This window comes from Peribacillus frigoritolerans, from assembly GCF_004358755.1.
Lineage (GTDB): Bacteria > Bacillota > Bacilli > Bacillales > Bacillaceae > Bacillus_P.
In genome coordinates, this window is the sequence record NZ_SMZY01000002.1 from 115,343 (window position 1) to 172,434 (window position 57,092).

General features: G+C 42.5%; 61 protein-coding genes (2 of these 61 running past the window's edge). 11 read left to right on the forward strand and 50 right to left on the reverse strand.

All coding sequences use genetic code 11. The annotated features are described in order from the left end of the window. From E2R53_RS08075 to cyoE, 9 genes are all read right to left on the reverse strand, one after another. Window positions 1-257 carry the beginning of a GNAT family N-acetyltransferase gene (locus tag E2R53_RS08075; protein ID WP_133311288.1) on the reverse strand. The gene continues 904 nt to the left of window position 1, outside the view, so 257 of the gene's 1,161 nt are visible here — the first part of the coding sequence; its start codon is at window positions 255-257; the stop codon falls past the left edge of the window. Window positions 258-273: 16 nt separating this feature from the next. Beyond that, the gene (locus E2R53_RS08080) at window positions 274-783 is read right to left on the reverse strand and encodes a GNAT family N-acetyltransferase (protein ID WP_133311289.1); all 510 of its coding nucleotides are present in this window, start codon (window positions 781-783) and stop codon (window positions 274-276) included. A gap of 135 nt (window positions 784-918) precedes the next feature. Beyond that, a complete protein-coding gene (locus E2R53_RS08085; RefSeq protein WP_133311290.1) occupies window positions 919-1,380 on the reverse strand; it encodes a DUF420 domain-containing protein in 462 nt (153 codons plus the stop codon). A 58-nt stretch (window positions 1,381-1,438) separates the two neighbouring features. After that, window positions 1,439-2,329 carry a cytochrome c oxidase assembly factor CtaG gene (gene ctaG / locus E2R53_RS08090; RefSeq protein WP_286166182.1) on the reverse strand — a complete coding sequence of 297 codons (891 nt, stop codon included), beginning with the start codon at window positions 2,327-2,329 and terminating at the stop codon, window positions 1,439-1,441. 235 nt (window positions 2,330-2,564) lie between these two features. After that, window positions 2,565-2,897, reverse strand: coding sequence for a cytochrome c oxidase subunit IVB (ctaF, locus tag E2R53_RS08095; protein WP_133311292.1), 333 nt, complete (start codon window positions 2,895-2,897; stop codon window positions 2,565-2,567). Window positions 2,898-2,901: 4 nt separating this feature from the next. After that, window positions 2,902-3,525 carry a cytochrome c oxidase subunit III gene (ctaE, locus tag E2R53_RS08100; RefSeq protein ID WP_133311293.1) on the reverse strand — a complete coding sequence of 208 codons (624 nt, stop codon included), beginning with the start codon at window positions 3,523-3,525 and terminating at the stop codon, window positions 2,902-2,904. Then, window positions 3,525-5,396: a cytochrome c oxidase subunit I gene (ctaD, locus tag E2R53_RS08105; RefSeq protein WP_133311294.1), complete on the reverse strand. Its 1,872-nt coding sequence runs from the start codon at window positions 5,394-5,396 to the stop codon at window positions 3,525-3,527. Before ctaD ends, ctaE begins: the two co-directional genes overlap by 1 nt. A 33-nt stretch (window positions 5,397-5,429) precedes the next feature. Continuing rightward, a complete protein-coding gene (coxB, locus tag E2R53_RS08110) occupies window positions 5,430-6,509 on the reverse strand; it encodes a cytochrome c oxidase subunit II (RefSeq protein ID WP_133311295.1) in 1,080 nt (359 codons plus the stop codon). Window positions 6,510-6,607: 98 nt separating this feature from the next. Then, on the reverse strand, window positions 6,608-7,480 hold the full coding sequence (gene cyoE / locus E2R53_RS08115) for a heme o synthase (protein WP_435796793.1): 873 nt from the start codon (window positions 7,478-7,480) through the stop codon (window positions 6,608-6,610). Window positions 7,481-8,050: 570 nt separating this feature from the next. Between cyoE and E2R53_RS08120 the strand changes: the two genes are divergently transcribed. Next, window positions 8,051-8,992 carry a COX15/CtaA family protein gene (locus E2R53_RS08120; protein WP_133311297.1) on the forward strand — a complete coding sequence of 314 codons (942 nt, stop codon included), beginning with the start codon at window positions 8,051-8,053 and terminating at the stop codon, window positions 8,990-8,992. A 357-nt stretch (window positions 8,993-9,349) separates the two neighbouring features. On the opposite strand, the gene E2R53_RS08125 is transcribed toward E2R53_RS08120, so the two are convergent. The 5 genes from E2R53_RS08125 to glsA form a co-directional block, all read right to left on the reverse strand. Continuing rightward, complete coding sequence (locus E2R53_RS08125; RefSeq protein WP_133311298.1) at window positions 9,350-10,771, reverse strand: cryptochrome/photolyase family protein; 1,422 nt, start codon at window positions 10,769-10,771, stop codon at window positions 9,350-9,352. A 125-nt stretch (window positions 10,772-10,896) separates the two neighbouring features. Continuing rightward, a complete protein-coding gene (pyc, locus tag E2R53_RS08130) occupies window positions 10,897-14,340 on the reverse strand; it encodes a pyruvate carboxylase (protein WP_133311299.1) in 3,444 nt (1,147 codons plus the stop codon). Between the two features lie 75 nt (window positions 14,341-14,415). Continuing rightward, the gene (locus E2R53_RS08135) at window positions 14,416-15,618 is read right to left on the reverse strand and encodes an FtsW/RodA/SpoVE family cell cycle protein (RefSeq protein ID WP_133311300.1); all 1,203 of its coding nucleotides are present in this window, start codon (window positions 15,616-15,618) and stop codon (window positions 14,416-14,418) included. Window positions 15,619-15,929: 311 nt separating this feature from the next. Next, a complete protein-coding gene (locus tag E2R53_RS08140; protein WP_070879036.1) occupies window positions 15,930-16,211 on the reverse strand; it encodes a YlaN family protein in 282 nt (93 codons plus the stop codon). 124 nt (window positions 16,212-16,335) lie between these two features. After that, window positions 16,336-17,265, reverse strand: coding sequence for a glutaminase A (gene glsA / locus E2R53_RS08145; RefSeq protein WP_133311301.1), 930 nt, complete (start codon window positions 17,263-17,265; stop codon window positions 16,336-16,338). A 119-nt stretch (window positions 17,266-17,384) separates the two neighbouring features. Between glsA and E2R53_RS08150 the strand changes: the two genes are divergently transcribed. Continuing rightward, on the forward strand, window positions 17,385-17,879 hold the full coding sequence (locus E2R53_RS08150; RefSeq protein WP_133311302.1) for a peptidyl-prolyl cis-trans isomerase: 495 nt from the start codon (window positions 17,385-17,387) through the stop codon (window positions 17,877-17,879). 35 nt (window positions 17,880-17,914) lie between these two features. Here E2R53_RS08150 and E2R53_RS08155 read toward each other — a convergent pair whose 3' ends face one another. Beyond that, window positions 17,915-19,243, reverse strand: coding sequence for a PhoH family protein (locus tag E2R53_RS08155; RefSeq protein WP_133311303.1), 1,329 nt, complete (start codon window positions 19,241-19,243; stop codon window positions 17,915-17,917). A 171-nt stretch (window positions 19,244-19,414) separates the two neighbouring features. On the opposite strand from E2R53_RS08155, the gene E2R53_RS08160 reads away from it, so the two are divergent. Then, entirely contained in the window at window positions 19,415-20,023 is a 609-nt protein-coding gene (locus tag E2R53_RS08160; protein ID WP_133311304.1) for a YhcN/YlaJ family sporulation lipoprotein, read from the forward strand. 53 nt (window positions 20,024-20,076) lie between these two features. On the opposite strand, the gene E2R53_RS08165 is transcribed toward E2R53_RS08160, so the two are convergent. Then, window positions 20,077-20,532, reverse strand: coding sequence for a pyridoxamine 5'-phosphate oxidase family protein (locus tag E2R53_RS08165; protein ID WP_133311305.1), 456 nt, complete (start codon window positions 20,530-20,532; stop codon window positions 20,077-20,079). Between the two features lie 502 nt (window positions 20,533-21,034). Here E2R53_RS08165 and E2R53_RS08170 point away from each other — a divergent pair. Both E2R53_RS08170 and E2R53_RS08175 read left to right on the forward strand, forming a co-directional pair. Next, window positions 21,035-21,235, forward strand: coding sequence for a YlaI family protein (locus E2R53_RS08170; protein WP_133311306.1), 201 nt, complete (start codon window positions 21,035-21,037; stop codon window positions 21,233-21,235). Next, entirely contained in the window at window positions 21,235-21,666 is a 432-nt protein-coding gene (locus tag E2R53_RS08175) for a hypothetical protein (protein WP_133311307.1), read from the forward strand. The genes E2R53_RS08170 and E2R53_RS08175 overlap by 1 nt, the downstream gene beginning before the upstream one ends. Before the next feature lie 8 nt (window positions 21,667-21,674). Here the strand turns inward: E2R53_RS08175 and E2R53_RS08180 are convergent, their stop codons facing one another. From E2R53_RS08180 to typA, 3 genes are read right to left on the reverse strand one after another with little or no spacing between them, the layout of a single operon-like run. After that, a complete protein-coding gene (locus E2R53_RS08180) occupies window positions 21,675-21,959 on the reverse strand; it encodes a hypothetical protein (protein ID WP_133311308.1) in 285 nt (94 codons plus the stop codon). Beyond that, window positions 21,956-22,279: a YlaH-like family protein gene (locus tag E2R53_RS08185; protein ID WP_070879027.1), complete on the reverse strand. Its 324-nt coding sequence runs from the start codon at window positions 22,277-22,279 to the stop codon at window positions 21,956-21,958. The genes E2R53_RS08180 and E2R53_RS08185 overlap by 4 nt, the downstream gene beginning before the upstream one ends. A gap of 37 nt (window positions 22,280-22,316) precedes the next feature. Beyond that, the gene (gene typA, locus E2R53_RS08190; RefSeq protein ID WP_133311309.1) at window positions 22,317-24,161 is read right to left on the reverse strand and encodes a translational GTPase TypA; all 1,845 of its coding nucleotides are present in this window, start codon (window positions 24,159-24,161) and stop codon (window positions 22,317-22,319) included. 140 nt (window positions 24,162-24,301) lie between these two features. Between typA and E2R53_RS08195 the strand changes: the two genes are divergently transcribed. Continuing rightward, window positions 24,302-24,487 carry a YlaF family protein gene (locus E2R53_RS08195; protein ID WP_133311310.1) on the forward strand — a complete coding sequence of 62 codons (186 nt, stop codon included), beginning with the start codon at window positions 24,302-24,304 and terminating at the stop codon, window positions 24,485-24,487. A gap of 239 nt (window positions 24,488-24,726) precedes the next feature. Here the strand turns inward: E2R53_RS08195 and E2R53_RS08200 are convergent, their stop codons facing one another. From E2R53_RS08200 to E2R53_RS08210, 3 genes are all read right to left on the reverse strand, one after another. After that, a complete protein-coding gene (locus tag E2R53_RS08200; RefSeq protein WP_133311311.1) occupies window positions 24,727-25,182 on the reverse strand; it encodes a GNAT family N-acetyltransferase in 456 nt (151 codons plus the stop codon). Continuing rightward, window positions 25,183-25,974, reverse strand: coding sequence for an inositol monophosphatase family protein (locus E2R53_RS08205; RefSeq protein ID WP_133311312.1), 792 nt, complete (start codon window positions 25,972-25,974; stop codon window positions 25,183-25,185). Between the two features lie 153 nt (window positions 25,975-26,127). Further along, the gene (locus E2R53_RS08210; protein ID WP_070879022.1) at window positions 26,128-26,316 is read right to left on the reverse strand and encodes a hypothetical protein; all 189 of its coding nucleotides are present in this window, start codon (window positions 26,314-26,316) and stop codon (window positions 26,128-26,130) included. A gap of 252 nt (window positions 26,317-26,568) precedes the next feature. Here E2R53_RS08210 and E2R53_RS08215 point away from each other — a divergent pair, with 252 nt between their 5' ends. Then, entirely contained in the window at window positions 26,569-27,219 is a 651-nt protein-coding gene (locus E2R53_RS08215; protein WP_133311313.1) for a YktB family protein, read from the forward strand. A 31-nt stretch (window positions 27,220-27,250) separates the two neighbouring features. Here the strand turns inward: E2R53_RS08215 and E2R53_RS08220 are convergent, their stop codons facing one another. From E2R53_RS08220 to E2R53_RS08330, 23 genes are all read right to left on the reverse strand, one after another. After that, window positions 27,251-27,520: a UPF0223 family protein gene (locus tag E2R53_RS08220; protein ID WP_133311314.1), complete on the reverse strand. Its 270-nt coding sequence runs from the start codon at window positions 27,518-27,520 to the stop codon at window positions 27,251-27,253. A 35-nt stretch (window positions 27,521-27,555) separates the two neighbouring features. After that, window positions 27,556-28,512 carry an NAD(P)H-dependent flavin oxidoreductase gene (locus E2R53_RS08225; protein ID WP_133311315.1) on the reverse strand — a complete coding sequence of 319 codons (957 nt, stop codon included), beginning with the start codon at window positions 28,510-28,512 and terminating at the stop codon, window positions 27,556-27,558. Between the two features lie 116 nt (window positions 28,513-28,628). Continuing rightward, a complete protein-coding gene (locus tag E2R53_RS08230; RefSeq protein ID WP_133311316.1) occupies window positions 28,629-29,630 on the reverse strand; it encodes a phosphotriesterase family protein in 1,002 nt (333 codons plus the stop codon). Window positions 29,631-29,634: 4 nt separating this feature from the next. After that, on the reverse strand, window positions 29,635-31,302 hold the full coding sequence (locus E2R53_RS08235) for a long-chain fatty acid--CoA ligase (RefSeq protein WP_133312218.1): 1,668 nt from the start codon (window positions 31,300-31,302) through the stop codon (window positions 29,635-29,637). A gap of 150 nt (window positions 31,303-31,452) precedes the next feature. Further along, the gene (locus tag E2R53_RS08240; protein ID WP_133312219.1) at window positions 31,453-32,616 is read right to left on the reverse strand and encodes an ABC transporter substrate-binding protein; all 1,164 of its coding nucleotides are present in this window, start codon (window positions 32,614-32,616) and stop codon (window positions 31,453-31,455) included. Between the two features lie 68 nt (window positions 32,617-32,684). Continuing rightward, window positions 32,685-33,392, reverse strand: coding sequence for an ABC transporter ATP-binding protein (locus tag E2R53_RS08245; protein ID WP_133311317.1), 708 nt, complete (start codon window positions 33,390-33,392; stop codon window positions 32,685-32,687). Next, the gene (locus E2R53_RS08250) at window positions 33,370-34,149 is read right to left on the reverse strand and encodes an ABC transporter ATP-binding protein (protein ID WP_133311318.1); all 780 of its coding nucleotides are present in this window, start codon (window positions 34,147-34,149) and stop codon (window positions 33,370-33,372) included. The genes E2R53_RS08245 and E2R53_RS08250 overlap by 23 nt, the downstream gene beginning before the upstream one ends. Beyond that, entirely contained in the window at window positions 34,149-35,129 is a 981-nt protein-coding gene (locus E2R53_RS08255; RefSeq protein ID WP_133311319.1) for a branched-chain amino acid ABC transporter permease, read from the reverse strand. The genes E2R53_RS08250 and E2R53_RS08255 overlap by 1 nt, the downstream gene beginning before the upstream one ends. Further along, complete coding sequence (locus E2R53_RS08260; protein ID WP_133311320.1) at window positions 35,126-35,992, reverse strand: branched-chain amino acid ABC transporter permease; 867 nt, start codon at window positions 35,990-35,992, stop codon at window positions 35,126-35,128. Before E2R53_RS08260 ends, E2R53_RS08255 begins: the two co-directional genes overlap by 4 nt. A 306-nt stretch (window positions 35,993-36,298) precedes the next feature. After that, on the reverse strand, window positions 36,299-37,282 hold the full coding sequence (locus E2R53_RS08265; protein ID WP_133312220.1) for a quinone oxidoreductase family protein: 984 nt from the start codon (window positions 37,280-37,282) through the stop codon (window positions 36,299-36,301). A gap of 5 nt (window positions 37,283-37,287) precedes the next feature. Continuing rightward, on the reverse strand, window positions 37,288-38,061 hold the full coding sequence (locus tag E2R53_RS08270) for an enoyl-CoA hydratase/isomerase family protein (RefSeq protein ID WP_133311321.1): 774 nt from the start codon (window positions 38,059-38,061) through the stop codon (window positions 37,288-37,290). A gap of 19 nt (window positions 38,062-38,080) precedes the next feature. Then, window positions 38,081-38,845 carry an SDR family NAD(P)-dependent oxidoreductase gene (locus E2R53_RS08275; protein ID WP_133311322.1) on the reverse strand — a complete coding sequence of 255 codons (765 nt, stop codon included), beginning with the start codon at window positions 38,843-38,845 and terminating at the stop codon, window positions 38,081-38,083. A gap of 14 nt (window positions 38,846-38,859) precedes the next feature. Beyond that, window positions 38,860-39,603, reverse strand: a complete 744-nt coding sequence (locus E2R53_RS08280; RefSeq protein ID WP_133311323.1) for a 2-phosphosulfolactate phosphatase — start codon at window positions 39,601-39,603, stop codon at window positions 38,860-38,862. A 2-nt stretch (window positions 39,604-39,605) separates the two neighbouring features. Then, window positions 39,606-40,661 (reverse strand): phosphotransferase family protein, encoded by a 1,056-nt coding sequence (locus E2R53_RS08285; protein ID WP_133311324.1) that lies wholly within the window; start codon window positions 40,659-40,661, stop codon window positions 39,606-39,608. Between the two features lie 25 nt (window positions 40,662-40,686). Next, complete coding sequence (locus E2R53_RS08290) at window positions 40,687-41,079, reverse strand: acyl-CoA thioesterase (protein ID WP_435796785.1); 393 nt, start codon at window positions 41,077-41,079, stop codon at window positions 40,687-40,689. Window positions 41,080-41,111: 32 nt separating this feature from the next. Next, on the reverse strand, window positions 41,112-41,894 hold the full coding sequence (locus E2R53_RS08295) for an enoyl-CoA hydratase (RefSeq protein WP_133311326.1): 783 nt from the start codon (window positions 41,892-41,894) through the stop codon (window positions 41,112-41,114). After that, window positions 41,891-42,775: a 3-hydroxyacyl-CoA dehydrogenase family protein gene (locus E2R53_RS08300; RefSeq protein ID WP_133312221.1), complete on the reverse strand. Its 885-nt coding sequence runs from the start codon at window positions 42,773-42,775 to the stop codon at window positions 41,891-41,893. Before E2R53_RS08300 ends, E2R53_RS08295 begins: the two co-directional genes overlap by 4 nt. A 76-nt stretch (window positions 42,776-42,851) precedes the next feature. Then, the gene (locus E2R53_RS08305) at window positions 42,852-43,415 is read right to left on the reverse strand and encodes a TetR/AcrR family transcriptional regulator (protein WP_133311327.1); all 564 of its coding nucleotides are present in this window, start codon (window positions 43,413-43,415) and stop codon (window positions 42,852-42,854) included. Window positions 43,416-43,497: 82 nt separating this feature from the next. Beyond that, window positions 43,498-45,042, reverse strand: a complete 1,545-nt coding sequence (locus E2R53_RS08310) for a long-chain-fatty-acid--CoA ligase (RefSeq protein WP_133312222.1) — start codon at window positions 45,040-45,042, stop codon at window positions 43,498-43,500. Between the two features lie 143 nt (window positions 45,043-45,185). Beyond that, on the reverse strand, window positions 45,186-45,938 hold the full coding sequence (locus tag E2R53_RS08315; protein WP_133311328.1) for an SDR family NAD(P)-dependent oxidoreductase: 753 nt from the start codon (window positions 45,936-45,938) through the stop codon (window positions 45,186-45,188). Next, window positions 45,938-47,113 carry a thiolase family protein gene (locus tag E2R53_RS08320; RefSeq protein ID WP_133311329.1) on the reverse strand — a complete coding sequence of 392 codons (1,176 nt, stop codon included), beginning with the start codon at window positions 47,111-47,113 and terminating at the stop codon, window positions 45,938-45,940. Before E2R53_RS08320 ends, E2R53_RS08315 begins: the two co-directional genes overlap by 1 nt. Before the next feature lie 16 nt (window positions 47,114-47,129). Next, on the reverse strand, window positions 47,130-47,906 hold the full coding sequence (locus E2R53_RS08325; protein WP_133311330.1) for an SDR family oxidoreductase: 777 nt from the start codon (window positions 47,904-47,906) through the stop codon (window positions 47,130-47,132). Window positions 47,907-47,918: 12 nt separating this feature from the next. Continuing rightward, window positions 47,919-49,145, reverse strand: coding sequence for an acyl-CoA dehydrogenase (locus E2R53_RS08330; protein WP_133311331.1), 1,227 nt, complete (start codon window positions 49,143-49,145; stop codon window positions 47,919-47,921). Between the two features lie 258 nt (window positions 49,146-49,403). On the opposite strand from E2R53_RS08330, the gene E2R53_RS08335 reads away from it, so the two are divergent. After that, entirely contained in the window at window positions 49,404-50,876 is a 1,473-nt protein-coding gene (locus E2R53_RS08335; protein ID WP_133311332.1) for an aminotransferase class I/II-fold pyridoxal phosphate-dependent enzyme, read from the forward strand. A 130-nt stretch (window positions 50,877-51,006) separates the two neighbouring features. Here E2R53_RS08335 and E2R53_RS08340 read toward each other — a convergent pair whose 3' ends face one another. Further along, entirely contained in the window at window positions 51,007-51,147 is a 141-nt protein-coding gene (locus tag E2R53_RS08340) for a GapA-binding peptide SR1P (protein ID WP_083328358.1), read from the reverse strand. 201 nt (window positions 51,148-51,348) lie between these two features. Then, complete coding sequence (locus E2R53_RS08345; protein WP_133311333.1) at window positions 51,349-51,648, reverse strand: DUF3055 domain-containing protein; 300 nt, start codon at window positions 51,646-51,648, stop codon at window positions 51,349-51,351. Window positions 51,649-51,796: 148 nt separating this feature from the next. On the opposite strand from E2R53_RS08345, the gene E2R53_RS08350 reads away from it, so the two are divergent. Continuing rightward, window positions 51,797-52,195, forward strand: a complete 399-nt coding sequence (locus E2R53_RS08350) for a DUF1885 family protein (RefSeq protein ID WP_133312223.1) — start codon at window positions 51,797-51,799, stop codon at window positions 52,193-52,195. 25 nt (window positions 52,196-52,220) lie between these two features. Here E2R53_RS08350 and E2R53_RS08355 read toward each other — a convergent pair whose 3' ends face one another. Further along, window positions 52,221-53,054, reverse strand: a complete 834-nt coding sequence (locus tag E2R53_RS08355) for a polysaccharide deacetylase family protein (protein WP_133311334.1) — start codon at window positions 53,052-53,054, stop codon at window positions 52,221-52,223. A 124-nt stretch (window positions 53,055-53,178) separates the two neighbouring features. On the opposite strand from E2R53_RS08355, the gene E2R53_RS08360 reads away from it, so the two are divergent. Further along, entirely contained in the window at window positions 53,179-54,705 is a 1,527-nt protein-coding gene (locus E2R53_RS08360; RefSeq protein WP_133311335.1) for a glycine betaine uptake BCCT transporter, read from the forward strand. 50 nt (window positions 54,706-54,755) lie between these two features. Here the strand turns inward: E2R53_RS08360 and E2R53_RS08365 are convergent, their stop codons facing one another. After that, entirely contained in the window at window positions 54,756-55,010 is a 255-nt protein-coding gene (locus tag E2R53_RS08365; protein WP_133311336.1) for a hypothetical protein, read from the reverse strand. 239 nt (window positions 55,011-55,249) lie between these two features. Between E2R53_RS08365 and E2R53_RS08370 the strand changes: the two genes are divergently transcribed. Next, window positions 55,250-55,639, forward strand: coding sequence for a hypothetical protein (locus E2R53_RS08370; RefSeq protein WP_133311337.1), 390 nt, complete (start codon window positions 55,250-55,252; stop codon window positions 55,637-55,639). An 86-nt stretch (window positions 55,640-55,725) separates the two neighbouring features. Here E2R53_RS08370 and lpdA read toward each other — a convergent pair whose 3' ends face one another. Next, window positions 55,726-57,092, reverse strand: partial view of a dihydrolipoyl dehydrogenase gene (gene lpdA, locus E2R53_RS08375; RefSeq protein ID WP_133311338.1) — the 3' portion only. The gene runs 46 nt beyond the window's last position; only the last 1,367 of its 1,413 coding nucleotides appear in the window; the start codon falls outside the window, past its right edge; it ends in the stop codon at window positions 55,726-55,728.

The window sequence follows — 57,092 nt, forward strand, 5'->3', positions numbered from 1 at the left end:
AGCTTGTCCATATCATGCTTGCGCCGCTTTTCCGGCAAAACACAAATAGATGACAGTCCTCCCATCTTCACTTTCCCCCCAGAAAAATAGATGTTTTGATCCAGGATGTGTATTTTAGCAATCAGCTTCTCGCTTTCAAAGTCACCAAGTATACACTTATTCTGCAAGCGGTTTATTTCTGTGCAATCGTTCTTTAATGAGTATTGTGATAAACGGGCAACCTCTTCATAATCACTCTTTTCTGCTATACGGATCATATGGTATTCCTCTCATCTAGGCTTTCTTTTTGAGTTCCCAGGATAAAAAAACGTCCTCTTTTTTTGTGCAGATCATACCGAGTTTTTCAAAAAGGCGAATGGATTTTTTATTATGATCGATGCATTCCATGCTGATTTGAATGACGGATTTTTCACTTGTCAGCCATTCAATGACAGCTTCAATCGCTTCAAATGTTAAACTTTCTTCATCTTCGACCTCGTGGATGTTGTAGCATAGTTCCACACATCCATGCTCATCCGGCATGCCCTGCAGAAATAAGTCTCCTACAATTCTCTTTTCATGATATAAAATAATGAGCCAAAGTCCCCAGCCGTATTCGTTTTCATTCCTCTCCAGTCTTTCTATATAGAGCGGGAGCATTCCTTTGACGGCAGTTGAAGGCCAAGTAACAGGTATTCCAATCGGGGAGCGGCTTTCCAGTTCTTTTCTGTGAAAGACTAAAGATTTGGCAATATCTAAAGAACAGGGGATAATCAGCAGCCGATCTGTTACAATTTCAATCATCTTACAGTCACTCCCTTTCGTAAACCGTCTGATACTTTCATTTTATGGCCATTCTGTGCGTCCTATACTTAAAGAAAAAAAGAAACAAAAAAGATGTTATAGAATGATCCATTCCATAACACCTTTGGTGCCACACTAAATCCCTAAAATCGCTTTGAATACAGAGGTCGTCTCTCCGCCTTTATACTGAATATACAGCAGATAATAGACAGCCACGCCGGTAATGGCGGTAAAAAACCAAATAATGCTTGTAACCGGACCTGATTTTCTGTGCTTTGACAGATTGTTTTTATAGCCTGAAATTAAGGTGATAATGCCAAATACTGCACCTATAGTAGCTAGAGTAATATGAAAAATCAGGAAAACAGTATAATAGACTTTAATGTTGTCTGGTCCCCCGAATGCTGTGTTCCCTACAAAGACAGTTCTCGAGGCATACACTATAAAGAAGATAACCGCAAAAACAGCTGCGGTAAGCATGGCTTTCTGATGGGCTTCTATTTTGCGCTGCTTAATTAAATACCAGCCAACAGCAACAGAAACTGCACTTAAAACAATAAAGGCTGTACTAATAGTAGGTAAAATAGGTACATTCATTTTTGCAGCTCCTAAAAATAAAAATTATAGATTGATAAGCAGAAAATTAGAGCGAAAGTTACTTTATCGGCTGCGGAGAAAATCTTTTTCTTTCCTCAAGACCATCACGCTCTCTCTCCTGACGGGCCCATTTGAAGAAAATAATCCCAAGAAGAGTTCCATAAACAAATTCCTGGATAATTTTCATCATAATGCCTCCAAGCTGCTGATCTTCAACAAGAGGCAATGTATTAAACATTTCCGGACCAGTCAAATTCAGACCTGACAGCATGCTTGCCGGGACGCAGAGTTCAAGGGCGCTTACCCATGCTCTTGGATCTGAATACGTAGAATAAAGCGAAGTATCAGCAAATATGATAAGAGCACAGGCTGGCGTCAGCAGCATTCCATTGGCAAAGATGTATCCGATTTTCTTAATTCCGCCAAGCTCCCTCCATTCAGGCAATTCATTGAGCAATGGCCACCACATCAGCATCGCAGTTATGAAAATTAAGATCGTTACGGATGCATGCAGGACATGATCTGTTTTCACAGCATCAAATACAAGCGGAATATGATAGATTGAAAAAAACCCATTAAAGACGATTAAAGCTATCAGCGGTTTAGACAGAAATGAAACGATTTGCTTCACTCCCCGTCTGTAGATCATCGCTCTCCACATCCAGACCGGGATGCCATAGATCATAAGAGGCGGTATCAGCAAATATAAAAGGGCCATTTGTGTCATATGTGCACTGAACATTAAATGCCCCATTAAATCCAGCGGACTGCCTTTTACAGCATATAAAAGAATCATGCTGCCTGCAAAAAGGGCCTTCTGTTTGAACGGGACAGGCTGGCTATCGTGAAATCGATTTCGAAGAGGTCCGATTAATAGAAAATAAATGCCAAGAATGACCGCAACAAACAGGAAAAAATAAGGGCTCCACATTGCTCTAAAGCCAAACATTTCTAAATTTAACAATGAGTTCATCTCCTATTTCTGCTATAACTCCTGCAAACTATTATACACCTTCAATGAAGCGCTATCAATGAACGTTCTATGACATTAGAAAAGCGCAGGAATACAAACTTGAAATTCCCGAACTGAGCAAGGAAACTGCCGCTCATTTGATTGCAGTCTGCTGACTTTTACTTTTCAGGCAAAATAAAAAAACCGGCTGAGGATTCAGCCGGTTTTAGGATTACCACCAAATGATTGTGACAAATGTCAGTACTGTCAAGAATGCTACACCAATTCCTGAGTAAAGGAAAAGCGCAGGCACTTCATGGCCTTTATGGCTCATATGCATAAAGTAGTAAAGCTGGAAAATAACCTGTATAACAGCAAGCAAAAGGATAAACGGAATTTTGAACCATTCTGCAATGCCATCATAGCCAATTGCTACAAATGCAATGACTGTAAGGAAAATCATTAATGCAAATGTAACAACCTGAAATTTCATATCTTCTTTATTTTTCTTGCGGCGATATGCAAGATCTACTTTTGGGTTTCCTGAGTTTTGATTAGCTGCCATCAGTTTATCCCACCATTCCCATTAAGTATACAACCGTGAAAATGAACACCCATACAACGTCAATGAAATGCCAGTATAAACTTGCAACGTAGTATTTTGGTGCGTTGTATAAGTTGAGTCCTCTTTTTGCATTGCGGACCATCAATGTCGTAATCCACAGAAGACCGAATGCCACGTGGGCACCGTGTGTTCCAACAAGCGTGTAAAAGGCAGAACCAAGTGCACTGCTTGTCATTGTGAAATGAAATTCGTGAATATAATGATTAAACTCATAAATTTCAAGGGCAAGGAAGCCTGCTCCTAAAAGGACCGTGATTCCCATCCAAAGCTGCATCTTTTTAAATTGAAAGTTCTTCATGTGGTACATCGCATATACACTTGTAAGCGAACTTGTCAAAAGAAGCATTGTTGCTGCAAATACAAGCGGAAGTTCAAACATTTCCTGAGTGGTTGCACCGCCGTTATTTGAATCTCTTAAAGCTAAAAACGTAGCAAACAGAGAAGCAAACAGGACCGTCTCTCCCCCAAGGAAAAGCCAGAAGCCTAAAAATTTATTTTTGCCTTCAAGGGTCGCCTTTTCAGGTGAGGCAGGGAACGTTTCAGCTGTTAATTTTTCCTCAACATGCATTATGCCTTAACCCCCTTATCGTTATCATCATTCATTAAATCTTCTTTGTGAATATGATAACCGTGATCATCAATGATAGAACGAAGGAACATACATCCAAGCGTAATTAAGAACCCGATAATAATCACCGGAACTCCCCATGCATAATCTGCATGATACAATAGTCCGAATGCTGCAACAAACAATCCAAATGACATGATCAGCGGCAGGATGGAACCGTTAGGCATATGGATGTCTCCCAGCGGTTCAGCAGGAGTCATGCCTTTGTTGCCTTCCATTCTTTCAACCCACAAAGCGTCAAGACCGCGGACAAGCGGTGTTTGTTTAAAGTTATATTCAGGAGCAGGTGATGATACAGCCCATTCAAGGTTGCGTCCATCTCCCCAAGCATCTCCTGCTGCTTTTTCTCCTTTAATAGAAGAAATAACGACGTTGTAAAGCAATACGATTGTTCCGGCAGCCATTAAGAAAGCCCCAGCCGTACTGATCAGGTTCCCCGTTTCAAGACCCTGTCCAGGAAGGAAGGTGAAAATGCGTCGCGGCATGCCCATCAATCCTAGGAAATGCTGGATAAAGAACGTTAAATGGAAGCCTGTAAAGAATAAGACGAAAGTAACAACACCAAGTTTTTCGCCAAGCATTTTGCCGAACATCTTCGGCCACCAATAGTGGAGACCTGCGAATAATCCCATAACAACTCCGCCTACGATTACATAGTGGAAATGCGCAACTACGAAATAGGTGTCATGATACTGATAATCTGTCGGTGCAGCTGCAAGCATGATTCCTGTTACTCCGCCCATTACGAACGTAGGAATGAAAGCAACAGACCAGATCATCGGAACTGTAAAGCGGATGCTTCCGCCCCACATTGTAAACATCCAGTTAAAAATTTTAATTCCTGTCGGAACAGCAATGGCCATTGTGGCAACTGCGAAAATTGCATTAGCGATTGGTCCAAGCCCGGTTGTGAACATGTGATGCGCCCACACCATGAACCCTAAAAATCCAATTAATACTGTGGCAAATACCATTGATGAATATCCGAATAAACGCTTTTTCGAGAAATGCGGCAATACATCCGAGAAAATCCCGAAAGCCGGAAGAATTAAGATGTAAACCTCAGGATGTCCGAAAATCCAGAATAAATGCTCCCAGATAATTGTATTTCCTCCAAGCTCCGGAACAAAGAATCCAGTGCCAAATACACGGTCAAACATCATAATTGCTAAACCAACTGTAAGCGGCGGAAAAGCAAATAAGATAAGTGCTGAAGCTACAAAAGTTGTCCAAGTGAACAACGGCATGCGCATGTATGTCATACCAGGTGCACGCATGTTAATAATCGTTGCGAGGAAGTTAATACCTGCTATCAGTGTACCAAATCCTGATATCTGAAGTCCCAGCAGGTAGAAATCTACTCCATGGCCAGGCGAGTTCAGTGCAAGTGAAGCGTAATTCGTCCAGCCTGCATCAGGTGCTCCATTTAAAAACCAGCTCAAGTTCAGGAAAAGTCCTCCAAAGAAGAACAGCCAGAAACCGAGTGAATTTAAAAATGGAAATGCAACGTCACGAGCTCCGATTTGAATCGGTACAACCGCATTCATAAAACCGAATATGAGCGGCATGGCTGCAAGGAAAATCATGGTCGTGCCATGCATAGTTAAAATCTCGTTGTAAAGGCCGGCTGCGATAAAATCGTTATTTGGCACAGCGAGCTGAATTCTTATAAGCATCGCTTCTAATCCACCTACGAGGAAGAAGAAGCCGCCGGAAATCAGGTAAAGGATGGCGATTTTTTTATGGTCTACTGTTGTTAAGTAGTCCCAAAGAACAGCGCCGAACCCTTTTTTCTGAGTTAACGTACTCACAGTGTTACCTCCCTTTTAATCTGCTGAGACATCTTACTTCGTTTCGACTTTTAAGCCGCTTAAGTATTCAGTAAGTGCATCAAGTTCCTCATCATTCAGCTCAGGATACGTTTTTGTCATCTTGTTTCCTGGTTTGTACTGTTCAGGATCTTTCAGCCAGTTTCTGATATTTTCTTTATCATGAGGCATAATGCCCGCTACCCTGGTGCGCTCTCCGAAGTTAGCTAAGTTTGGAGCTGTTCTAGCCTGTTCAGGACGCTCATCAACAGGTGTCACAGCATGACAGCCGATGCAGCTTTTTTCCTGGAATAACTTTTCACCCTGTTTAGCTAAATCTGAAGATGCAACTGCTTTTGCACCTTTCATTTCTTCAAGCCATTGATCAAATTCTGCGCGGGATTTTGTTTTTACTTTAAAATCCATTAAAGCATGTGAAGGGCCGCATAGCTCTGCACACTTCCCGTAAAAATATTCGCCGGCTTCTTCTGATCGCTTGCTGTCAAAATTAAGCCAGAACTGATTTATGTTTTCTGTGTTTGTATCCATTTTTCCGCCTGCTGAAGGAATCCAGAATGAATGCTTTACATCAGAAGCAATCAGATTAAAGTAAACCCTTTCATCTGTTGGAACAACTAAATCCTGGCTAGTGATTACCCCATGATCAGGATATTCGAATTCCCACCAGTAAAGATTCGCTCTGACATTAACGACAACCGCATCTTCAGGCTTGCGGTCCTTTTTGTCCATTGGTTTCACATCTGCAAGTTCAAATGTAGCAGATACTACTGGAACCGCTAACACAAGTAGTAAAAGAATAGGAATAACAGTCCAAATGATTTCAAGTTTATGACTTCCCTCTACTTGCTCAGGAATTTTATTTTCCTCACCTTTGCGCTGTCTGAATTTCAGAACTACATAAATGAAGATCACAGTTACGACTGCGATTACAATGACCATGATGAGCGTACTCAGCACCATTAATGAGTACTGCATATCCGCAACTTCACCAGCTGGTTGAAGAGCGGAAAGATATGGTTCACCACAGCCGGCTAAGACAAGTGTCAACATTGCAAAGATGGCAACGAGACGTAATTTTGTCAGCCTCTTTTCCATAGCTAAATCAAACCCCTCTTTCAGTAAATTAATTCCCGCAATATCACAGGAATTGATAATTCCTTCTATGTAAATTCCTAAAAGAAAGAATTCCTAACCTAGTTGATCGTGAAAAGTACCATCGCCACAAAAAGGATCGTTAAGTAATTCAGTGAATAAATAAACATCCACTTTGCCCATTTCAGATCATCTTTCATTTTCATGCCTGACAAAGCCAGCACAAGCCAGCCGATATTTAAAGCGGCTGCCAGAATAATGAAAGAAACCCCGAGCTGAAATAAGTAAAACGGCAAAGGCAGAAGACAGATCACCCAAACCATCATTTGCCTTTTTGTAATGGCAAAACCATGAACCACCGGCAGCATCGGAATGCCTGCAGCCCGGTATTCTTCCACTCTTTTCATTGCAAGAGCAAGAAAATGCGGCGGCTGCCATATGAACATGATCATAAACAATACCCAAGCTGTCACACTCAGGTCTGCATCGATTGCAGCCCAGCCGATAAGGGGAGGAACTGCACCCGATACACTGCCCACAACAGTGTTCAGTGTATAGTGGCGTTTTGTCCACATTGTATATAAAAAGACGTATGTAATTACGCCGATCAACCCGATTAACGTAGCCGTTACAGTTGTCATCAGCAAAAGAATAAAGCCGAACGTAAGCAATAAAATACCAATCCACAAAGCTTGAATTGGGTTCATTTTCCCAGTAACTGTCGGTCTCATTTTCGTTCTTTCCATGATATGATCAATATCACGGTCATAAAAATTATTGATTGCACAAGAACCAGCAATAATTAAAGCGGAACCAAGTAAAACAAATAAAACACTATCTATATTCTGCAGGAAGCTTTGTCCTGTAAAATGCAATGCCAGCCACAGTCCCGTGAAGGTAGTAATCATGTTAGAATTGACAATGCCCATCTTTATAAGACTCAGGAAGTCTTTTAGAGCTGTCGTTTCATGGATTTCTTCCGGCCGGGTTCCGCTTAGATGTGTTTCTGATAAGGTCCTTGAATCAGGCACGTTTTTAGACCTCCTTTTCAATTCTGCTTCTAATATAAAACATCTGCTGTATGATGGAGACTTTCTATATCATACTAAATAAAACAATATTTACAAAATGCTTCCTTCTTGATATTAAACCATAATCAGCAAAAGTTTTGTGAACAAATTATGAAGAAGTTATGTCGAAATTGTGAAGCAGATGAGCAGAGCAGGTTAATTAATTGAAAAGCTGTCCATTCACTGATAATCTAAAAAATGATGGCATAACTTTTTGACCACGATAACATTCTATCATAACTATTAGGAATTTTTTATAGATTATGGAATCTTTTGCGAAAAAACATGTGTGAAAGAATCATCCATATAATTCCTTTTTAATGTACCTGTTTTCCTACTATAATAAACAGAAATGGTATCCGTCATATTTTTGTTGCCTGATCGGCAGAGGCTGCCGCTGTTATTTCACTCCCACAAGCCCGTTTTTTGTCGATTTAGATAAAACTCATCATTACGAATAAGAAGGTGAACATCTTGCAGCGAGCATTAAAAGGTTTAGGCGTGCTCACATCTATCGTTATGCTTCTCGTACTCTTAGGAGGAGCTTTAGTTACAAAAACAGAATCTGGAGCAGGATGCGGCGATTCTTGGCCGCTTTGCCACGGTGAACTGATTCCGTCTGAGATTACCCCGGAGCTTGTTATTGAGCTCAGTCACCGGGTTGTCAGCGGACTTGCAGGTATTCTCGTCCTTCTATTAGCTGTTTCTTCATGGATTATGATTGGACATAAACGCGAGACAAAATTTCTTGCAGGTATCTCATTCTTTTTCCTGATTCTGCAGGCATTAATTGGCGCTGCAGCAGTAAAATGGGGACAGTCAGATGCCGTTCTTGCGCTCCATTTCGGCATATCACTCATATCATTTGCTTCTGTTCTGCTGCTTACTTTGCTTATCTTTGAAGTAGATAAGAAGTTTGATACAGAATCCTTGATTATTGATAAAAGAATGAAGTTTCATATGATCGGCGTTATCTCTTACTGCTACCTGGTTGTGTATACAGGTGCATTTGTAAGACATAAAGAAGCAAGTCTTGCGTGTCCGAACTGGCCAATGTGCAGCAACAGGCCATACGGTCTTCCGGCTACTCTTCATGAGTGGATTCAAATGGGCCACAGATTTGCCGCCGCTTTAATCTTTATCTGGGTGGCAATAGCTGCCTACAAAGCATTTAAATACTATAAGCATCAAAAAATCGTCTATTACGGCTGGATGATTGCTTTTGCCCTTATTTCCATGCAAGTAGTGTCCGGGGCGCTTGTCGTGCTGACGGGTTTAAATTTAGCTGTCGCACTCGCCCATGCACTAATTATCTCTTGTCTTTTCGGGGTTCTGAGCTACTTCATCCTGCTTATCAGCAGAAACAAAATTAACCGTCAGGCACAATTGAATAAAGAGAATAAAAAAGTCATCTAAATGGAGGGATTCTTCTTTCCCTTGAATAGTATGACGAAGCCAGCCTCTTTCGGCTGGCTTTTTTGATTAATTGTGATCTCTAGAATTGTTGAGATCCTATGCCTCCCATATACCGATCCTCCGCTAGGTTTGACTTCTAAAAGAGCTGATTTGATTCTTCTTTCTTCACCCTTTCATGTAAAAGTGTCCTCTTAGCAACGCTTTGTTTCCTCTTTCCTCACCCTTTCTTGTAAAAGTGTCCTCATTACAACGCTTTGTTTCCTCCTTCCTTTGATTTCTCATCAAAAAAAGCACACCAAGCGGTATGCGAATTTACTGTTATATTAAATTTAATTAACTTTCAGCGCGCGTTCTTTTTTACAAGCCTTTAAACATTTCAATCGCTTTTTTCCTTTGCTCGCTGTGTTCAACTGTAGGCTCTGGATAGTCCTCACCAACCCTGCAGTTCGCCTGTTTCTGCTGATCATTGTTCATTTTCCAGGGTTCGTGAATAAACCGGGCATCGACATCTTTTAGCTCAGGTACATATTTCCGGATGAATTCTCCATCAGGGTCGAATCTTTTCGACTGTGTGACCGGATTAAACACTCTGAAATAAGGCACGGCGTCTGTTCCGACTGAAGCGGCCCACTGCCAGCCGCCAATGTTGGATGCCGGCTCATAATCTACTAGCTTTTTCGCAAAATATTCTTCTCCCAAACGCCAGTCGAGCAGATAATCCTTCGTTAAAAATGAGGCAGTAATCATCCTTAACCGGTTATGCATCCATCCTTCAGCGTTCAGCTGCCTCATTCCCGCATCTACTATTGGATATCCGGTCTTACCGTCGCACCAGGCTTTTAACCGCTCGTTATTTCTGCTCCAATTTATTTTGTGATACCGTTCATCTGCCTCTTCAACGGCACTGTTTGGGAATTGGACATAGACCATATTATAAAAATCCCTCCAGGCAAGTTCTTTTACAAAGGTTTCCTTGCCGCTGTCCTGAACTACCTCAATCTGTGAGACATAATGGTAAACCGTTCTTGGAGAAATGGCTCCCGTTTTTAAATGCCTGGAAAGCTTGCTTGTTCCGTTTACAGCGGGAAGATCCCGTTTTTTATGATAATCCTCTAATCTTTCGGAAGTGAAGCTTTTTAACGTTTTTAAAGCATCTGCCTCTCCTATGTCCTCTCGCTTTTCAAAATCTCCTGCTATTACTTCAAGCTCGCGGTTTCCATCTGCTGTTAATTTTTCAAACCTGCGGGCGCGTTCGGCAAGGGCTTTTAAATTGATTTGGAGAGGTCTGCTCTTATCAAGCTGTCTCCACGCCCTGTAATAAGGAGTAAAGACTTTATAAAACTCTCCATTCTGCTTTTTTACTTCCTGTGCACCGTGAAGAAAATGATCCTGGAACGTATAGACTTTTCTATTTTTATCTTGAATGAGCTTCATGACCACTTCATCGCGTTTTTTTCCGTAGCCAGTCTCATCTTCATTGAAAAAGAACATCTCAATCTCGGGAAGGTTATCTATTAAAGAAGTAAAGACCTTATCTGTCTCTCCTGATAAAAGGTGAAACGCAATATTCTTACTCTCACATTCTTTCATGAATAAATATAATGTCTGAAAGAAATACTGATGCCGCTTATCTATGCTGTCACTCAAAAAGTGGGGATTCATCTGAAAAAACAATAACAATCTTGCATCATTCTTTTCTGCCCACTTCATCGCATTTGAAAGAGCTGTATGATCCTGCAGTCTTAAATCCCTGCGAAACCAAACTGCCGCTGTTTTCATATTTTTTCACCTCATTCTAGATTGTAGCGAGTTCCATTCTATTATGAAAGAATGGATGGGTTTTTGTGTGGTGACCCAAATCCATATTAAGCCGAAAAAGAAAAAAACAGCCCGGAGGCTGTCTTTTAATGACTGATTTCAATTAATAAATCACCAGTTTGAATGGCTTCACCGTTTGATACATGTATATCTTTGATCGTTCCTGAGAATGGCGCCTGAACGGTTGTTTCCATTTTCATTGCTTCAGTCAGGAGCAAATGATCGCCCTTGCTGACTTTTTCGCCTTTTTCAGCTAAAACCTTGATGACCGTACCAGGCATTGTCGCTCCGATATGATCTTTGTTGCCTTTATCAGCTTTCATTTTCGCTGTGATTGTCGCTTTAATGTTTTCATCACGGATAATGACCTCGCGGGGCTGGCCATTTAGTTCAAAATAGACGACGCGTGTTCCATCAGGCTGAGGCTCTCCAATTGAAACCAGTTTTACGATCAGCGTTTTCCCCTGTTCGATTTCAACTTCAATTTCTTCGCCAAGTCTCATTCCATATAAGAATGTCGGCGTATCAAGAACTGAAATATCCCCGAACTGTTCAAATGTCTTTGCATAGTCCATAAACACTTTTGGATAAAGGGCATGAGCGATTGCATCAAAGCTTGTTACTTGTCTATTTAAGCTTTGGAACAGCTCTTCTTTCAATGCGCCAAAGTTAACCGGCTCAAGCAATTCACCAGGTCTGACCGAAATCGGTTTGCGGCCTTTCAAGATAATGCGCTGAAGTTCTTTCGGAAAACCGCCGTGAGGCTGTCCGAGATATCCTTCAAATAATTCAATAACGGAATCCGGGAAATCAAGCGTTTCTCCGCGCTCATAAATATCATCTTCGGTTAAATTATTTTGAACCATGAAGAGGGCCATGTCGCCGACTACTTTCGAAGAAGGCGTTACCTTCACTAAATCTCCAAACATATCATTTACGCGGCGATACATCTCTTTTACTTCATTCCAGCGGTCATCGAGTCCAACAGCTTTTGCCTGCTGCTGAAGATTGCTGTATTGTCCGCCTGGCATTTCATGCATGTACACTTCCGAATGAGGAGAATTCATTCCGCTCTCAAAATCCTGATAATAGTGGCGCACGCCTTCCCAATATTGAGACAGTTCTTCTAATGCTTCAATATCGGCTTTAGGCCGGCGGTCCATGCCCTGCAGGGCATGATAGAGAGAATTTGCGCTCGGCTGTGAGGTTAATCCGGACATAGAGCTTACAGCTACATCCACAACGTCGACTCCAGCTTCGATTGCTTTGGCGTAAGTGAAAATACCATTTCCGCTCGTATCATGCGTGTGAAGATGAATTGGAATGGAAATCGTTTCTTTTAAAGCAGAAATCAGATCATAAGCAGCCTGCGGCTTAAGCAAGCCTGCCATATCTTTAATTCCCAAGATATGAGATCCTGATTCTTCCAGTTCTTTAGCCAGATTTTTATAATATTCAAGATCATATTTCCGGCGGGAAGGATCTAAAATATCTCCGGTATAGCAAATCGCAGCCTCAGCGATTTTATTTGAATTTCTGACCGCTTCAATCGCAGGACGCATTCCTTCAACCCAGTTCAGGCTGTCGAAAATCCGGAAAACATCTATTCCTGCATAAGAAGACTTTTCTACAAACTCTTCAATGACATTATCCGGATAATTTTTATAGCCCACCGCGTTTGATGCACGAAGAAGCATTTGCAGCAGGATATTTGGAACTTGCTTTCTGACTGTGAGCAATCTGTCCCAAGGATCTTCTTTTAAGAAGCGGTATGCTACATCAAATGTTGCTCCGCCCCACATTTCAAGTGAAAATAAATTAGGAAGAAGCCTTGCTGTAGGTTCAGCGATATGTTTGATGTCATTCGTTCTTAAGCGTGTTGCCAGCAGGGATTGATGAGCGTCGCGGAATGTTGTATCTGTTAATAGCACTTCATTCTGTTCTTTCAGCCATCTCACAAGACCTTCCGGACCCTGCTCGTCAAGAATCTGCTTTGTTCCGTTTGGAATCGGTTCGGAAAGTTTTACTTTTGGAATATAGAGCTTATCGAAAACCGGCTTCTTTTTCTTTTCAATGCCCGGGAAGCCATTAACTGTTACATTTCCAATGTAGGAAAGCATTTTTGTTCCGCGGTCTTTTTTCTTTGAAAATACGAACAGCTCTGGTGATGAATCAATGAAAGATGTATCGTATTCACCTGACATGAATTTCTCATGTTTAATAACATTTTCTAAAAAAGGAATGTTGGTTTTAATCCCTCTGATCCTGAATTCCCTTAAGTTTCGGATCATTTTTGCGGCTGCCTGCTCAAACGTCAGCGCCTGAGTTGAAAGCTTAACCAGCAAAGAATCATAATGCGGCGTAATAACAGCTCCCTGGAATCCGTTTCCGGCATCAAGTCTTACTCCGAAGCCGCCTCCTGAACGGTATGCCATGATCTTGCCAGTATCCGGCATGAAATTATTCAATGGATCTTCTGTTGTAACCCTTGATTGAATGGCATAGCCCGTTACCCTGATTTGATCCTGTGCCGGTATGCCGATTTTTTTGCCATGAAGAGGATAGCCTTCTGCAACCATAATTTGAGTCTGAACAATATCAATTCCTGTGACCATTTCGGTAATCGTATGCTCTACTTGAACACGGGGATTAACTTCAATGAAGTAAAACTCACCACTCGCAACTAAGAATTCCACTGTTCCTGCATTCACATATTCAACTTTGTTCATCAGCTTAACAGCTGCATCACAAATGTCCTGTCTTAATTTTTCATCTACAGATACACTTGGAGCGACCTCAACCACTTTTTGATGACGTCTTTGCACGGAACAATCACGTTCAAACAAATGAATGATATTGCCGTGTTCATCACCAATAATTTGCACTTCAATGTGCTTAGGATTTTCAATTAGCTTTTCAACGTATACTTCATCGTTGCCAAATGCCGCTTTTGCTTCTGATTTGGCACGTTCATAGGATTCTTTAACATCTGCAGCGCTGCGCACAATCCTCATGCCGCGTCCGCCGCCTCCAAGTGAAGCCTTAATAATGAAAGGATAGCCATTTTCGCGGCCAAAATCTACAACATCCTCTAAGCTTTGCACAGGTCCGTTGCTGCCCGGAATGACCGGAATATCTGCTAGCTCTGCCTGCTTTCTTGCTTTCACTTTGTCCCCAAACATGTCAAGATGCTTAGACTTAGGGCCAATGAAAATAATTCCCTCTTCTTCGCATCTTCTTGCAAAATGAATATTCTCCGATAAAAAGCCATAGCCTGGATGAATGGCATCCACATGATTGGCTTTAGCAATTTCAATAATGCCATCGATATCTAAATAAGCATCTATCGGTTTTTTCCCTTCGCCCACTATGTATGCTTCATCTGCTTTGTAACGGTGAAATGAGCCTGAATCTTCTTTAGAATAGATGGCCACTGTACGGATATTAAGCTCCGTGCAGGCACGGAATACACGGATGGCAATTTCACCCCGATTTGCTACAAGTATTTTCTGAATGTTTTTCTGCGACATAGGAATCCCCCTTAAGCTTCATCAGTTGCACTACTAAAAGTATAACACATTTATAATTAGTATAACACTTTTATTCTATTGAAATGGTACCGTATTACTATGTGTTTCTTTTACCGGCTTCTGTTCCGTTTTCTGATAAGTCGCCCGGTATTTAATAAACATTGATATATTAATAAGAAGCCCCATTGAAAGCATTAATAGAATCATGGAGGAGCCCCCATAGCTTATAAATGGCAGAGTAACTCCGGTAATCGGCAGCAGCCCTGTTAATCCGCCAACGTTAATAGCTGTCTGGATTCCAATCATGCTTGAAATGCCGATAGCGAGCAGCGTGCCAAATGCATCTTCACAGTTTCTTGCAATGTGAAAACCTTTCAGCACGATAAAAGCAAGAAGGATCAGGACAAACGCTACTCCGAATATCCCCAGCTCTTCAGAGATGATCGCCAGAATAAAATCTGTGTGCGATTCAGGCAAATAGCCGTATTTTTGTACACTTTCCCCAAGGCCAAGCCCCGTCAGGCCGCCTGAACCAATGGCGTAATAAGAATTGATTAAGTGAAACCCTGAGTCTTTAGCATCTCCGAATGGATCCATAAAGCCTACAAAACGGCTGACCCGCTCCTCTGTAAAGATCTTGTCCCATTTCAGCAAAACAAGCGGACTGATTGCAGCAAGACCTGCAAGACCCAGGACAATGAGCTTAAAGATGTTTTTCATGCCCAGCCCTGAACATAAGACCATCGAAAGAGCAATCATCCCAATAATTGATGCCGAACCTATATCCGGCTGGAGAATGATCAATACACAGATAAAACCTGTAAAAATAATCGGAGGCAGCACGCCTCTTCCAAAATGATCAATATATGATTGTTTTTTTTCGTACACAGCTGCAAGGTACAGGATAACACTCAGTTTCACAAATTCTGCAGGCTGGACTTTAAAACCGAACAGGGAAAACCAGCTTCTGGCACCGCCTGCAACGGAACCAAATACGAAAATAGCTAGGAGCATCAGGATGGAAAGCATGACTACGCTCCTGATAAAGAAAGGACTTAAATAAGCTCTGTAAGGAAAGAACATAGTAGCCAAGAGGACTACAAACCCAATTGCAGTAAAGATTGCCTGCCTTTGAAAAAAATAATCGCTTGTATAACCCCACCTGGCAACGGCAGAAATCATACTTGAGCTGTAAACCATGACAAGACCAAACCCGCATAAAAGAATGACAGCAAGTATGAGTGAATAATCATATGATTTGAGAATTTTTTTTATCATTTTATCGCTTCCTATCGTGACTTGTTGCTGCATTCTGGATGATTTTAATTTCCTAGTTAGAAATTCGAGATTAAAGCGCAAATTCCTTCCATTATGTTTTCAACTTCCGAACGCACGCCTTATGGTAACCCGGCAAACGTGCGTAAACAAGTTATAAAAGTATGTAGGTCTTTTGTTCTGGTATATATACCTGCTAAAAAAGGCTGTTTTCTTTCAGGCGTTTATTACATAGATCCATTACCGATCTTTGATGACTTGTGAGCTTTATAAAAAAACTCAAACTGTCTAATTAAACAGTTTGAGTTTTATTGTTATTTCTTTGTGAACGCCTCGTGCAATGCCGACATTTCTCTTTCGAGTGTGTCCAGGATAGCTTTGCCTTCCCGCTCATCAATCAGATTCAGCCTTACGGCAAAATCAATTTCTCTCGATAGTCCAAACATTTGTGTATCTAAAACCTCTTCATAAAGAGGACATTGAGGCATCGTCAAATTGTCCATTTGGACTTGAATCAGCTTCGTAATTTTATCAGCATCTGCCTTTAAGAGCGCAAGTGCTTTTTCTCGATGATCAATCGCAATCTCAGACGCCAATTGAACCCCTCCGTTCCCGAGCGATTACCCTAATCTATCTATTAATATTATAGGGAAAACAGTAAAAAATCAAGAAAAATCAAGGTGTTATTCATAAGTGAACTTGTTCCCGCACAAAGCTTCATCAGAATATGTTTAATTCATACTTTTCAGACAAAAGATGCAGCAGTTTTATACCCGCAATACTGTTCCCTTTTTTATCAAGAGAAGGGCCAAAAATTCCGATTCCAAAATGATAGGGCACGATTCCCATAATGCCTCCGGACACTCCGCTTTTAGCAGGGATCCCCACTTTTATTGCAAACTCTCCAGAAGCATTATACATGCCGCATGTCACCATAAACGTTTTGCAGATACGCGCAATATCTTTCGGGATGATTTGTTTTTCTGTTTGAGGATGTTTGCCGTCAAGGGCGAAGACTGCCCCGATTTTCGCAAGATCAAGGCTGTGCATTTGAACAGCGCATTGCTTTGAATATAAATCAATTAAATCCTCTACATCGCCATCAATGATTCCGTCTTTTTTCATAAAATAACAGAGTGACCTGTTCAGCCATGCGTTTTCAAATTCAGAAGAAGCGATTTCTGAGCAGACTTTAATATTCTCATTGAAGGTTAATTCTTTTGTAAATGCTAAAAAGCGGGATAGTTTTTCTTCCTTGTCAGATCCCTTAATCATATTTGTAACTGCAAGTGCGCCAGCGTTAATCATCGGATTCAGCGGCCGCTGATTTTCATGAGTTTCAAGCTTGACGATCGAATTAAACGGATCTCCCGTCGGTTCCATGCCCACTTTATCAAATACATAGGATTCCCCATGATCCATCAGTACAAGAGCAAGCGTCAGCACTTTTGATATGCTTTGCAAGGTAAAGCTTTTTTCAATATCCCCAGCTGACATACAAGTGTTTTCAATATGATAAATCGCAACGGATAAATCACCTTGATTTGCTTCACCCAGTGCAGGTATATAGTCAGCAATCTTGCCTTCCTTTGTCACTTCCCTTGCAATGCTGACAAGCTCCGCCAATTCTTCGCTGGTTTGACATGGCATGGTCTGTTCACCTCTTCATTCAGTATGAGGTGTTAGTTTGCCCAAAAACCATCATGCCAATGTCCCTCATGACAAATTGACAGAAAGCGCTTATACTTTTAAAGAAAGGACGTGTAGCAATGGATTCAATCATTTTGATAAAAGGAAATATTGCCTTTCCAATTACACTGGATCCCGGCGTATGGATATTTGATGAGAGAAAAGTCGATCTGACTGTTTATTTTGATGAAAACAAAAAAGAGCGGAACGAACTGGAAGAGTACACAAAGGCAGTCTCCAAACACTGGGACCAGGAAATCCGCGAAGGAGCCAAGCTCCCGGAAAACAAAAATAATAAGCGAACTGAAAAAGAAAGAATTCTGAATGGAACGTTTGGTATACCTTTTCTTCCATTCCTTAAAAATGCGGAGCCTGCTCAGACAGCAAAATATGCTGTATTCAAAACCGGGCAAGGAGACGTAAGAATGTCACTTGAGGAAGCCTCTGCCCTCATCCTTGGATTCAGCAAGAATGGTAAACCCCTTACTGACGAAGGTCCCGTTGCTCTCTATTACGGTGATGGCAGCAACCGCAATAATCCTATTACGAACATAAAAGAAATTATTATTGAGTAAGAAAAGCCGCTGATGACAGCGGCTTTTCCCATCTTTCACAATAAATCTGCAGCCAGCTGAGCAAGGCCGGAGCGCTCCCCTTTTACTAATCTGACATGCCCCGCAATATACTGATCCTTAAACTTTTCCACAACATAGGTTAAGCCATTATTGTATTCATCAAGGTAAGGATGATCGATTTGCTCAGGATCTCCCATTAAGACAATTTTGCTTTTTTCCCCTACTCTGGTCAAAATCGTTTTCACTTCGTGTTTCGTTAAGTTCTGGGCTTCATCAATAATAATGAACTGCTCAGGAATACTTCTGCCTCGAATATACGTCAGGGCTTCTACTTCTATTGATCCCATCCCTGCTAAAATGGCATCCAGCTCGCCAGGTTTTTTCGCATTGAAAAGATATTCTAAATTATCATAGATCGGCTGCATCCACGGTCTTAGTTTTTCCTGTTTTTCACCCGGAAGATAGCCAATATCCTTCCCGACAGGAACGATTGGTCTTGCAACGAGCAATTTTTTGAACGTCCCTAAATCCTCTGTCTGCATCAGACCTGCCGCTAAAGCGAGCAGTGTTTTCCCGGTGCCTGCTTTTCCAATTAATGTGATAAGAGGCATGTCATTTCTGAGAAGCAGCTCCATCGCCATTGTCTGCTGGACATTTCTTGGCCTTATTCCCCAGATGTGATCGTGATCAAATACAAGCCTCTTTACTTTTTTTCCTGTCTTATCAACACATCCGATTGCAGAAGCTGAGCCTCCAAGCGCATTTTTCATAATGACAAATTGATTTGGGTAAAATGGATGATTTGTTACTTCAGACAAAATCAATTCATTTTTCTCATAAAATCTGTTTAAATCATCACCGCTTATATACAAATCAAGATAGCCTGTATAGATTCTGTCAATTTCAACAACCCTGTCGCTCAGAAAATCCTCAGCCAGCAGTCCGATCGCATCAGCTTTTACCCTGACCAGCGTGTCCTTGCTCACAAGGATGACCGGCCGGCCGTTCTCCATTGTTTCTTCTTCAATTGAAAGATTTTTCGCCACTGCAAGAATGCGATTATCATTTGTTTTTTCTATAAAAATCTCCTGAAGTTCATGAAAAGAGCGATGATTCAGCTCAATCCTCAAAAATCCTCCACTAGGCAAAGGAATTTTTTCATGAAGCTTTCCAATCAGCCTAAGGCTATCAATCAGTTTGGAAACATGTCTTGCATTTCGTCCTATTTCATCCATATACCGCTTTTTTGAATCGACTTCTTCAAGAACGACTGCCGGAATCACTACTTCGTTTTCTTCAAAAGAAAAAATGGAATTCGGATCTTGCAGTAAGACATTCGTATCCAAAACATAGATTTTACTCAACCTTCCGCCTCCTACCCAGTTCAGGTTTTTATAGTGTATTGCACGTAAAAGTCAGACGAAGATAATCAAGCTGTAATTGAAGCGTTGCTAAAATATATGAATTGGTGCATAAAGATAGAAGATTTATTAGACAATAAAATTAAAAAGCATGGTCTAAAAAGGAGTGATTTCATGCGCAAATTTGTTTTCTCAGCACTGTTTATTCTTCTCGCACTATCAGGATGCCAAGCAAATCAGGGGTCTCAGGACGACACACCCGAAGATTACAATGGAAAGCCCATTAATGTTCGAAATACAGTAAATGAACCTGTGGAAAAAAAATCAGGTGAACAGATTTCAAAGCGCCTGGTCAATCTTGCTGGGCGTGTACCGGGCGTAAATGATGTCAGCGCAGTTGTTCTTGGGAAATATGCAGTTGTAGGAATTGATGTAAATTCAAAACTTGACCGCAACAAGGTTGAATCAATTAAATATGCGGTTGCAGAAAGCATTCAGCATGATCCTTATGGTGCAAACGCAGTGATTATCGCTGATGCGGATACTACAGTCCGTCTGCGGGAAATGGGCAAAGATCTTCAGCAGGGACAGCCTGTTGGAGGCATCCTTGAGGAACTTGCCGCAATCGTCGGCCGCGTCATGCCTGAAATTCCCAGTGATATGCTGAATAATCAAAGAAATAGACCAACCGAGGAAGATAATGATCAGCTGAACAAAAAAGAGCAAAAAGAGCTTGACCGCGAACAGGAAGATCAGTCAGAAAATCATTTAAATCAGAACTGACTGCTTCCCTTCCGCCTATAATCTTGATTGAAAAAAAGCTTAGATTTCCCAATCTAAGCTTTTTTCATTGCTTCTAACACCTGACTGTCAAGCTTTGCAGCTGCTTTTTCATCATATGTTTTTTCATATGCAGGTTCGGCTGATATTTTAGACCCGTAGAACATGACATCACGGACTTCAGATATCTTAATCTCAATTAAAGCAAGTTTTAATGGGACACCCTCAAGCTTGTCAATTTTGACATGGGCATGGCCATTTATAGAATATGTAGACTCATTTGCCAGCAGCGTAAGAGCCGCAGCAGGATGTTTTTTTACGTTTTCAACAATTCTGGACCGATTATCGACAGCCAGGTAAACTCGTTCTAAATCAGGGGCATACACCCATGATACGGCTGATACGTTCGGAGATCCTGTTTCATGATCAAGAGTTGCAAAAACAGCAAATCTTTCTTTTTGGAGATTGTCAAACAAAGGCTGAATCAATTTTGTTTCTACCTTATTGGCCATTTTCTTCCCTCCATTAAAGTTGTATAATGCTATCATACCTTTTTTTATTTTTGTTTCCAACTGTAAAGTCATCTAGAAAAGCGGAAGCGTCCGTTTAGCTCCGACAGACAGATAAGGATCCGCCAGCAAAGGCGCTTTTTGCCTTTGCTGGCGGATCCGTTCTGGCCGAGGAGTTGGGCGATGGAGCTAGACATCGAAGCGCAAAATTTTATACTTTCTTATCTTTTAAGAAAAGCGGAACCGCCTGTTTAGCGCAGGCAGACAGATAAGGATCCGACAGGAAAGGCGCTTTTTGCCAATACTTGCGGATCCGTTCTGGCCGAGGAGTTGGGCGATGGAGCTAGACATCGAAGCGCAAAATTTTATACTTTCTTATTGGAACCGCCTGTTTAGCTCCACTATAAAAAGATTTATCATCCGATTATTAACATTTAACAACTAATAACAACTAATTTTAAACATTTATTCAACAATTTTCAGAAAAAGAATGATGAGGTGTACCATGAGAGTAAAATGTGTTTTATGCGATAAAGTAGAAACCATTGACGATGAAACGCTTCAGGCGAAGAGGCTGCGAAACCGCCCGATTCATACGTATATGTGCAGTGAATGCGACCTGAGGATTGAAAACCGGACAATTGAACGTGCTAATACAGGAAATTTCAGATTGTACAGAGATAAGAAAACAGAGGATAGCTGGTAGTGGTTAAGAGGGGAGCTCTTATTGGCCTGATCAGCGGTATTGTTCTTGGTCTTTTTTTGAAATTCGCTGAAAGAGTCAGTGGAGAAAAAGTCTATGTGCTTTTGCTTAACATTGATTTTATTTACAAAGAGCCACTCCCTGAGCTTTTTGAATTTGTACTCCATTTGGCTGTTGCTGTCATAATTGGAGTTCTGTATGTTTTCACTTTAACCTTTTTTACTATCACATCACAGCTGAACAGATGGCTGACAGCGTTTGCGCTGACTCTTCCTGCTGTTTTATTATATTTCCCTTTAACGATTCTTGCAGTAAGAGAGACGCCTGCAATAGACGACTTCGGAGCTCTTGCTTGGTGGACAGCCGGTCACATCCTTTTTGCGGCTGCACTGGCTGCGTCAGCTCATATTATGCACAAAAAAACACCTCATTAAGAGGTGTTTTATTTGTAATTCTGATACTTTTCAGGTTCTGCCTCAATCTGATCAATCATACTGTCGATTAATTCTGCCGGAAACCTTGATGATTTCTGCACGCCATTCAGTGTGTAGCTCACAAGATACATGACATCATCTTTGTGTATTTGAACATCGGCAAGATCATGGTTTTCTTTAAGCAATTCATCAAACAGCCTGAATGTATCCACTGCTGCAGTATCTTCAGGACGGGCATCTGCTACAACTTTAATGGAGAGCCAATTATAAAGCGAGTCCTGGAGAGATCTCATGTTGCAGCATTCCGCTCAGCTTTTTTGGACTGATGCAGACGAATCTTATAGATGATTAAGATGAGTGCTGCAACAATCAGCCCTTCTGCCACAGGAAGAAATGCTCCTAAAAAGGTTAAAACTGTACACCCGAACATTAAGAACAAATAGATGACAATTGCCTTTAGCAGGGGCAGCTTTTTAGCAAACCCCAGCTTAAATACGACAATTGATAATCCGAGAATGACCAAGTATAAAATATTTGCCCCCATTTGAGTATCAGGTTCAGTTGCAGTATAAATGGCATACGCAACCGGCCACATACTTTCGTAAACGTTCATCCCGTGTTCCCCTCCATTGCATGTCTAGGGTTAACTTTTACAGCAAGCCAGCTAATTTTTTCTTCTTAGCTTGTTTTTCGCGCTCATTCTTATCAAGAATTTTCTTTCTTAAACGAATAGAAGTTGGTGTAAGCTCACAGTACTCATCATCGTTCAAGTATTCAAGAGATTCTTCAAGAGACATGATGCGAGGTTTTTTCATTGTGCTTGTTTGGTCTTTATTTGCAGAACGGATATTTGTTTGCTGCTTCATTCTGCAGATATTGACAACAAGGTCATTTTCACGGTTGTGTTCTCCGACGATCATGCCTTCATACACATCTTTACCAGCATCAAGGAAAATGATTCCGCGGTCTTCAACACCTTGAATACCATAAGTTGTTGATTTTCCGTTTTCCATAGAAATTAACACGCCTTGACGACGTCCTCCAACTTGACCCGGCTGCATTGGCTGATAGCTGTCAAATGTATGGTTAATGATGCCGAATCCGCGAGTGATTGACATGAATTCTGTAGAGTAGCCGATTAATCCGCGTGCAGGCACGTTGAAAATTAAACGGACTTGACCGTTGCCGTTGTTGATCATATCAAGCATTTCACCTTTGCGGGCACCGATTGATTCCATGACAGAACCAGTATGCTCCTCAGGTACATCAATTTGAACGCGCTCAACAGGCTCACATCTTACACCATCAATTTCTTTTACGATAACTTCAGGTTTAGATACTTGAAGCTCATAGCCCTCGCGGCGCATGTTCTCGATCAGAATAGAAAGATGAAGCTCTCCGCGGCCTGAAACGATCCATGCATCCGGAGATTCTGTGTTTTCTACACGCAAACTAACATCAGTCTGCAATTGAGACATTAAACGCTCTTCAATTTTACGTGAAGTCACATATTTTCCTTCGCGGCCTGCAAATGGACTGTTGTTTACAACAAATGTCATTTGGAGAGTAGGCTCATCAATGCGAAGGATCGGCAATGCTTCCTGATGCTCAACCGGGCAAACTGTTTCACCTACGTTGATATCTTCCATTCCTGAAACAGCCACTAAATCTCCTGCTTTTGCGCTTTCAATTTCTATGCGTTTTAAGCCTTGGAAACCGAATAATTTTGTTACACGGAAGTTCTTGAAAGAACCGTCAATTTTCATTAATGAAACCTGCTGTCCTACTTCCATTGTTCCGCGGAATACGCGGCCGATTCCGATACGTCCTACATAATCGTTGTAATCAAGTAGAGCTACCTGGAATTGAAGAGGCTCATCTGTGTTATCAACTGGAGCTGGAATGTGCTCAACAATTGAATCAAACAATGAAACCATGTTCTCTTCCTGATCAGCTGGGTCCGGGCTTGTGCTTGCTGTTCCGTTCATAGCTGAAGCAAAGATAACCGGGAACTCAAGCTGCTCTTCTGAGGCATCAAGTTCAATAAATAAATCAAGAACTTCGTCTACTACTTCCTCTGGACGGGCAAAATCGCGGTCGATTTTGTTTACAACAACGATTGGCGTTAAGTTTTGCTCAAGCGCCTTTTTAAGAACAAAGCGTGTCTGAGGCATACATCCTTCATAAGCGTCAACAACCAGCAATACGCCGTCAACCATTTTCATGATGCGCTCAACTTCGCCGCCGAAGTCGGCATGTCCTGGTGTATCCATGATGTTGATGCGTGTATCTTTATAATTAATTGCCGTATTTTTTGCTAAGATCGTAATTCCGCGCTCGCGCTCTAAATCATTGGAATCCATCGCTCTTTCAGCAACTTGTTCGTTCGCACGGAACGTACCTGCCTGATGAAGCATTTTGTCGACAAGAGTCGTTTTTCCGTGGTCTACGTGGGCAATAATAGCAATGTTTCGAATATCATTTCGAAGTTTCACATTTTCATCTCCTAAAAAATTAAAATAACCTTATGTATTATACCACAAACTTTTATAGAAAAAAGGAATCATTTTATGTAAACTGATAAAAGGGGCAAAATTTGCTGTCCAAACGGTTATGGAAGGGGATGAAAAATCAGATGAAATCTGGAAAATGGATCTTCTTTCTTTTAGCATTCATTGCAGCCGGATCGATGGTTGGCGTCGGCATTGCAGTTGGTGAAAGAAGTATTTTAGGCATATTACTCTCTATTCTTGCCCTTATTGCGGCAATGGGTTTTGGATTTGCAACAAAAAAGAAAATGCGTGATAAAGGAATTCTTTAACAAAAATCGGGGCCATGTCTCCGATTTTTTTATTTGTTTAGGAAATTATAAAAGGTATAGGTTGTGGATAATGAAATAAAGTTATCCACGTCCAGCTCCAGCGCCTAGATCCTCGGTCAGAAAGAATCCGCCAAAAAGTCAAACCGGGACTTTTCTGGCGGATTCTTATCTGCCTGTCGGATCTGACCAAGGCGCTTGCGCTTTTGTCCTTTTCCGCATAAAAACCCCTTTAAAAGGGGCTATACAGGTTTTACTGAGGTTATATACTCTTTTCCTTGTGTATCTTTTTCGGATTTCAACTGTTCAAATCCGCAGATTCCGAGAAATTGCAGCCAGTCAAGCCTGGATGCCGGACAGCCGGCAAAAACTGCTTTGTGTCCATTCTGTTTTAATTCAGCCGATATTTGCCCGATTATTTCCCTGCCCAGGCCTTGTTTCCGGTGCATATGATGAATCAGGACCGTTCCAATCCACGGTTTCTCATTTGAGGGGGCCCAGTCAAGATGAAACGAGATCCCTATCATTTCATTTGACTTCATCCAGACAAGCCAAGTGCCGTTATACATTTTATAAGATGTCATGTATTCTTCTGCCTGAGAGGGCGTGCATTCCTCTTCTTGCCAAGTTTCGCTTGCTCCTATCAGTTCTTCAAAAAAGGGATAGTCCGAATCTTCAAATGGACGGTATTTAAGCATCTACTTGTTCAGATAATCCTTAAGAATGGTAGAATGAATTCCTTTTTTCGCAACGAAAATACTGTTTTGTCCAAGCAAATTTATTTTTTCCCCATCTAAAGTTGTTGCTTTTGCCCCAACCTCTTCAAGTAAAATCAGACCGGCAGCAAAATCCCACGGAGCAAGCCTAAGTGTAATATACGCGTCAAGCCTGCCAGACGCAACGTAAGCAAATTCAAGTGTTGCCGATCCATATGACCGTGTCCCTCTCACCGCTTTTGCGACAGGAACTAATAAGTTATGATCAAATCGTTTATTTTCCATCACCCATGTAGCATTCAAAGCAATCACAGCCTGGTTTAATGGGACATCCTTAAGATCAGGAAGTTTATAATCATTCATAAAAGCCCCTTTGCCCCTGACCGCATGGTACAGCTCGTCATGAACAACATCATAGATCAGGCCGACTTGTCCAACCCCATCTTCATAAATACCGATTGAGATGGCGAAATTCCTTTGCTGGTGAACAAAATTCATTGTTCCGTCAATCGGGTCCACAATCCAGACGATTCCCTCTAAAGACTGAATGTCGTGGCCAAAGCCTTCTTCCCCAAGAATGCGATGCTCCGGATAGATTTCATTAATTTTTGAAATCAAAAATTGCTCGGTTTCTTTATCCATATTGGTGACAAGATCATCCGGATTCGATTTAGACTGGATTTGGAGCACATTTTGAAAGGACTGGCGGATTGTTTCTCCTGCTGTATATATCCATGATTTTGCATCACTTTCGATCTTAGACCAATTTGCCATGTATAAACCTTCTTTCTATGTAGGTAAGCTATTTATATAAAATAAGAATAACGCAAGGAAATTATGGAAAGCAAGCAAAGGGGCGCCTCCTCAGGAAATGATTTACTCAGATAAAAACGAACCCTTGTGCGAGGTTCGCTTTGTCTGCTGCATTTAAGCCTGCAGTCTGAGCCATTCTTTTCTTAGTCTTTCAAGCTTCCGTTTGCATTCATTCTTCTTTGTTTCGTCGTTTTCGCTCATGGCGTCATAAAGGGTGGCCAATTCATAATCTAATTCAAGTTTCAGCACCCCAATACGATTATCCGATTCCTTTTGTCCAGTAGTTTTCACAATTTGCTTCATCTTTCTACCGCCCCTTTCAAATATTGTCTATAATTGTTAACCAGCGACTTTTCATTTAACATAATTTTCTGATATTTTTATATATGATATGAAACTTGAAAATAGGATGCAACTTGGAACTGAAAATTGTGTATTTACCTATTATTCATTTAATACCACATTCTCAAAGTGTCGAAACGTGCAAGTTTCTTTCGAATCTGCTGGCTGGTGTGCTAAAATGTTCGCATGCACTTGTATCAGGAGGTTGGAGAAATGGACTTTAAAGGATTTACAAATGAAGATTTCGATGTTTTTAAAATAGACGGCTTGGATGAGCGGATGGAAGCTTTAATTCAAACAGTAAGACCAAAGCTTGAGCAGTTAGGTGAAAGATTTGCATCTGATCTCTCAGGAATGACCGGGGAGGAAATGTATGCGCACGTTGCAAAGCATGCCCGCCGTTCAGTTAATCCCCCTAAAGATACCTGGGTTGCATTCGCAGCCAATAAACGCGGATATAAAATGATGCCCCATTTTCAAATCGGCTTATGGGAAACTCATGCTTTTGCCTGGTTTGCGGTTATTTATGAATCGCCTGTAAAAGATCAGTACGGTGCTGAGCTTGCAAAAAATTGGATCAAACTGCGTTCTGGGATTCCAGACCATTTCGTCTGGTCGGCTGACCATACAAAACCCGAAGTATTCATTCAAAAAGACTTGAGCGAAGATGACTTCAGGAAAATGTTTGAACGCCTGCAAACCATTAAAAAAGCGGAACTATTATGCGGTATTAAAATTGAGCGCGTGGATGCCGTTAAAATGAACGGAAAAGAATTTACTGATAAAATAGAAGAAACATTCAATACGCTGCTTCCTCTTTATACTATTGCTCAAAAGGCTGCTCTGTCAAAAAATTTCACTTAAACACACAAAAGGACGGGATGAACCCGTCCTTTTACATTTTGATTTGATCAGAATCGCTGCTTTCTCTGCTTTTTTTAATAGCACGGTAAGAAGAATACCCGCTCATTTCTTCAAAATCATCACAAAGATTTTTCTCTTCTGCTTTGCCCGGGACAATCTCCTTGAATCTCCGGTACGCTTTCATTAAGTCCTCCCGGCTGATCCCTTTCTCATATGCTTTTTCAATCGATTGGAAAAATGCAATCACATCAATGATTTCATTTGTGCTCCAATCAGGCTGAATCGGATATTGATAATCCATTGTTCCTCACCTGCCTTTTCCTGTTGAGTGGTAAGTTAACTCCACCTTAGTCTTATCCCGGAGGCCTCCGTTATCATCCTCGAAATAAGCTGTTCGACGCTTGGCACATCGCGGATTAAGCCTGTTACTTGTCCGGCCCATGCAAAACCATTGTCTATCATACCATCATATATGTATCTTTTGTTAGCATGTCCGCTAATATAATCTTTTAGCTTTTCATAATCAGCTTGTTTTTGCTCCATCTCCAATATTTTGGCTGTCCAAGGTCCCGCTAGAGCTCTTGCCGGCGCTCCAATACTGCGTTTAATGACAACCGTGTCGCGTTCTGAACTGTTTACAAGGGCATGTTTGTATTCCGAATGAGCATGAACACACTCCTGTGTTGCAATAAACCTCGTCCCCATTTCAATTCCTTCTGCTCCAAGGCTAAGAGCAGCCATAAGTCCCCTGCCATCACCAATCCCACCGGATGCAATAACAGGAATCGACACAGAATCAACTACTTGCGGAATTAATACGAACGTCCCCGTGTCATCTCTCCCCAGATGGCCTCCGCCTTCTTGTCCCACAACCATGACAGCGTCTGCTCCAAGCTCTTCCGCTTTCTCAGCCTGTCTTCTGGCAGCGACCAGAACAAGTTTTTTTACGTTTACCCCTTTTAATTGATCGAATATAGCGGAAGGATTGCCGCCTGTCATTGAAATAACCGGCACTTCTTCTTCAATTGCCACATCCAGCAAATCTGAATAGGGTCTGCCGTGCTGACCGACCGCGAAATTCACCCCAAACGGCTTAGCTGTTTTTTTGCGGACTTTTGCAATCTCTTCCCTAAGCAGTTCAGGTTCCCCTAGAGACATAGCAGTTATTTGCCCCAGCCCTCCTGCGTTTGATACAGCAGCTGCTAAATCTGAATAAGCAAGATAGGCAAGCCCTCCCTGAATGATCGGATATTGAATGTTTAGAAGCTCTGTAATTCTTGTCTCCCATTTCATGAAAATTCCCCTTTCGTTAATACATGAAAAATTCCTCTTTTATTCAAATTCTCTTTTTCTGATTCATCTCCTTTTTTAAATGAAATAAAAAAGGCAGCTGTCGCTGCCTCAAGTCATCAAGAATTAATTTTTGCTTCCTGATGAAAAAACAGTTTTGAAGGATTGATCTCAAGCATCGTTCGGATGTTTTCTTCAGGCATTCCCTGTTTCCGCAGCTCCGGGATAATATTTTCAAAAAGGTGGGCAGGATGCCAGTTTTTCATTTTTTCCTGAATCACTTCAGGCAGAATTAGCGGCCTTCCCATCCAATGATTAACCGTGTCATGCGACAGCATGATTTGATCTGTATAGCCATGCGTTACTAATTTCAAAAGCGTTTTTATTCGTTCGTCATCAGTCGGAGCCCCAACCATGCCCTGAATGCCAAAGCGGTCAAATGCTATGAATGCCCCTTTTTCCAATACCTTTAGGTGATAGTCTGTATCCGTATTGCCGCACATATGGCCAATCACAATTTTTTTAGGGTCACAGCCAAACTCCATTAATAATTCGACTTGTTCTGGACCCATTGTTCCTTCCTGTGTATGAGTCAGGATGACCGTGCCTTCCTCGCGCTGCACCCGTGCAGCAGCTTTAAAGAACATTCGTTCATATTCAGTAATGACTCCTTTGCTTGAAGCAAGCTTGATAATGCCTGGCTTTATTCCGGTATTCCTGATTCCTTCTGTTATTTCTTTTTTAAACATTTCATATATTTCTTCTTCAGCTGTACCGAGTCCCTGCCTGAATTTAAAATAGGGCGTTGCTCCTTCTCCCTCGTAATAAAACCCAGTTGCGCACACAATCTGAAGTCCTGTCCGTTCAGATATTTCCTTCAATAGCTCAGGGTTTCTGCCGCATTCGTTCGGTGTTGGATCGACTACTGTGTCAACCCCGAAACTCATGAGCTGCAGCGCAATGGTAATCCCTGTCTCAAGGGCATCCTGTTCATCAAATCCTCCCAGGGAGTCATCGCCGTGGAAACCCGGATAGCCAAACACAAAGTGTTCATGAATTAACGTTTTCCCGAGCAGATCCGCTTCTATTGGTCCAGTTACTGTTTCAACCGTATGCTTCATCCTCTCACCCCACTACCTTTTGTTTTTCTTCTTCCTGAAGCTTTCTCCAAAGCAGTTTGCCGCTTGATGTCATTGGCAGGCTTTCTCTGAATTCAATGTGCCGCGGATATTTATAAGCGGCCATTCTTTCTTTTGACCAGTTCACAATTTCTTCTGCATCAATTTTCCCTTCAAAGTCTTTATTTAAAATAATGAACGCTTTAACGGTTTCACCGCGTCTTTCATCAGGAACCCCCACGACGCACGCCTGCTGTACGGCTGGATGCTGATACAGAACACCTTCAATTTCTGTCGGCCATACTTTAAATCCTGATGCGTTGATCATTCGTTTGACACGGTCCACAATAAAGTAGTAGCCCTCCTCATCACGTTTGCCGATATCACCTGTTCTGAAAAACTTCTTGCCCTCAATATGAATAAAAGATTTTTCATTTTCCTCTTCACGATTAAAATAGCCCAGGAAAATCTGCGGACCTGAAACAACGATTTCTCCTTCCTGCCCAGTTCCAAGCTCTGTCAGATGAACAGGATCGATCACTCTTGCATCCACATCGAAAGAAGGAATTCCCAGACATTGCAGCTTCGAACGGTCTGGCGGATTGAAATGAGTCTGGGCAATGGTTTCAGACAGTCCATATCCTTCAATAAACTTGAGACCTGTCAGTTTATAAAGCTTTTCTCCTACAGCAGCAGGAAGAGCTGCTCCGCCTCCTGCTAAGTTCATTAAGGAAGACATATCTTCTTTTACTAGCGCAGGATTTGCTAAAAAGTCAATCAGCATTGTGCTGATGTTAATCCAGTGTGTCACTTTTAAATCACGAATGACTTTCCTTGCATATTCTCTGTCCCATCTAGTCATCATTACGACTGTTGCTCCTGAAAGAATCGGGATATGCATGCTGTGAACCATCCCTGTCACATGAAAAAGAGGCAAGGTTGCTAAGCAGATGGCATCAGAAGTGGCATTCAGCCAGTGGTAGCCCCCAAACGTATTGGCCTGAACAGTCCGATGTGTATGCATGCAACCTTTTGGCAATCCGGTAGTGCCGGAAGTGTAAGGCAATACAGCCAAATCATCTGCAAGAGCGGTCATTTCAGATGGGGAAAATAAACCCTGCACGGCATCTTTCCAAAGATATTGATTTAAAACTTCTTCTGCACCTCTTTTAACTTCCTCCGGAATATCATCTTCAAGCGATTTCGGTGGAAGATAATCAGAGTAAGCAGCTATAATGACATTTTTCAGTGCAGTTGAATCTACAACAGGCTCTATCCGTTCGAACAGCTCAATTCCGATAATACCTGTCTTCATCTGACAGTCATGAATATAAAACCTTAGCTCCTCTGCCGTATTCATCGGATTAATCGGAACAACAACCGCCCCCGCTCTAAGAATGGCATAATAGCCGATGACAAACTGAGGGGAATTTTGGACGAACAAAAGAACATTTTCACCGCGCGTGACGGCTAATTTCTTTTCCAGGAACCCTGCGAGTGCATCAACTTCGCGCAGAAGCTGCCTGTATGTAATTTCAGCACCATAATAATAAATGGCTGTTTTATCAGGGTATCTCCTCGCCGAAATTTCCAGGTTGTCATAAAGCGTCGTTTCAGGAACTGTTAACGTATACGGCACTCTTACCGGCCAATGTTCAAAATGAGATTGAATCATCGTTATCACACCTCTTCTCCTTTATTTGTAACGCTTACAAGTAATTTCTAACTTTTCTGATAAATACCTTTTACTAATTAAAATATTTTTAAAAATTCTGATCGCGGTAATGAAATAGAGTTTCCCGAAATAACCGGGAAACTCCAGCTATTATTTTTTGATATTGACAAGCTTTCCATCTTCTACGGCATAAATAGAAGTTTTCCAGTCAAATCCATTGTTTTCAATGCCTGTTAAATGCCAGACCATCTGCTCGCCTTCTAGGTTTTTAATCCCTTCTTCCATGTTTTCCATGATTTTAGCCGGATCTGAGACTGTTCCTGCAGCCTGCATGGCTTTTACAGCTACGTGCAGAGCCTGATAGTTAAACGCACTCTCTGCAGTAGGAATCCCGTCACTCACTTCTGCATATTTATCAACAAATGCCTGTCCGCCAGATGCGTCACTTTCTTTAATAGGAAGCGTCCCAATCGCACCTTCCAGCATCTCATATCCGCCTAACACCGGCTCCATTTCTTCAAATTTCGCCTGATCCATCACCATAATTCCCCCTTTAAAACCAAGCTCTCTTGCCTGCTTGATTAGAAGAGCCGTTGGCTGAGATGGCCCGCCGACAAATAGAACGTCCGGCTTTTCTTTTAAGGCATTTGTCATGATTGTGAAGAAGTCTGTTTCTTTGCTGAAATCGACTGAGCCGTCAAACACGATTTCCCCGCCTTTTTTTTCCCAAACAGGCTTAATGGTATCGGTCCAATCTTTTCCGTATTGAGTAGCTGTAGGTATTAAAGCAAGCTTCTTCCCAAAACGCTCCATTTGATAGTCTGCAAACGGCTCTGGATAGGCATCATAAGCCGGAGGAATGCTCAAGGTAAGCTTATTTCCCTGTTCCTGAATTTTAGGCTCACTCGTATAGGCGCCGATAATGAAATTTTCCTGTTCATTAAATACTTGTGTTGCAAAAACCCCTCCGCTGTGCGGAACAAAAACGATTGGAGTCTTGTTTTCCTGCACAAGTCTCCGTGCGTTTGTACCTGTTTCATTCGGGAGATATTTGTCATCAAGGGAAACTATTTTCACTTTGTATTTTTTCCCGTCTACTTCAAAACCATCTTTATTAATTTCATCTGCAGCCATCGTTAAACCCCTTAATGTATTTTCCCCGTAAAATGCCGCAGGGCCTGAAAGAGGACCGCTAAAACCGATATTGACTGTTCCGTCTTTTGAACCTGATTCTCCCGAAGCCGTTGACGATTCACTTGAATTGCAGGCTGTGAGTCCGAATAAAGAAATAGACAATCCAAGAACAAGACCCATTTTTTTCAGCGATATCACATTGATTCCCCCTATTTTTTTGCTTGCCTTCTTCAGACTGAAGGCTATGATCATGCGCCTATGTAAGCACGCTTAATCTCTTCGTTATCAAACAGTTCATCTCTTGAGCCTTCCATTACAAGCTGTCCGCTTTCCATGACATATCCTCTTGAAGAGATGGAGAGAGCCGCATGCGCATTTTGTTCCGCAAGCATTATGGTGGTGCCGTTTTTATGGATTTCCTCTATGACTTTGAACATTTGGTCAACGATAAGCGGTGCAAGTCCAAGCGACGGCTCATCGAGGAGGAGGATTTTCGGGTGGGACATGAGAGCCCGCCCGATCGCTAGCATCTGCTGCTGTCCTCCGCTTAAAGAGCCTGCTGCATCTTTTCTTTTATCAAATAAAATCGGGAATAACGCATAAATCTCATCGAGCCGCTTTTTCACCATTTCTTTTTCTTTGCGGTGGCTGTAGCTGCCCATTTTCAAGTTTTCGTAAACGGACATTTCCGGAAACAGCTTTCTTCCCTCCGCACACTGGACAATTCCGGATCTGACCAGCTTATGAGGAGGTTTGTTCTGGATTTCTGATTCATCAAATAAGATTTGTCCTCCTGAAACTTTATTCAGTCCTGAGATCGTGTTGAATAAAGTGCTTTTCCCTGCGCCATTTGCACCTAATATCGTAACCAGCTCGCCCTGTCCGATCTCCATCGAAACATTTTTAAGCGCCTGATAGCGGCCGTAATAAACATCAATATGTTGCAGCTTCAGCATAGGCATGTCCTCCTAAATAGGCTTCGATGACATTTGGATCCGACTGAATATCCCGCGGCAGACCTTCAGCAATTTTTTTTCCGTGATTCAGGACCATGACTTTATCAGCAAGACTCATGACCATCTTCACCTTATGTTCGATGAAACAGACGGTATAGCCGTGGTTTTTCAGCTTAAGTATGAGCTCTGACAAACCATCCGTCTCATCAGGGTTCACACCAGCCGCCGGCTCATCCAGCAGCACGATCTTCGGTTCAGTGGCAAGCGCAAGCGCTATGGCAACCCTCTTTTGCGATTCCTGGGTAATGGAGGATGCTACTTCTCCTGCCAAATGCTCAATTCCGCAGAAAGATAAAGCCTCCATTGCTTTGTCATAACATGCTTTTTGTTCTGTTTTTTCCCTCCTGCTGTTAAAAATGCCGTCAAACAGATGGGCTTTCGTCCGAAGGCGGTAGCCGATCAGAACATTGTCAATAACGGTTGAATCTGAAAACAAATTCGTCGTCTGAAACGTCCTGCCGATTCCGAGCTTTGCCATTTTTGCCGGTTTGGCTTTTGTTACATCATTTCCTTCAAAGTGAATGCTTCCCGACGTAGGAGAATGAAAGCCGCTGATCAAGTTCAGAAATGTGGATTTCCCTGCTCCATTCGGCCCGATAATGGCGGTAATCTTGCCTTGTTCAATCCCAAGGTCAACGTGATTCACAGCCGTTAGACCGCCAAAGGATTTCGTCAATTGATTTATCTCGATCAGCATCAGCCTGCCTCCTTCACTTTCTCTTTTACCGGTGCTGTCCTGCGGCTGGTAAGATACGTTTTCACAGAATGATAACTGCCGACAAGTCCTTTCGGATAAAAAAGCATGATCAGCACAACAATCGGACCGAAAATCAGCATTCTGTACTCTTCTAAAAATTGAAGAGATTGTGTGACCGATACGATTAAAAATGTGCCAAGAATCGGCCCTGTCATTGTTCCAATCCCTCCGACAAGCAAATACATCAGCATTTCAAACGTAACTGTGATGGCTGAAATGTCCGGGCCGAGAAAACGGATAAATCCTGCATAAAGCACGCCGGCGAGCCCTGCAAAAAAGGCAGACAGGACAAATGACAGCAGTTGATTTTTCATAATATTGATGCCGATTGTTTTTGAAAGATCTTCACTTCCGCGAATCGCCTGCAGTGTTCTACCAAAAAGGGAATCTTTCATTCTTTTCACAACAAAAATCGTTCCAAGCAGGAATACCAGAATGAAGTAATATTGAGATTCGATTGTCTCAAACGTAATCGGCCCGATTGGTGACGGAACTGGAATGCCAATAAGACCTCTGACTCCCCCTGTCACCTCATCCCACTTATCAATGGTTAAATAAATAATGAAACCGACACACATCGTGTATATAGCAAAAAAGTGATGTCTCGTTCTCAGCGCGATCAAACCAATCAAGAAACTCAATGCTACAGTAACAGCCAAAGCAGCAACAAAAGCCAGCCAGAAATTCAGTTGATAGGTTGCCGTCAATATCCCGAGGGTATATGCCCCGCAGGCAAAAAAACCGGCGTGTGCAAGGGAGAGCTGCCCTGTAAATCCAGAGATGATATTTAATCCGTAAACCGCTATCGACCAAATCATGACGAGAATGATGATTTGCTTGTGATAGTGATTTTGAGACATCAGCGGGAACAAGACGGTGATCAGCAGGATCCCAAGCAGCACAAGTCTTTGAATCTTCATGTGCGCGCCCCCTTTGAAAATAATCCTGTTGGTTTTATGGTTAAAATAGCCACTAAGAGAAGAAAAGCTATCATATCTTTATAATCATTTGATAAATAGGTAGCACCAAGGCTTTCCGTTAACCCAAGGAGAAAGCCTCCGACAATCGCCCCTGGTATGCTCCCCATGCCTCCGATAATAATGATGACAAAAGCTTTCATAATAACGAGACTCCCCATCGTCGGAAAGACAAGATTAATAGGGGAAGCAAGCGTTGCGGCTGCAGAAGCAAGACCTGCTGCAATGGCGAATGTAAGCATGGCAACCATATTTGCATTTATTCCTACTAAAAACGCTCCTTCCCTATTTTGCGACATCGCTACAATCGAGGCGCCTGTCATAGTTTTTGTCAGGAAAAAATGAAGAGCAAGCATTAATAAGATGGAAGATACAACAATCAATATCCGCTGCTGGGTCAGTGTCAACCCGAAAATGTCCACCACTCCTGAAAAAGGAGTTGGCATTTGTTTATAATCAGTGCCCCAAATTAAATGAGCCAATGCTTCGAAAAAGAGCATAAGTCCAATGGCCGCAACCATCACCCTCATCGGGTTCACATTCCCCAGGAATTTGAACACAAACTGTTCGCATAAAATCCCTAATACAGCCACAATGAAAATCGACAGGATCATGGCAATCCAATAATTGATGCCGTACTGTGTCATAAACAGCAGGCTTACATAGGCTCCGATTGTATAAAAGGATCCGTGAGCGAAATTAGGGATATGAAGAATGCCAAAAACGAGCGTCAAACCTAAGGCAACCAGACTGTAAACGCTTCCAATTGTGATTCCGTTAAATAATTGCTGAAGTAATAGTTCCATAGCGGGCCCCCTTACTTTTTTTGTATCTGAAAATAAACAAATAGTTGAATAGAAACGTTCGTTTTTAAGTAATTAAGAAGTCTGTATGAATAAGAAGTGTATTTTTCAGTATATAGGCGGAATTAGTAGAAGGATCTGCAGAATGTAATGGATAAAAATGTGGCCCGCTTCAAACCCGGCAGGGCCACTATTTATTTAGAAAAAACAACTGAATATTGCTCATTGTTGACAAGCGGAAGCGTACAAATCTTTAGCCAAACCTGGACATTTCTGCCGGAGTATAACAGCCGATTCCGCTCTTCTTATTTAAGGTACTAAAATAAGTTTCCCTTTTGTTTGTCTTCCCTGCAGCATCTGATGGACTTCCTTTGCACTTTCCAAAGGATAGACCCCGCCGATTGTCAGCTTTAATTCTCCATTTTCAAGGTAACCAAGCAGGTCTGACAAGCTTTGTAAATATAGCTCTTTCTTCCTCATGATCTGCGGAAGGAAAAATCCGATGACAGACAGATTTTGTGCCATGAGTGATGAAGGATATAGGCGTGACTGTTCACCGCTCGCCACCCCATAGATAACAAGACGGCCAAACGGTGCCATACAGGATAATGTCTTACGGAACACATCACCGCCAGCCATTTCAAGCGCTACATCTACACCTTTTCCTCCCGTCAGCTGCAGAACTTCCTTCTCCCAGCCTTCTTGAGTATAATCCACCGCTTCGTCTGCTCCCATTTGGATAGCAAGACTTCTTTTTTCCGGGGTGCTTGCGGTTGCAATGACTGTAGACGCGCCAAACAGTTTTGCAAGCTGAACAGCAATTGTCCCTACTCCCCCTGCAGCTGCATGAATCAGAACAGTTTCTCCCTGTTCAATCCGCCCCATTGTTTTTAATATGTGGTAAGCACTGAGCCCTTGAAGAGGAAGCGAGACTGCTTGTTTGACATCCACACCTTCTGGAACAGGGATTAACCCTCTTTCTTCCGCTACTGTATATTCCGCATAGCCTGTTGCTCTGCTTGAACCAAGAAGCGTGACAACTTTATCGCCTTTTTTAAAGCGGGTAACATCACTTCCGATTTCCTCAACCGTTCCTGCCACCTCTGCACCCGGAACAAACGGGAGTGGAGTATCAATGACATATTGGCCTTCTCTTCTCGCAGTATCAGCATAGTTCACGCCGATTGCTTCTATTTTGATTAAAACTTCCTTTGCTGCCGGCTCCGGAACTTCCATTTCAACCACTTTTAATACCTCTGGACCGCCGTATTCTTCTAATTGAATCGCTCTCATCATCATCACTTCCCCTGAAAGACTGGCTTGCGTTTTTCTTTAAATGCATGGATGCCTTCTTGATGATCCTGTGTTGAGATCATCAGTGTCTGGGCAATCCGTTCCTGCTCCAAAATTTCTTCAAGTGTGCTTACCGCAGAAGCATTGATGATTTTTTTCATCATGCCATACGCTTTTACAGGTCCCTGTGAAAGCTTATGAGCATAGGAAACAGCTTCATCCTTCAGCTGTTCTAATGGAACCACTTTGCTTACAATTCCATACTCCTCTGCCTGTGCTGCGGTAATTGGTTCAGCATTGAAGAACAATTGTTTCGCTTTATAAGGACCGATGATGCGCGGAAGAAAATAGAGACCGCCTCCATCAGAGATCAGTCCAACCTGTGAAAAACTCATTACAAATTTGCTGTCTTCTGCTGCAAGAATTTGGTCGCATGCAAGGGCAAGATTAAACGCTGCTCCAGCAGCAAATCCGTGTACAGCTGCAATGATTGGCTTATCTAGGTCTTTGAATACTTTTATGCATTCGTTCAAGCGTCCGATGTGGTCATATACCTGCTGTCCGTCAGCTTCACCCATTGTTTTCACGTCACCGCCGGCACTGAATGATCTGCCTGAACCGCTTAAAACGACAGCTCGTATAGTGTCATCTGCTTTTGCCTGATTTAACTCACTTGTTAATGCTAAAATCATTTCAGCGCTGAATGCATTCAGCCTTTCAGGACGGTTCAATGTTAAAAATAGTACATTCCCGCTTTTTTCAACCAGTAAATCGCTCATTAAAAATCTCCTCCTTGGTTTATGTAATCAGCCAGCCGCCGTCTGCAAGCAGATCGGAACCGGTCATATATGACGCTTCGTGTGAAGCGGCAAATACAATAATGTTTGCAATTTCTTCAGGTTTTCCAACCCGCTTTAATGCGGTATTCCGCTTAATCGCTTCCTGAAATCTCTCGTTCTGCAGACCAGGTTCAGTTAGCGGGGTTTCTATAAAGCCCGGTGAAACGGAATTGACTCTTATCCCATTTGGGGCAAACTCATAGGCTAAAGCTTTTGTAAAATTGATAACAGCTGCTTTAGCTGAGCTGTAATGGGGAATTTCCGCCCCTGCTTTATGGCCTGAAAGGGAAGCAACATTAACAATCGCTCTGTTTACCCTCTGCACAGTGCTTCTCTCTGCCATATATCCGCCCAGTGCTTTTGAGGCAAGAAAGACACTTTTCAAATTGACATTCTGAACAAAATCCCATTGTTCAGCAGTTGTATCCATGATTTTTGAATGCACCGATCCGCCAGCATTGTTTACAAGTATATGCAGGTCACCAAACTCCTCTTTTACATAAGTCAGCAGAGCACTGATATCCTCTTCCTTTGTCACATCCGCAGAGAATGGATAAGCCGCTGTATCAGCAGTGTTCAGCTTATTAGCCGCTGATGTCAGCTTTTCCTCATTTCTGCCGACAAGAATGACTTTTGCTCCTTCTGCAATCAATCGTCTGGCCGTTTCAAACCCAATGCCGCTTCCGGCTCCAGTAACTACGGCCACTTGATGATGAAATCTCATGCTCACCCTTCCTTTCACTTGGAACTTGCCTTTATTCGGTAGAAATCAACCAGTTCATCTCCCATCAATACCGGCACTGTGAGGAAACAATCCCGTTTGCTGATAAAGGTGATTTCTGCTCTAAATCCATATTCTTCAAGCATCTTCCCAACTCGTGACTGGCCAAGAACCAAAGCTGGCTCATGAATGCTGCCTTCGTAAAATAATTTTGCCGTCAAGGCTGAGTCACTGAGGTTCCAGCTTTTCTGAGCTGTCAGCTGATGAATTAAATATCCTGCGCCATAGAAGTCTTCCAGACTGAACTTGCCGGATGAACCTGAACACACGATGATGATTGTCTCATCTTCATGTGCAGCTGTAAGAGCATCAGCAACAGCTTTTGAGTTTAACAGAGAGCAGGCATAGACTTTTTTAGCCGGGCTGCTCTTATGAACCGCAACAGTTCCGTTAGTAGTGGATAAGATGACTTTTTTACCGGCTGCTGTGTCTTTTAGAACGGATGGGTTTGGATCGAGAAACCCCTCAATCGTTCTGCCTTCGTATTCGCCAACCAGAATGTACTCATCCGTGGATATCCCTGCTGCACGTTTCCTTGCCTGATCCCCATCAAGCACAGGGATAACGGAAACGGCCCCGTGATGAAGGACGGTTGCAATGGTGGATGTTGCGAGCAGTACATCAAAAACAACCGCTATTTTGTTATCCATTTTGACTTCATCGATTTCTTCTTTTCTTGTCACGACATGTATTTTCCCCATAGTCAGTCCTTCTGTGCCAGGCGGAGAGCATGCTGGATCAGCGTTTCTGTAAACGGGCCAAACCGGGCAAAGCGCTGGTCATTTGTCTGTCCTTTTTTATAGCGGTAGTAAATCTGCTGGCAAATGACCGCCAGCTTAAATGTGGCAAACGTCGTGTAATAATGAATATTTGTGACATCTCTTCCGCTTTTTCTCGCATAGCTTTCAATAAACTCATCTCTTGAATAGAAGGTGCCATTTGTTGTGATCGACGGCTTGCCCATTCCTTTTTTCAGCGGTTCAGGATCCCCTTCCTCCATCCAGTAGCTCATGGCGGCACCTAAATCTGCAAGCGGATCGCCTATGGTGGTCATTTCCCAGTCAAACAAACCCGTCATCTTTTTCAAGTCCTTTGAAAACAATGAATTATTCAATTTGAAATCATAATGAATCACAGTCGGTTCCGGTGATGACGGCAGCTTTTCTTCAAGCCATTTTGTCAGCAGTTCCACTTCGGGAATGTCATCGGTTTTTGCCCTGTGATAGCGGCCAATCCACCCGTGCACCTGGCGCTCCATAAAACCCTCAGGCTTGCTGATCCTCTCTAGCGTTGTTCCCTTATATGGGACTTGATGAAGGTTAACAAGTGTATCCACCATCAGCTCGGAAAGGGAGCTTCCAAGTTCTTTTGATGCCTTTACTCCTTCGGGAAGCTCTGTATCCACGAGGATACCGTGCCGTCTTTCCATGACGAAAAACGGACTGCCTGCAATGGACTCGTCGCTGCTGAAAAAATAGGGCTTGGGTGCCAGCGGAAAACGAGGATGCAAGTCTTTCAAAATGGTATACTCTCTTTCCATATCATGAGCTTTTGGGGCAACTGGACCAAGAGGCGGCCTCCTTAGCACCCCTTCCCAATCGCCTATTTTCAGAGCGTACGTTAAATTTGAAGCGCCGGTGCCAAATTGTTCAATTTGCAGAGAACCTCGGGGAATAGTATGAATTTCTATTCTCAAGCAGTTCTCAAGAACCTTTGTATTCAGTTCTTCCCCTGTGCGGACTGGAATGATTTGCGACATCGAATCACCTCTTTTGTTTGAAGATTCAGATTTTTACTTCTGCAGCAAATCTCTTCAGCTGCTCCTTAAGATGCTTCGGCATGGCTTCTGTGGCCTGAGTCTTAAAATTAAATGTGACAATGACTGCTTCCCCTTCAGCGATCAGCCTTCCGGTCTCCTGCTCCGTTATTTCATGAAGAACGGTAAAGCTTTTTGAACCGATTTTCAAAACGGCGGTTTTAATGATCAAATGCTCGTTAAAATAAGCCTGGCCGCGAAAATCGCATGTCGCTCTCGCGAGGATAAACGGCCAGTCCCCTGAAGACATAGAGTAGCCCAGTGCTTCAAAAAACTGTACTCGTGCATCTTCCAGATAAATAAAGTAACTCGTATTGTTCACATGTCCGAGCGCATCTGTTTCGCAAAACCTTACTCTCATCCTTGCTTCATGCATCCTGAGCCCACATCCCTTTATTTATGGCTGAAAGCAGGCTTTCTTTTTTCAATAAATGCCTGTACGCCCTCTTTGATATCTTCTGTCTGAAACACTTCTTCAAACAATTCCGCTTCAAGGTCTAGTCCTTCTTCAAGTGAGCTGCTGAGTCCCTGATCAACCGCTTTTTTGATCTTTGAAAGGGCAGGAAGTGAATGACGCGTCATACGGCCTGCAAGCTCCAGCGCTTTTTGAAGTCCTTCACCTTTAGGAACGACATATGACACAAGTCCAATGTTTTTGGCTTCTGCTGCATCAATTGGGTCACCTGTAAACATCAGCTCTTTCGCTTTTGCATCTCCTACTGTGCGGGGCAGTCTTTGTGTACCCCCACCTCCAGGAAACAATCCGAGCTTAATTTCCGGAAGTCCGACCTGAGCATGCTCTTCTGCAATCCGGAGATCGCATGTTAAAGCGAGTTCACAGCCTCCGCCAAAGGTCAGTCCGTTTAAAACGGCAATGGTCGGCTTTGGATACTGATCAATCTCATTCAGGAATGCATGGCCTTCAAGAAAATTGGCTTTGATTCCTTTTTTGCCGATCAGATTAGGAAACTCTTTAATGTCGGCTCCGGCCATAAACGCCCTGTCTCCAGCACCAGTCAGGATCACCGCAACGGTTTCATTGTCTTCTTTAAGAGCTGCAAAGGCTGCTTTCAGCTCCCTAGTAACCTGCTGGTTCATGACGTTAAGCGGGGGATTATTGATCGTTACGACGGCAACTGCTCCTTTTTTTTCATATGAAACGGCGCGCTCTGTCATTTTTTCACCTCTTCTTTTTGATATGTGTACCAGCCCTTGCCTGTTTTTCGGCCAAGGTCCCCTTGTCTTACTTTCTGCTCAATGCAGGCGAACGGTTTGTCAGCAGGATCTCCTGACTCAGCGTAGCGCTGCTGCATGACATAATATCCTACGTCAATTCCTGATAAGTCCATTAATTCAAACGGGCCGATTGGATGATTTAAGGCTTTGCGGCAAATAATGTCGATATCTTCATAGCTTGCATATCCCTCTTCGTAAAGGAAAACAGCTTCTCTCTGAAGAGCTCCTAAAATACGATTTGCGATAAAACCTGAGATTTCTTTCTTCAAAAGCACAGCTGTGCGGTTGATCGTTTTACAAACATCCATTGTTAATTCTGCTGTTTCATTTGATGTGTTCTCACTCATGACTACCTCTACACAATCCATGACAAGCGGCGGGAAAAAGAAATGCATGTTCACGACTTTGTCTTCCCGGTTTGTTGCAGATGCGATCAGTGAATTTACAATCGTTGAGCTGTTGGAAGCCAAAATAGCATGCGGCTTTGCAAGCTGATCCACTCTTGCAAAGAGCTCCCGCTTCACCTCAAGCTTCTCTACTACAGCTTCAATAATGAAATCTGCATGACTTGCTGCGCGCTCAAGTGAAGATGTGAATTTCAGTCTTGCAAAAGCTGCCTGTTTCGCTTCTTCTGTCAGCTTGGATTTTTTCACCCATTTATCCATGATCGAATGCAAAGTTGACTCCGCTTTTTCTAAAGCGCTTTCCTGAATATCCTGCAGGATTGTTTCATAGCCGCCAAGCGCACACAGCATCGCAATTTGATGTCCCATTTGTCCTGCTCCAATAACCGAGATTTGCTGAATGTCTTCTTTCTTCATCATGATCCTCCTCTAACGACTACTAACCAGTCGGTATGTTATAGGCGAAGAAATTCCCGGTCTCCCGAAAATTCCTCTACTTATTTAATCCTTCAAGCACGATTTTCAGAAAAATATCCGATACTTCACGATCAGATGCGCGGCCATTTGGATCAAACCAGAAATAACTCCAGTTCGTCATGCCCAAAATCCCGAATGTGACAATATCCATCGGCAGATCTGAGCGGAATTCGCCGGCAGCAATTCCCGCTTCAAGCATCTGCTGAATCTTCACTCTGAAAAGATCTCGTTTTGCTACTACCTCTGCCATATCTTCTTCACTTAAATTTCTCATTTCCCTGAAGAAGACCTTTGCGCTCAATCCTTCTTTTTCAATATCATGAATGAGCATATAAACCATTTCATGCAACTTATCTTTGTACATTTTCGCATCATCCTGGATGATTTCATCCTGTTTTCGGAGAAGATCGTCAATGTACTTTAAATGTATCGCCATTAACAGCTCTGTTTTGCTTTTGTAGTAATAATAAAACGTGCCTTTTGTGACATTCAGGGCGTCAACAATATCCTGAATGGAAGTTTCTTTGAACCCTTTTTCTCCGAATAGCTGAATGCTTTGCTGTATGATTTTTTCTTTCATTATGCCTAATCCTCTCTAGCCTAGATTAAAGAAATTATACCATAAGCCCTATAATGAGATTCATAGATTATTTCCTTTATATTCAGCTTTTTACAACTTCTTCTCTGAGCGCCCTCCGCAATATTTTGCCGACGCTTGTCTTCGGCAGCTGATCGCGGAACTCAATGATGGCAGGCACTTTATAGGATGCCAATTGGCTGCGGCAGAATGAAATAATTTCCTCTTCTGTTGCCTTTTTCCCTGGTTTTAATACAGCGAAGGCTTTAACCGTCTCTCCTCGGTAAGGATCAGGCACGCCGATAACAACTGCTTCCTGTATTGCCTCATGCTCATATAAAACCTCTTCGATATCCCGGGGATAAACATTGTATCCGCTGGCAATGATCATATCTTTTTTCCGGTCGACAATATATAAATATCCTTCCTCATCGACCTTCGCGATATCACCTGTAAAGAGCCAGCCATCCCGAATGGTATTGGCTGTTTCCTCCGGCATATTCCAGTATCCTTTCATTACCTGAGGACCTTTTATGATCACTTCTCCGAGAGTCCCTGCCGGAACCTCTTCTTTACCAGTAGCGACATCGACAATTTTATAAGCTGTTCCCGGCACGCCGATACCGACACTGCCCGGCTTCCTTTCTCCAAACGGAGGATTGCAGTGCGTCGTAGGTGCCGCTTCGGATAACCCATATCCTTCTAAAATTTTTGCACCTGTTTTCCGTTCAAATTCTTTAATCAGCTCAACAGGCATTGGCGCGCTGCCGCTGTTGCAGATGCGGACGCTGCTGATCCCGTATTCTTCTGCCTTTGGATGGTTTGTGATCGCTACATACATGGTCGGAACTCCCGGAAAGATCGTCGGCTGCTCACGTTTAATCGTCTGCATCACTTCTTCAAGATCAAAACGCGGCAGCATGATCATGGAGTTGCCGCGAAGAACCGTTAAGTTCATGCAGGATGTCATCCCAAATACGTGAAACAACGGAATGACAGTTAAGCAGCGCTCTGAACCTGATTTCACTTCATTTTTAAAGAATTCATACGACTGATAAATGTTTGCCATTAAGTTCCGGTGTGTGAGCATGGCTCCTTTGGATCGTCCGGTCGTCCCGCCTGTGTATTGAAGGACGGCAATATCATGCTCCGGTTCAATCTGAATTGGCAGCACTTCTCCTGAACCCATGCCCAAAAACTGCTGAAACGAATAATCATCGGGATCTGGTGTGAGTTCTTCCTGCAGACTCACTGTTATCACTTGCTTTAAGTCAGTATTTTCTCTAATAGCTTTTACTCTTGGATAAAGAGCATCAAAAACGACGATCGTTTCAGCCCCAGAGTCATTCAGAATATGGTTCAGCTCTCTTTCCACAAGCATTGGATTTACTTGCGTGATAATGGCGCCTGCTTTTAATGCACCGTAATAAGCTACAACATACTGCGGGCAATTTGGAAGCATAATCGCCACCCTGTCGCCTTTTTGAATGCCTTTTCTCTGAAGGGCAGATGCGAAGGCTGTAACCATTCCCGCAGCTTGCAGATAAGAAATGGATTTTCCGTAAAATGAAATTGCTTCTTTTTCACCATACTTATGTACGGTTTCCTCAAACATTTTGGGAATCGACATGTAAGGTATGTCAAAATCATGATGAACATGCTCCGGGTACGTTGCAAACCATTTATCCAATTGCAGGTTCCTCCTTTATGGTTAGGCTCTTTTTTGAGACCCTGCTGTCTTTTCATACAGCTCTCGTGAAAAAGAGTCATTGATTAAAAGGTAATTGTTCCCCCATCTACAAGCAGCGTGGCTGCTGTCACATAAGAAGCATCATCACTTGCGAGAAACAGGACGGCCTTTGCGATTTCCTCAGGCTGTCCGATTCTTGCAAGGGCATTCGATTTCGTATAGATTTCCCATCTTCTATCATCATTTCGCCACTCATCGATGATAGAAGTATCGATCACTCCAGGAGCAATCGCATTTACACGGATATTTTCCTTGCCATAATCAAGAGCGGCGTTCTTTGTCAGAGCAATTACACCCGCTTTAGATGCATTATATGGAGCCATCCGCTTTTTCCCTTTCATTCCGAGGACGCTTGACGTATTGATAATCGAGCCTCCGCCGCTTTGCTGCATGAATGGGACGGCATGTTTAATTCCCAAAAAAACACCTTTAAGATTGATGTCAACGACCCGGTCCCATTCCTCTGTTTCCATATCGCCGATTTTCACGCTCTGATTAGACACACCGGCATTGTTGAAAAGAATATCAAGTCCGCCGTATTCCGCTGCAGCCGTTTTCATCAATGCCTGAACATCAGCAGAGTCAGTCACATCCGTTTTAACAAAAAGGCATGGCAGGTTTTTCTCCCTGATTTCATGAGCCGTTTTTTCTCCTGCTTCAGAGTTGGAATCGCCGATTACTACCTTTGCTCCCTGTTCTGCAAACAGCATGGCTGTTGCTTTGCCAATGCCGCCTGCTCCCCCTGTAACAACTGCAACTTTTCCGGCAAGCCTCATCAATCAATCTCTCTTTCTATAATCGTCGCAATTCCCTGGCCGCCTCCAATACACGCCGTGATCAGGGCATAGCGTCCGCCTGAGCGCTTCAGCTCATAGATCGCCTTTGTCATCAAAATCGCACCTGTTGCTCCAAGCGGATGGCCATGGGCAATTGCTCCCCCGTTTACGTTCAGCTTGCCGTGATCAAAATTCAGTTCCCGGTCGCAAGCTAAGACTTGTGCAGCAAATGCTTCATTCAGCTCAACGATGTCCATGTCGGCTAGTGATAAATTTGCTCTCTCAAGCACTTTTTTCACTGCTGGAACAGGACCGATTCCCATAATATTCGGATCGACACCTGCAACAGCATAATGCTTTACTGTGCATAGCGGCGTCAAACCAAGTTCCGAAGCTTTTTCACGTGACATGACAACAACTGCTGATGCTGCATCATTCAGCCCGGAACTGCTTCCGGCTGTTACCGTTCCTCCTTCTTTAAAAGCTGGACCCAATGCTTTTAAACCTTCAATCGTTGTATTTGGACGGGGATGTTCATCCGTGCTGAACAGGATAGGGTCACCTTTTCTCTGACGAATCTCTACAGAAACAATCTGTTCGTCAAATCTGCCTTCTGATACAGCTGCTGCCATTCTCTGCTGGCTGCGGAGAGCATATTCATCTTGTTCTGCGCGGCTGATCTCATAGTTGGAAACCAGATTTTCAGCTGTAATTCCCATAGGAGGATTGCCGATTTCTTTCGGCGACAGCACTGCTGACCTGAATTTTGGCGGTGCCGGACTGAACGCTTTTTTGGGTTTCTCCATTAAAAAAGGAGCGAGAGACATACTTTCGGTGCCGCCCGCAATATATACGTCTCCATCACCTGCTTTAATCGCCTGTGCAGCAAGGTTTATTGCGTTTATACCAGAGCCGCATTGACGGTCAACTGTTAATCCTGGTATATCCAGTGATAAGCCGGTGGATAAAGCTGTTAACCTTGCAATATTCCCGCCGCCAGAGAGGACATTTCCAAAAATGACATCATCAATCATATCTGCTGATACATTTGCTCTGTTCATTGCCTCTTTTATAACAATGGCCCCAAATTCATTGGCTTCCATTGATGAAAGTGCACCGCCCTGTCTCCCGATTGGAGTTCTGACAGCAGCTACGATGACTGGATCACGATTCATTTAACATACCCCTTCCTTACATGGCATGTGTTCCGCCGTCTACGACGAGAACATCACCTGTTATAAAATCAGAAGCTCTTGCCGCTAAAAACAGGGCAGCGCCTTTTAAATCCTGATCTGTTCCAAAGCGTTTAAGAGGAGTGATATTCAGGAAATGATCTTTCCCGTTTTCAATGATCACCTGTGACATTTTAGTAGGAAAAAATCCTGGTGCAATAGCATTTACATTAATGTTGTGCTGGCCCCATTTCACGGCAAGATCTTTAGTAAAAGTGATGACAGCACCCTTACTTGTGTTATAGGCAATTGTGTCCATATAACGCGGGTCTGTTCCGCCAAGCCCTGCCACAGAGGCGATATTTATGATTTTCCCGCTCTTTTGTTTAATCATATGTTTGCCTGCTTCCTGGGACATGAGAAATGTACCGGTCACATTCACATTCATTACCTTATTCCAGGCTTCAAGCGGCATATCCTGAACAGGTGCGCCCCATGTTGCCCCGCTGTTGTTTACTAAAATATCAATTTTGCCAAACTCTTTGATTGCCGTTTTTACAGTATTTTTCACATCTTCACTATTTGTCACATCACAGGATAAAGCGATGGCTTTTACTCCATATTCTCTGCTTAATCGTGAAGCTACATCTTCACATGCCGCTGCTTTTCTAGAACAGAGGACAAGTGATGCGCCCGCCTGTGCAAATCCTTCTGCCATCTGCTCGCCAAGCCCCCGTCCTCCGCCTGTGATAATGGCCACTTTGTCTGTCAGATCAAACATTTCTTTAATGTGCATGCTGCCCCCTCCTTATACTGTCTGAAGATTTACGTCGTATTTTTTCAGCTCAAGCCTTGCAAGCTGGGCGCGATGCACTTCATCCGGACCGTCAGCAATTCTCAATGTTCTGGCACTTGCCCACTGAGCGGCAAGCGGTGTGTCTTCGCTGACTCCAGCTGCACCGAATGCCTGAATAGCCCGGTCGATTACTTTCAAAGCCATATTCGGAGCAATGACTTTAATCATCGCGATTTCCGTTTTAGCTGCCTTATTCCCGACAGTATCCATCATGTAAGCCGCTTTTAACGTCAGTAAGCGTGCCTGTTCAATTTCAATGCGGGAGTCTGCGATCCATTCTCTGATGACACCCTGGCTTGAAATCGGTTTGCCGAACGCCTCTCTCATTTGTACGCGCTTACATAATTCTTCAAGCGCACGTTCTGCAGCCCCGATTAATCTCATGCAGTGATGAATTCTTCCCGGTCCCAGGCGGCCCTGTGCAATTTCGAATCCTCTTCCTTCACCAAGCAGCATATTTGAAGCCGGCACCCTTACATCATTAAAAGTGATTTCTGCATGGCCGTGCGGAGCGTGATCATAGCCAAAAACAGGCAGCACTCTCTCAATCTTGACGCCTGCAGCATCAAGAGGAACTAAAATCATCGACTGCTGCTCATATTTTGGTGCGTTAAAATCGGATTTGCCCATTACAATAGCAATCTTGCAGCGCGGGTCGCCCGCTCCTGAAGACCACCATTTTCTTCCGTTAATGACATACTCATCTCCATCACGAATGATGCTTGCCGCGATATTCGTCGCATCTGCTGAGGCAACATCAGGTTCAGTCATTGAAAAACATGAACGGATTTCTCCAGCAAGCAGAGGCTTCAGCCATTTGTCTTTTTGCTCATCTGTGCCGTAGCGGACGAGAACCTCCATGTTTCCCGTATCAGGCGCTGCACAGTTAAACACCTCAGGTGCAAGCAATGAGCGGCCCATAATCTCACAAAGCGGCGCATATTCCAGATTTGTCAGCCCTGCACCGTACTCGCTTTCAGGCAAAAATAAATTCCATAATCCTTTTTCTCTTGCTTTCATTTTCAGCTCTTCCATAATAGGTGGAATTTCAGACCATCTGGATTCCTGCGCATTTAATTGTTCTTCATACTTTCTTTCATTCGGATAAACGAATTCTTCCATAAAAGCTGTCACTTGTTTTTGTAAGTCAATCACCTTATCAGAGTAAGTAAAGTTCAACAAAATCACCCTTTCTTATAACTTACTAACCGGTTGGTATGTAAATCTACTTCTATCATAATATGTAACTGCCAAAAAAGACAACTATTATTCTAAAAATTCCGCCAAATTAAATCTTTAACCGGTTTTTCCTCCTTTGAAAAATACCTTTTCAATCTAAAAGGAAAGTGATATAATTCACTTGTTTTATGTGTAAATAACGAAAATGAAACCATGAAAATAGATACTATTTTTAATTAAAGAAGGTGGGAAAACAAATTGTCGCAATATGAAACACCCTTATTTACAGGATTAAAAGAGCACGCGAAAAAAGACCCTGTTCAATTCCATATCCCGGGGCACAAAAAAGGAGCTGGCATCGATCCTGAATTCCGTTCATTTATCGGAGACCGTGCTCTTTCAATAGATTTAATCAACATCGGACCACTTGATGATCTCCACTCTCCAAAAGGAATGATCAAAAAAGCTCAGGACCTTGCAGCTGAAGCATTTGGAGCAGATTATACATTCTTCTCCGTGCAGGGAACAAGCGGCGCAATTATGACAATGGTGATGGCTGTATGCGGTCCTGGAGATAAAATCCTTGTTCCCCGCAATGTTCATAAATCGATTATGTCAGCTGTTGTTTTCTCGGGTGCTACACCAATCTTCATTCATCCTGAAATTGATAAAGACCTCGGCATTTCACACGGCATCACAACGGAGTCTGTTGAGCATGCTTTAGAGCAGCACCCGGATGCAAAAGGACTGCTGGTCATCAACCCTACTTACTTCGGGGTCTCTGCTGATTTAAAGAAAATCGTTGAAATTGCCCATTCTTACAATGTGCCTGTTCTTGTTGATGAGGCCCACGGAGTGCACATTCACTTCCATGAGGACCTGCCGATGTCAGCGATGCAGGCAGGAGCAGATATGGCAGCAACAAGTGTTCATAAGCTTGGAGGATCAATGACGCAAAGCTCTGTGCTGAATGTGCGCGAAGGATTGGTATCTGTTCAAAGAGTTCAAACCATCCTGAGCATGCTGACGACAACATCTACGTCATACCTGCTATTAGCTTCTCTCGATGTTGCCAGAAAACGCCTGGCTACAGAAGGACGCGAACTGGTCGAACGGGCGATCCGACTTGCAGAAGATACACGCAAAAAAATTAATGAAATTGATAAAATCGAGTGCATCGGCGAGGAGATTGTCGGCACCAAAGCGGCATTTGATTATGATCCTACGAAGCTGATCATTTCGATTAAAGAGCTCGGTTTAAATGGCTATGATGTAGAAAAATGGCTTCGTGAAAACTATAATATTGAAGTAGAAATGTCTGATTTATATAACATCCTCTGCATCATTACACCTGGAGATACCGATAGAGAAACAGGCATTTTAGTTGAAGCGCTGCAGGCGCTGTCTTCAGAATTCATGAATGCATCGGCAGACTTGGTGAAACCGACCGTCATGCTGCCTGATATTCCTGTTTTAGCCCTGACACCGCGCGATGCATTTTACGCAGAAACGGAAGTTGTGCCTTTCAGTGAATCAGCAGGACGCATTATTGCAGAGTTTATCATGGTTTATCCGCCGGGAATTCCAATTTTCATCCCTGGCGAAATCATCTCAGAAGAAAATCTTGCGTATGTGCGCAAAAACCTGGAAGTCGGACTGCCAGTACAAGGACCAGAAGATCCTGAACTTAATTACTTGAGAGTGATTAAAGAACATAAAGCAATCAGATAAAGGAAAAGGCGATTCATTTTTGAATCGTCTTTTTTTGCGCATAGTTTGCCTGAGCCGAAACATATTCAACTGCCAGCATTAAGAAAACAAAAGCATGCAGGGATTCCTGCATGCTTCATCTATCTTCTATTTAAACCCCTTGAATAACTGTGATTTCTCTTTCGAGTACCTGGCAATCGCAGCTTGTGCACTTTCCATACAAAACACTGACCTTTTCGTCCTCAAAATGATCGATCGTACCATTGCATGTTTGACATACGATTGTTCCCATTTCCATACCCCTTTTTTGAATGGATTAGCGCTTTTTGAATTATTGAAAGCGCTTAATACTTTGTAATTCTATAATAATATAACACATTTAATCCGTCAAGCCTAAATTGTATAACACATTTAATCTTTTTATCTTAATTTATTTATCTTACTTTCTTATAAAAGCATATTAAAAAACTGGCTGAAATACGCCAGTTTTTCCTTATTCATATTGTGTTGTCAAATGGACGGCCGGGATCACATCTTTGAAGAATTCAGAGAGTTCGGATGCCTGCTGCAGGGTATCCGTGCGAAATGTTTGCTTGAGGAGTTCGAGGTCTTCGATATCTAATGAGTCAAGGAGAGCTGCTTTACCTGTTTGAAGACATACGACGAGAGGTTTGCCAAAAAACATGCTTGAGTACACTATGGCCAAATCATACCTCAGATCACTTGAAGCAAATCCAACATACCTGACGTTTGCCTGCTCTGTGTCATCATAAAACTTTTCTAAAGCGTTCATGAAGGCCTCCTTTTATTTAATCTGATTATTCAGACTAATTATAACCCAATTTACCCTCCACTACAATTAGTTAAACCTTTATCTTGTCAGATTGTTTAAATATTTGTAAAATTTAAGATAATCATTCAGAACCTTAGGAGTTGACATGATGGCCTCTCATGCTTTTATCAAATTAGTCGGCGGATCCATTCAGCAGCACATAACAGTTGATGAAGTAGAAAATCTTTTTCACTACTATAAGGAGATTACGAATAAAACCGGCCAGCAATTAAACTTTGAATATGAAAGTTCTGCTTTCCCTTATGAATGCAGACAAACGGACGGCTATCTTTCTTTAACCTCTGATCAAAGAGGTTATGCAAAAATGTATGTTGGAATCGGTGAAGCCGGAGATGAGCATCCTTCTTTTCTTCAAATCACCCTCCCATCTGATTCAAAATTCGGAGACAGGAATAAAGCAAATGAGTTTTCCAAGTTTCTTGCAAAAAAACTAAAGGGCGAATTAACCTTATTCAACGGCAGAAAAATGTACTTTTATAAAAGATAAAAGCGATCCTGAAGGACCGCTTTTTTTATGAGATTTTTTCGATTGAATCTGGATCGGCTATTTCATATCCCTTTGCTTTCAAACCTTCAACGATACCCTTCAGTGCCTCATTTGTCCATTCCCTGTCATGCATTAACAGGTTGGCGCCATTAGTGAGAAGCGGCGAATTGACCATAATGTCTGTAAGAGCATCTTTCGATTGATAATCCTGCTCCCAATCATATCCGTATGTCCAGTTCATCAGAACCATTTTTTCTTTCCCTGCAATTTTGCGGCTTTCATCTGTGTTGCTGCCGAACGGTGCACGGAAAAAATGAGGTCTTTCTCCAATGATTGATTCAACAAGATCATTCAGTTCAACAATTTCTTGTTCCTGCTCTTCTGCCGTCAAATCTTTTAAATTAGCATGTGACATCGTATGGTTGCCGATCGGAAATCCAAGGTCATGAATATCTTTTAATGTCTTTTTTTCTTCGTCCGTATCTAAAAAGTGGCCATTGACGAAAAAGATGGCACCTGCTCCCAAGTCTTTTAGTGTGCGGGCCATTTCAAGACTGTGTTTATCCGGAGCATCATCAATTGTAACTAATACAGCTTTTGCATTGACTTCTGCGCTAAGAGGCTTAATGCTCCAATTCGCCGGATCAATTTTGTATTTAGGAAAAGCTTCCGGTTCAGCTGCTGCCTCCTCAGTTTCTTTATCTTCTTTCACTTCAGGTTTTTCCGGCGGGTTTTCAATTTTCTGTTCTTCCTTTTGCTTGTCCGCTTCAGCAGGGGCCAACGCTTCATTTCCGGTCTGATTTGAGCTGCACGCCGAAAGCAAACAAACTGCTGCAAGGATGAAATACAAATGCTTCATTATGATGTATCCCCCATTCTTTCTCCTTTATTAGTATAATATAAGGCTGATTGCTTCACTATATAAAAAGAGGAATTAATGAACAACGGTACCTACTTACTATGTATAAGGAGCTAGTTCTTTTATGAAAAGAATGACACCTGTTTTTATCATTTCCGTTATCGTTTCTGTTCTTTTTATTGTCTGGGGTGCATTGCCTAAAGGAATAGCTGGTGATGCCAATCTATCGAATGTTACAACAATTGTTCACGGATTCATTATTGAAAAGTTTGGCTGGTTTTACTTACTTACAGCATCTTTCTTCTTAATTTTCTCGATTGGTTTAATTTTCACGAAATACGGAAACATCAAGCTTGGAAAAGATGATGATGAACCAAGTTATTCATATTTGAGCTGGTTTGCGATGTTATTCAGTGCCGGGATGGGGATTGGGCTTGTCTTTTGGGGTGTTGCAGAACCTATGAATCATTATAGCGCTCCCCCATCTGGAGAAGGATTTACAGATGAATCAGCGCGTGCGGCAATGCGCTATTCCTTTTTCCATTGGGGACTGCATCCATGGGCCATTTATTCCGTTATTGCTCTTGCCCTTGCCTATTTTACTTTCAGAAAAGAACAAAATGGCGTCATCAGCAATATTTTAAGACCTCTATTTGGAGATAAAGTCGATGGAAAGCTCGGAATCCTGGTAGATTTTCTCGCCGTCTTTGCTACCGTGTTTGGAGTTGCCACTTCTCTGGGTCTCGGAGCCATTCAAATAGGCGGCGGAATTTCCTATCTTTTTGACGGGATCAACAATACCTTTTCTACTCAGCTGATCATTATTTTTATCGTTACTTTCTTATTTATGCTTTCTGCCCAGACGGGACTTGATAAAGGCATCAAAATTTTAAGCAATGTAAACATCATTATCGCCATTGCATTAATGGTATTTCTTTTATTTGCAGGACCAACCAATTTCATCATGGATTTGTTCACAACAACCATTGGCGGCTATCTTCAGAATCTGACATATATGAGCTTCCGCCTTACACCATTTACTGAAGGCAGCACCTGGGTGCAGGACTGGACCATTTTTTACTGGGCATGGTGGATTTCCTGGGCACCGTTTGTCGGCACTTTCATCGCAAGAATATCCAGAGGCAGGACAATCAGAGAATTTTTGATTGGTGTGCTTGCTGTTCCTACGATTTTCGGCGCACTTTGGTTTTCTGTCTTTGGAGGCTCTGCTCTTTACCTACAGCATTTCATGAAGAAACCGATTATGGACATAATCAATGACAGGGGAATGGAAGTGGCGCTGTTTGCCGTGCTGGAGCAATTTCCTCTCGGTACATTCATGTCCTTGCTCGCCATCCTGTTAATCAGCACCTTTTTTATTACGTCAGCTGACTCTGCAACGTTCGTGCTCGGAATGCAGACAACAGACGGAGATTTAAATCCTTCTGGAAAGGTGAAATTTGTATGGGGAATCATTCAATCTGCAGCTGCTGTCATTCTGCTGTGGATGGGCGGTCTTGAAGCCCTGCAGAGAGCTTCCATTATTGCTGCTCTTCCATTTGCCGTCATTATGATTTTGATGGTCATTTCCCTTTTAAAGTCCCTGAGAAGAGAAAGACTTGCCCTATATAAGCCAGTACAAAAGAAATAATGCAAAGAACACTTTCTTAAAAAAGAAAGTGTTTTTTTAAGCTATCCGTTTTAATAGATAAGCATCTTAAAGAGAAGAAGGAGTTCATCTTTGCATAAGAAAGCCGCCGCGGCAGTTGCAGCCGTCACAATCAAAGAGACTTTTTTTGATTGTGAAAGAGATGCCGCCATAATATATGCTATGTACAAAAAGACCCCGAGCAAAATCATTTTAGCCTGCAGGGAATCTTTTTCAGAAAGCCGCTCCACCAGCAAATAGCCGCCCCATATCATACCTTGCAGAAAAATAATCATTGGCCATTTCATCTTTACTCCCCTTCTTTAACTCAACCGTTATATCACCTGTATTTAAGTTATGCGACATACTTGGTGTATATTTTTCATTTATGTAACAAATAGGTAACATTCAGGGGAATATTCGGAAAACATGATAAAATAGCATTAATTTAGCATGGCGGCATTATAAAAATAGGTAGTAAGTATTGGTTTTTTATTCTAAAAAGAGCGGTAAGTTAAGACCATTTCAATTTAAAGAGGTGGGCAATATGGCAAAGTCGGTTATTGTCGCCTTCATCATGCCAGTATTTCTTCTATCATCTTGCAGTTTGAATTTCACTTCTGAAGCGATTAATAAGCCCGAACCGGAAGAAAGAAAGCTATTATTTTTTTCAGATGAACAAGATGAATATCGGGAATCCGTCTATTATGACGCACTCATTGACTTAAAACGGGATTTTCCAGAAGAAGTTGAAGGTTTGCAATTTATTGAGTCAAGCGCGGAAGAAAAGTATCCGTTTGAAGTAGAAAAATATCCTTCTCTTGTTGTAGTGGACGATAATCAGGTGATCTTCCAGATTGAAGGGCACGTAGGGAATAAAGAAGAGATTATTACCCCTGTCATAAAAGCTTTATCAGGCAGCAGCGGACAGCGATAATCACTTGAGGTGGTTCTATTTATAATAGCCGCCTTTTTATTTTGCAAAAAAACCCCTTAATGCTGAACATTAAGGGGTTTTTCCTATTATTTTACGATGTGGATCGGGCTTCCGATTGCCACTTCAGCAGCTTCCATTGTGATTTCTCCCAATGTTGGATGCGCGTGGATTGTCATTGCAATATCTTCAGCAGTCATGCCGGCTTCGATTGCAAGGCTAAGCTCTGAAATCATATCAGAAGCTGCAGCACCAGCAATTTGTGCTCCAATAACAAGACCGTCTTCTTTACGTGTAACAAGCTTCAAGAAACCGTCTGTCTGGTTAAGAGATAGAGCGCGTCCATTTGCAGCAAATGGGAATTTAGCAGCAACAACCTCTAGTCCTTCTTCTTTAGCTTGTGATTCTGTGTATCCTACTGTAGCAAGTTCCGGCTCAGAGAATACAACAGCAGGAATTCCTAAGTAATCAATTTCAGCGTTTTCGCCAGCAATTACCTCAGCAGCAATTTTGCCTTCATAAGAAGCTTTATGTGCAAGCGGAGGACCTTCAACGATATCGCCGATTGCAAAGATGTTTGAAACGCTGGTGCGGCACTGCTTATCAATTTTGATGACGCCGCGGTCTGACATTTCAACACCTACTTGCTCAAGGCCAAGCTCGTCTGTATTAGCACGGCGTCCAACTGTTACTAACAAGTAGTCAGCTTCAACTGTCTGCTCTTCGCCTTTTACTTCAAATGTTACTTTTACGCCGTTTTCTGTTTCTTCAACAGATTTAGCTTTTGCTTTTGTATGGATTTCAACGTTTCCTTTTTTCTTAAGGTTGCGTTTTACAAGTGAGCTCATTTGCTTTTCAAAGCCCATTAGGATCTCATCCATCGCTTCGATGAAGACAACTTCAGAGCCGAAGTTAGCATAAGCTGTTCCAAGCTCAGTTCCGATGTATCCTGCACCGATTACAACGATTTTCTTTGGAATTTCATTTAAGCTAAGTGCGCCGGTTGAATCAAGAACGCGTTTAGAATATTTGAATCCAGGAATTTCGATCGGACGTGAACCAGTAGCGATGATTGCATTTTTGAATTTATAAGTTTGAGATGAATTATCATCCATTACTTTAATAGATTCGCTGTCTACAAAATATGCTTCGCCGCGGACGATTTCAACTTTGTTGCCTTTAAGAAGTCCTTCAACTCCGCCGACAAGCTTTTTCACAACGCCAGCTTTGAATTCTTGAACTTTCGTAAAATCAACTGTTACGTTCTCAGCTTTGATACCCATGTCTTCAGAATGCTTGGCATTCTCAAAACGGTGACCGGCAGCGATTAATGCTTTAGAAGGAATACATCCAACGTTTAAGCAAACGCCGCCAAGGTTTGCCTTTTCTACGATTGTTACTTTCTGTCCAAGTTGTGCAGCGCGGATGGCAGCTACATAGCCGCCAGGTCCCGCAC

Coding starts and splice junctions, on each gene's coding strand:
- E2R53_RS08080 (WP_133311289.1), bottom strand. CDS start 783: ATGATTGAAATTGTAACAGATCGGCTGCTGATTATCCCCTGTTCTTTA.
- E2R53_RS08085 (WP_133311290.1), bottom strand. CDS start 1,380: ATGAATGTACCTATTTTACCTACTATTAGTACAGCCTTTATTGTTTTA.
- ctaG (WP_286166182.1), bottom strand. CDS start 2,329: ATGTTTGGCTTTAGAGCAATGTGGAGCCCTTATTTTTTCCTGTTTGTT.
- ctaF (WP_133311292.1), bottom strand. CDS start 2,897: ATGGCAGCTAATCAAAACTCAGGAAACCCAAAAGTAGATCTTGCATAT.
- ctaE (WP_133311293.1), bottom strand. CDS start 3,525: ATGCATGTTGAGGAAAAATTAACAGCTGAAACGTTCCCTGCCTCACCT.
- coxB (WP_133311295.1), bottom strand. CDS start 6,509: ATGGAAAAGAGGCTGACAAAATTACGTCTCGTTGCCATCTTTGCAATG.
- E2R53_RS08125 (WP_133311298.1), bottom strand. CDS start 10,771: ATGAAAACAGCGGCAGTTTGGTTTCGCAGGGATTTAAGACTGCAGGAT.
- pyc (WP_133311299.1), bottom strand. CDS start 14,340: ATGTCGCAGAAAAACATTCAGAAAATACTTGTAGCAAATCGGGGTGAA.
- E2R53_RS08135 (WP_133311300.1), bottom strand. CDS start 15,618: ATGATAAAAAAAATTCTCAAATCATATGATTATTCACTCATACTTGCT.
- glsA (WP_133311301.1), bottom strand. CDS start 17,265: ATGCCATGTCAAACCAGCGAAGAATTGGCGGAGCTTGTCAGCATTGCA.
- E2R53_RS08150 (WP_133311302.1), top strand. CDS start 17,385: ATGGATTCAATCATTTTGATAAAAGGAAATATTGCCTTTCCAATTACA.
- E2R53_RS08160 (WP_133311304.1), top strand. CDS start 19,415: ATGCGCAAATTTGTTTTCTCAGCACTGTTTATTCTTCTCGCACTATCA.
- E2R53_RS08165 (WP_133311305.1), bottom strand. CDS start 20,532: ATGGCCAATAAGGTAGAAACAAAATTGATTCAGCCTTTGTTTGACAAT.
- E2R53_RS08170 (WP_133311306.1), top strand. CDS start 21,035: ATGAGAGTAAAATGTGTTTTATGCGATAAAGTAGAAACCATTGACGAT.
- E2R53_RS08180 (WP_133311308.1), bottom strand. CDS start 21,959: ATGAGATCTCTCCAGGACTCGCTTTATAATTGGCTCTCCATTAAAGTT.
- E2R53_RS08185 (WP_070879027.1), bottom strand. CDS start 22,279: ATGAACGTTTACGAAAGTATGTGGCCGGTTGCGTATGCCATTTATACT.
- E2R53_RS08195 (WP_133311310.1), top strand. CDS start 24,302: ATGAAATCTGGAAAATGGATCTTCTTTCTTTTAGCATTCATTGCAGCC.
- E2R53_RS08200 (WP_133311311.1), bottom strand. CDS start 25,182: ATGCTTAAATACCGTCCATTTGAAGATTCGGACTATCCCTTTTTTGAA.
- E2R53_RS08205 (WP_133311312.1), bottom strand. CDS start 25,974: ATGGCAAATTGGTCTAAGATCGAAAGTGATGCAAAATCATGGATATAT.
- E2R53_RS08210 (WP_070879022.1), bottom strand. CDS start 26,316: ATGAAGCAAATTGTGAAAACTACTGGACAAAAGGAATCGGATAATCGT.
- E2R53_RS08215 (WP_133311313.1), top strand. CDS start 26,569: ATGGACTTTAAAGGATTTACAAATGAAGATTTCGATGTTTTTAAAATA.
- E2R53_RS08220 (WP_133311314.1), bottom strand. CDS start 27,520: ATGGATTATCAATATCCGATTCAGCCTGATTGGAGCACAAATGAAATC.
- E2R53_RS08225 (WP_133311315.1), bottom strand. CDS start 28,512: ATGAAATGGGAGACAAGAATTACAGAGCTTCTAAACATTCAATATCCG.
- E2R53_RS08230 (WP_133311316.1), bottom strand. CDS start 29,630: ATGAAGCATACGGTTGAAACAGTAACTGGACCAATAGAAGCGGATCTG.
- E2R53_RS08235 (WP_133312218.1), bottom strand. CDS start 31,302: ATGATTCAATCTCATTTTGAACATTGGCCGGTAAGAGTGCCGTATACG.
- E2R53_RS08240 (WP_133312219.1), bottom strand. CDS start 32,616: ATGGGTCTTGTTCTTGGATTGTCTATTTCTTTATTCGGACTCACAGCC.
- E2R53_RS08245 (WP_133311317.1), bottom strand. CDS start 33,392: ATGCTGAAGCTGCAACATATTGATGTTTATTACGGCCGCTATCAGGCG.
- E2R53_RS08250 (WP_133311318.1), bottom strand. CDS start 34,149: ATGCTGATCGAGATAAATCAATTGACGAAATCCTTTGGCGGTCTAACG.
- E2R53_RS08255 (WP_133311319.1), bottom strand. CDS start 35,129: ATGAAGATTCAAAGACTTGTGCTGCTTGGGATCCTGCTGATCACCGTC.
- E2R53_RS08260 (WP_133311320.1), bottom strand. CDS start 35,992: ATGGAACTATTACTTCAGCAATTATTTAACGGAATCACAATTGGAAGC.
- E2R53_RS08265 (WP_133312220.1), bottom strand. CDS start 37,282: ATGAGAGCGATTCAATTAGAAGAATACGGCGGTCCAGAGGTATTAAAA.
- E2R53_RS08270 (WP_133311321.1), bottom strand. CDS start 38,061: ATGAGCGATTTACTGGTTGAAAAAAGCGGGAATGTACTATTTTTAACA.
- E2R53_RS08275 (WP_133311322.1), bottom strand. CDS start 38,845: ATGAGATTTCATCATCAAGTGGCCGTAGTTACTGGAGCCGGAAGCGGC.
- E2R53_RS08280 (WP_133311323.1), bottom strand. CDS start 39,603: ATGGGGAAAATACATGTCGTGACAAGAAAAGAAGAAATCGATGAAGTC.
- E2R53_RS08285 (WP_133311324.1), bottom strand. CDS start 40,661: ATGTCGCAAATCATTCCAGTCCGCACAGGGGAAGAACTGAATACAAAG.
- E2R53_RS08290 (WP_435796785.1), bottom strand. CDS start 41,079: ATGAGAGTAAGGTTTTGCGAAACAGATGCGCTCGGACATGTGAACAAT.
- E2R53_RS08295 (WP_133311326.1), bottom strand. CDS start 41,894: ATGACAGAGCGCGCCGTTTCATATGAAAAAAAAGGAGCAGTTGCCGTC.
- E2R53_RS08300 (WP_133312221.1), bottom strand. CDS start 42,775: ATGAAGAAAGAAGACATTCAGCAAATCTCGGTTATTGGAGCAGGACAA.
- E2R53_RS08305 (WP_133311327.1), bottom strand. CDS start 43,415: ATGAAAGAAAAAATCATACAGCAAAGCATTCAGCTATTCGGAGAAAAA.
- E2R53_RS08310 (WP_133312222.1), bottom strand. CDS start 45,042: ATGTCGATTCCCAAAATGTTTGAGGAAACCGTACATAAGTATGGTGAA.
- E2R53_RS08315 (WP_133311328.1), bottom strand. CDS start 45,938: ATGAGGCTTGCCGGAAAAGTTGCAGTTGTTACAGGGGGAGCAGGCGGC.
- E2R53_RS08320 (WP_133311329.1), bottom strand. CDS start 47,113: ATGAATCGTGATCCAGTCATCGTAGCTGCTGTCAGAACTCCAATCGGG.
- E2R53_RS08325 (WP_133311330.1), bottom strand. CDS start 47,906: ATGCACATTAAAGAAATGTTTGATCTGACAGACAAAGTGGCCATTATC.
- E2R53_RS08340 (WP_083328358.1), bottom strand. CDS start 51,147: ATGGGAACAATCGTATGTCAAACATGCAATGGTACGATCGATCATTTT.
- E2R53_RS08345 (WP_133311333.1), bottom strand. CDS start 51,648: ATGAACGCTTTAGAAAAGTTTTATGATGACACAGAGCAGGCAAACGTC.
- E2R53_RS08350 (WP_133312223.1), top strand. CDS start 51,797: ATGGCCTCTCATGCTTTTATCAAATTAGTCGGCGGATCCATTCAGCAG.
- E2R53_RS08355 (WP_133311334.1), bottom strand. CDS start 53,054: ATGAAGCATTTGTATTTCATCCTTGCAGCAGTTTGTTTGCTTTCGGCG.
- E2R53_RS08360 (WP_133311335.1), top strand. CDS start 53,179: ATGAAAAGAATGACACCTGTTTTTATCATTTCCGTTATCGTTTCTGTT.
- E2R53_RS08365 (WP_133311336.1), bottom strand. CDS start 55,010: ATGAAATGGCCAATGATTATTTTTCTGCAAGGTATGATATGGGGCGGC.
- E2R53_RS08370 (WP_133311337.1), top strand. CDS start 55,250: ATGGCAAAGTCGGTTATTGTCGCCTTCATCATGCCAGTATTTCTTCTA.